Origin of the sequence: Pseudomonas sp. PB103 (genome assembly GCF_009764635.1) — a bacterium.
In the GTDB taxonomy this organism is placed as follows: Bacteria; Pseudomonadota; Gammaproteobacteria; order Pseudomonadales; family Pseudomonadaceae; genus Aquipseudomonas.
Genome location: NZ_RWIL01000101.1, coordinates 1 through 57,671, shown reverse-complemented (window position 1 = coordinate 57,671; position 57,671 = coordinate 1). Strand labels below are relative to the sequence as shown.

Annotated in this window: 46 protein-coding genes and 1 tRNA gene (1 of these 47 running past the window's edge); 29 read left to right on the top strand and 18 right to left on the bottom strand. The window is 59.6% G+C overall.

What is annotated here, in order from left to right; all coding sequences use genetic code 11:
• On the bottom strand, positions 1-970 hold the 5' portion of the coding sequence (gene trpD, locus EJA70_RS18300; protein WP_158832543.1) for an anthranilate phosphoribosyltransferase. Its footprint begins 80 nt before the window's first position; 970 of the gene's 1,050 nt are visible here — the first part of the coding sequence; its start codon is at positions 968-970; its stop codon lies off the left edge, out of view.
• A 9-nt stretch (positions 971-979) separates the two neighbouring features.
• Positions 980-1,573 (bottom strand): aminodeoxychorismate/anthranilate synthase component II, encoded by a 594-nt coding sequence (locus EJA70_RS18295; RefSeq protein WP_158832541.1) that lies wholly within the window; start codon positions 1,571-1,573, stop codon positions 980-982.
• Positions 1,574-1,981: 408 nt separating this feature from the next.
• Here EJA70_RS18295 and estP point away from each other — a divergent pair, with 408 nt between their 5' ends.
• Positions 1,982-3,889, top strand: a complete 1,908-nt coding sequence (gene estP / locus EJA70_RS18290; RefSeq protein ID WP_158832539.1) for an esterase EstP — start codon at positions 1,982-1,984, stop codon at positions 3,887-3,889.
• Positions 3,890-4,213: 324 nt separating this feature from the next.
• Here the strand turns inward: estP and trpE are convergent, their stop codons facing one another.
• The 10 genes from trpE to EJA70_RS18240 all read right to left on the bottom strand — a co-directional run bounded on the left by trpE (position 4,214) and on the right by EJA70_RS18240 (position 16,742).
• Positions 4,214-5,692, bottom strand: coding sequence for an anthranilate synthase component I (gene trpE / locus EJA70_RS18285; RefSeq protein WP_158832537.1), 1,479 nt, complete (start codon positions 5,690-5,692; stop codon positions 4,214-4,216).
• 70 nt (positions 5,693-5,762) lie between these two features.
• Entirely contained in the window at positions 5,763-6,581 is an 819-nt protein-coding gene (locus tag EJA70_RS18280; protein ID WP_158832535.1) for a phosphoglycolate phosphatase, read from the bottom strand.
• The gene (rpe, locus tag EJA70_RS18275) at positions 6,578-7,252 is read right to left on the bottom strand and encodes a ribulose-phosphate 3-epimerase (RefSeq protein ID WP_007918813.1); all 675 of its coding nucleotides are present in this window, start codon (positions 7,250-7,252) and stop codon (positions 6,578-6,580) included. The genes EJA70_RS18280 and rpe overlap by 4 nt, the downstream gene beginning before the upstream one ends.
• Positions 7,253-7,331: 79 nt before the next feature.
• Entirely contained in the window at positions 7,332-8,480 is a 1,149-nt protein-coding gene (locus EJA70_RS18270) for an iron-containing alcohol dehydrogenase (RefSeq protein WP_158832533.1), read from the bottom strand.
• A 287-nt stretch (positions 8,481-8,767) separates the two neighbouring features.
• On the bottom strand, positions 8,768-9,592 hold the full coding sequence (locus tag EJA70_RS18265) for an ABC transporter permease (RefSeq protein ID WP_064119279.1): 825 nt from the start codon (positions 9,590-9,592) through the stop codon (positions 8,768-8,770).
• A 12-nt stretch (positions 9,593-9,604) separates the two neighbouring features.
• Positions 9,605-10,852: an ABC transporter permease gene (locus EJA70_RS18260; RefSeq protein WP_158832531.1), complete on the bottom strand. Its 1,248-nt coding sequence runs from the start codon at positions 10,850-10,852 to the stop codon at positions 9,605-9,607.
• Positions 10,853-11,050: 198 nt separating this feature from the next.
• Positions 11,051-12,094, bottom strand: coding sequence for an ABC transporter substrate-binding protein (locus tag EJA70_RS18255; protein ID WP_158832529.1), 1,044 nt, complete (start codon positions 12,092-12,094; stop codon positions 11,051-11,053).
• A 48-nt stretch (positions 12,095-12,142) separates the two neighbouring features.
• Entirely contained in the window at positions 12,143-13,267 is a 1,125-nt protein-coding gene (locus EJA70_RS18250; RefSeq protein WP_158832527.1) for an ABC transporter ATP-binding protein, read from the bottom strand.
• Positions 13,268-13,600: 333 nt separating this feature from the next.
• Complete coding sequence (locus EJA70_RS18245; protein ID WP_008085218.1) at positions 13,601-14,230, bottom strand: response regulator transcription factor; 630 nt, start codon at positions 14,228-14,230, stop codon at positions 13,601-13,603.
• A gap of 118 nt (positions 14,231-14,348) precedes the next feature.
• Positions 14,349-16,742 carry a PAS domain S-box protein gene (locus EJA70_RS18240; protein ID WP_158832525.1) on the bottom strand — a complete coding sequence of 798 codons (2,394 nt, stop codon included), beginning with the start codon at positions 16,740-16,742 and terminating at the stop codon, positions 14,349-14,351.
• Positions 16,743-16,815: 73 nt separating this feature from the next.
• Between EJA70_RS18240 and EJA70_RS18235 the strand changes: the two genes are divergently transcribed.
• On the top strand, positions 16,816-17,805 hold the full coding sequence (locus tag EJA70_RS18235; RefSeq protein ID WP_158832523.1) for an alpha/beta hydrolase family protein: 990 nt from the start codon (positions 16,816-16,818) through the stop codon (positions 17,803-17,805).
• 94 nt (positions 17,806-17,899) lie between these two features.
• On the opposite strand, the gene EJA70_RS18230 is transcribed toward EJA70_RS18235, so the two are convergent.
• The 3 genes from EJA70_RS18230 to EJA70_RS18220 are packed head-to-tail and all read right to left on the bottom strand — an operon-like array spanning position 17,900 to position 20,356.
• Positions 17,900-18,667: a DnaJ domain-containing protein gene (locus EJA70_RS18230; protein ID WP_008085213.1), complete on the bottom strand. Its 768-nt coding sequence runs from the start codon at positions 18,665-18,667 to the stop codon at positions 17,900-17,902.
• A gap of 1 nt (position 18,668) precedes the next feature.
• The gene (gene murU, locus EJA70_RS18225) at positions 18,669-19,340 is read right to left on the bottom strand and encodes an N-acetylmuramate alpha-1-phosphate uridylyltransferase MurU (protein WP_158832521.1); all 672 of its coding nucleotides are present in this window, start codon (positions 19,338-19,340) and stop codon (positions 18,669-18,671) included.
• A complete protein-coding gene (locus tag EJA70_RS18220; RefSeq protein ID WP_158832519.1) occupies positions 19,337-20,356 on the bottom strand; it encodes an aminoglycoside phosphotransferase family protein in 1,020 nt (339 codons plus the stop codon). Before EJA70_RS18220 ends, murU begins: the two co-directional genes overlap by 4 nt.
• Positions 20,357-20,486: 130 nt before the next feature.
• Here EJA70_RS18220 and EJA70_RS18215 point away from each other — a divergent pair, with 130 nt between their 5' ends.
• The 11 genes from EJA70_RS18215 (at position 20,487) to EJA70_RS18165 (ending at position 34,580) form a co-directional block, all read left to right on the top strand.
• Positions 20,487-23,285 carry an LPS-assembly protein LptD gene (locus EJA70_RS18215; protein ID WP_158832516.1) on the top strand — a complete coding sequence of 933 codons (2,799 nt, stop codon included), beginning with the start codon at positions 20,487-20,489 and terminating at the stop codon, positions 23,283-23,285.
• Entirely contained in the window at positions 23,266-24,582 is a 1,317-nt protein-coding gene (surA, locus tag EJA70_RS18210) for a peptidylprolyl isomerase SurA (RefSeq protein WP_008085205.1), read from the top strand. Before EJA70_RS18215 ends, surA begins: the two co-directional genes overlap by 20 nt.
• Positions 24,579-25,568, top strand: a complete 990-nt coding sequence (pdxA, locus tag EJA70_RS18205; RefSeq protein WP_158832514.1) for a 4-hydroxythreonine-4-phosphate dehydrogenase PdxA — start codon at positions 24,579-24,581, stop codon at positions 25,566-25,568. The genes surA and pdxA overlap by 4 nt, the downstream gene beginning before the upstream one ends.
• Entirely contained in the window at positions 25,565-26,383 is an 819-nt protein-coding gene (gene rsmA, locus EJA70_RS18200) for a 16S rRNA (adenine(1518)-N(6)/adenine(1519)-N(6))-dimethyltransferase RsmA (protein WP_008085201.1), read from the top strand. The genes pdxA and rsmA overlap by 4 nt, the downstream gene beginning before the upstream one ends.
• Before the next feature lie 113 nt (positions 26,384-26,496).
• Complete coding sequence (gene apaG / locus EJA70_RS18195; RefSeq protein WP_008085199.1) at positions 26,497-26,877, top strand: Co2+/Mg2+ efflux protein ApaG; 381 nt, start codon at positions 26,497-26,499, stop codon at positions 26,875-26,877.
• Complete coding sequence (locus EJA70_RS18190; RefSeq protein ID WP_158832512.1) at positions 26,877-27,758, top strand: symmetrical bis(5'-nucleosyl)-tetraphosphatase; 882 nt, start codon at positions 26,877-26,879, stop codon at positions 27,756-27,758. Before apaG ends, EJA70_RS18190 begins: the two co-directional genes overlap by 1 nt.
• 33 nt (positions 27,759-27,791) lie before the next feature.
• Positions 27,792-28,121: a thiosulfate sulfurtransferase GlpE gene (gene glpE / locus EJA70_RS18185; protein ID WP_016983139.1), complete on the top strand. Its 330-nt coding sequence runs from the start codon at positions 27,792-27,794 to the stop codon at positions 28,119-28,121.
• Positions 28,122-28,418: 297 nt separating this feature from the next.
• Positions 28,419-30,341 carry a PrkA family serine protein kinase gene (locus EJA70_RS18180; RefSeq protein WP_007910115.1) on the top strand — a complete coding sequence of 641 codons (1,923 nt, stop codon included), beginning with the start codon at positions 28,419-28,421 and terminating at the stop codon, positions 30,339-30,341.
• A 121-nt stretch (positions 30,342-30,462) separates the two neighbouring features.
• Complete coding sequence (locus EJA70_RS18175) at positions 30,463-31,734, top strand: YeaH/YhbH family protein (protein ID WP_008085192.1); 1,272 nt, start codon at positions 30,463-30,465, stop codon at positions 31,732-31,734.
• Positions 31,731-33,293 carry a SpoVR family protein gene (locus tag EJA70_RS18170; protein ID WP_158832510.1) on the top strand — a complete coding sequence of 521 codons (1,563 nt, stop codon included), beginning with the start codon at positions 31,731-31,733 and terminating at the stop codon, positions 33,291-33,293. The genes EJA70_RS18175 and EJA70_RS18170 overlap by 4 nt, the downstream gene beginning before the upstream one ends.
• A gap of 63 nt (positions 33,294-33,356) precedes the next feature.
• On the top strand, positions 33,357-34,580 hold the full coding sequence (locus tag EJA70_RS18165; RefSeq protein WP_158832508.1) for a multifunctional CCA addition/repair protein: 1,224 nt from the start codon (positions 33,357-33,359) through the stop codon (positions 34,578-34,580).
• 91 nt (positions 34,581-34,671) lie between these two features.
• Here EJA70_RS18165 and folK read toward each other — a convergent pair whose 3' ends face one another.
• Positions 34,672-35,187, bottom strand: a complete 516-nt coding sequence (gene folK / locus EJA70_RS18160; protein ID WP_158832506.1) for a 2-amino-4-hydroxy-6-hydroxymethyldihydropteridine diphosphokinase — start codon at positions 35,185-35,187, stop codon at positions 34,672-34,674.
• Positions 35,178-35,534 (bottom strand): dihydroneopterin aldolase, encoded by a 357-nt coding sequence (gene folB / locus EJA70_RS18155; protein ID WP_158832504.1) that lies wholly within the window; start codon positions 35,532-35,534, stop codon positions 35,178-35,180. Before folB ends, folK begins: the two co-directional genes overlap by 10 nt.
• Before the next feature lie 74 nt (positions 35,535-35,608).
• On the opposite strand from folB, the gene plsY reads away from it, so the two are divergent.
• Positions 35,609-36,178: a glycerol-3-phosphate 1-O-acyltransferase PlsY gene (gene plsY / locus EJA70_RS18150; protein WP_158832502.1), complete on the top strand. Its 570-nt coding sequence runs from the start codon at positions 35,609-35,611 to the stop codon at positions 36,176-36,178.
• Between the two features lie 23 nt (positions 36,179-36,201).
• Here plsY and tsaD read toward each other — a convergent pair whose 3' ends face one another.
• Entirely contained in the window at positions 36,202-37,227 is a 1,026-nt protein-coding gene (gene tsaD, locus EJA70_RS18145) for a tRNA (adenosine(37)-N6)-threonylcarbamoyltransferase complex transferase subunit TsaD (protein ID WP_008085183.1), read from the bottom strand.
• Positions 37,228-37,426: 199 nt separating this feature from the next.
• Here tsaD and rpsU point away from each other — a divergent pair, with 199 nt between their 5' ends.
• The 15 genes from rpsU (at position 37,427) to EJA70_RS18070 (ending at position 57,595) form a co-directional block, all read left to right on the top strand.
• Positions 37,427-37,642 (top strand): 30S ribosomal protein S21, encoded by a 216-nt coding sequence (gene rpsU, locus EJA70_RS18140; protein ID WP_002551877.1) that lies wholly within the window; start codon positions 37,427-37,429, stop codon positions 37,640-37,642.
• A 486-nt stretch (positions 37,643-38,128) separates the two neighbouring features.
• Entirely contained in the window at positions 38,129-40,093 is a 1,965-nt protein-coding gene (dnaG, locus tag EJA70_RS18135; protein WP_053124418.1) for a DNA primase, read from the top strand.
• A 67-nt stretch (positions 40,094-40,160) separates the two neighbouring features.
• Positions 40,161-42,005: an RNA polymerase sigma factor RpoD gene (rpoD, locus tag EJA70_RS18130; protein WP_008085181.1), complete on the top strand. Its 1,845-nt coding sequence runs from the start codon at positions 40,161-40,163 to the stop codon at positions 42,003-42,005.
• A gap of 126 nt (positions 42,006-42,131) precedes the next feature.
• Positions 42,132-45,878: a bifunctional diguanylate cyclase/phosphodiesterase gene (locus EJA70_RS18125; RefSeq protein ID WP_158832500.1), complete on the top strand. Its 3,747-nt coding sequence runs from the start codon at positions 42,132-42,134 to the stop codon at positions 45,876-45,878.
• Between the two features lie 15 nt (positions 45,879-45,893).
• A tRNA-Ile gene (locus tag EJA70_RS18120) sits at positions 45,894-45,970 on the top strand.
• Between the two features lie 571 nt (positions 45,971-46,541).
• Positions 46,542-47,003 (top strand): Lrp/AsnC family transcriptional regulator, encoded by a 462-nt coding sequence (locus tag EJA70_RS18115; protein WP_158832498.1) that lies wholly within the window; start codon positions 46,542-46,544, stop codon positions 47,001-47,003.
• Between the two features lie 357 nt (positions 47,004-47,360).
• Positions 47,361-49,043 (top strand): NAD(P)/FAD-dependent oxidoreductase, encoded by a 1,683-nt coding sequence (locus EJA70_RS18110; protein WP_008085177.1) that lies wholly within the window; start codon positions 47,361-47,363, stop codon positions 49,041-49,043.
• 12 nt (positions 49,044-49,055) lie between these two features.
• Positions 49,056-49,850: a carbon-nitrogen hydrolase family protein gene (locus EJA70_RS18105; protein ID WP_053124427.1), complete on the top strand. Its 795-nt coding sequence runs from the start codon at positions 49,056-49,058 to the stop codon at positions 49,848-49,850.
• A 38-nt stretch (positions 49,851-49,888) separates the two neighbouring features.
• The gene (pqqF, locus tag EJA70_RS18100) at positions 49,889-52,303 is read left to right on the top strand and encodes a pyrroloquinoline quinone biosynthesis protein PqqF (RefSeq protein WP_158832496.1); all 2,415 of its coding nucleotides are present in this window, start codon (positions 49,889-49,891) and stop codon (positions 52,301-52,303) included.
• 156 nt (positions 52,304-52,459) lie between these two features.
• Entirely contained in the window at positions 52,460-52,534 is a 75-nt protein-coding gene (gene pqqA / locus EJA70_RS18095; protein WP_003422658.1) for a pyrroloquinoline quinone precursor peptide PqqA, read from the top strand.
• A gap of 81 nt (positions 52,535-52,615) precedes the next feature.
• Complete coding sequence (gene pqqB, locus EJA70_RS18090) at positions 52,616-53,527, top strand: pyrroloquinoline quinone biosynthesis protein PqqB (protein WP_158832494.1); 912 nt, start codon at positions 52,616-52,618, stop codon at positions 53,525-53,527.
• A 134-nt stretch (positions 53,528-53,661) separates the two neighbouring features.
• Positions 53,662-54,414: a pyrroloquinoline-quinone synthase PqqC gene (pqqC, locus tag EJA70_RS18085; protein ID WP_008085171.1), complete on the top strand. Its 753-nt coding sequence runs from the start codon at positions 53,662-53,664 to the stop codon at positions 54,412-54,414.
• Positions 54,411-54,686 (top strand): pyrroloquinoline quinone biosynthesis peptide chaperone PqqD, encoded by a 276-nt coding sequence (pqqD, locus tag EJA70_RS18080; RefSeq protein WP_007910068.1) that lies wholly within the window; start codon positions 54,411-54,413, stop codon positions 54,684-54,686. The genes pqqC and pqqD overlap by 4 nt, the downstream gene beginning before the upstream one ends.
• Positions 54,679-55,818: a pyrroloquinoline quinone biosynthesis protein PqqE gene (gene pqqE, locus EJA70_RS18075; protein WP_256677701.1), complete on the top strand. Its 1,140-nt coding sequence runs from the start codon at positions 54,679-54,681 to the stop codon at positions 55,816-55,818. The genes pqqD and pqqE overlap by 8 nt, the downstream gene beginning before the upstream one ends.
• Positions 55,784-57,595, top strand: a complete 1,812-nt coding sequence (locus tag EJA70_RS18070; protein ID WP_158832490.1) for a S9 family peptidase — start codon at positions 55,784-55,786, stop codon at positions 57,593-57,595. The genes pqqE and EJA70_RS18070 overlap by 35 nt, the downstream gene beginning before the upstream one ends.
• Positions 57,596-57,671 lie beyond the last annotated feature (76 nt).

The window sequence follows — 57,671 nt, the reverse complement described above, 5'->3', positions numbered from 1 at the left end:
GGGCGTCGTGCGCAAGCTCCACGCCCTGTTTCAAACTGCTCGCCACGTCGGCGGCGTACAGCGCAGCACCGGCGTTGAGCACAATCATTTCGGCGGCTTTCTGGCCGTTCTCGGTCTTGCGCTTGCCGAGGGCATCGCGGATCAGCGCCAGCGACGCTTCCGGGCCGTCGACCGACAGGCCGTGCAGGCTCTGGCTCTTCATGCCGAGGTCTTCCGGCTCGACCCAATATTCAGTGATTTCGTTGTTCTTCAGTTCGGCAACAAAAGTCGGCGCGGCGAGACTGAACTCGTCCAGGCCGTCCTTCGAATGCACCACCAGTACATGCTTGCTGCCCAGACGCTGCAACACTTCGGCCAACGGCCGGCACAGCGCCTTGTTGAATACGCCCACTACCTGATGCTTCACACCGGCCGGATTCGTAAGCGGGCCGAGCATGTTGAACAGCGTACGCAGGCCGAGATCGCGGCGCGGGCCGGCGGCGTACTTCATGGCTTTGTGGTGAGTCTGGGCGAACATGAAACCAATGCCGACGTTGTCGATGCAACGCGCAACCTGTACCGGCGTCAGGTTCAGATAAATGCCGGCAGCTTCCAGCAAGTCGGCGCTGCCGCTCTTGCCCGAGACCGCGCGGTTGCCGTGTTTGGCCACGGTGCAACCGGCAGCAGCGACAACAAAGGAAGAAGCCGTCGACACGTTGAAGATGTTCGCACCGTCACCGCCGGTGCCGACCACATCGACTACGCCGTCGAGGGTTTTCAGTTCGACCTGATCGGCCAGTTCACGCATCACCGACACGGCGCCGACGATCTCGTCGATGCTCTCGCTCTTCATGCGCATGGCCATCATGAACGCGCCGACCTGCGCCTCGGTGCATTGGCCGGTCATGATTTCGCGCATCACATCGCGCATTTCTTCGGTGCTGAGATCGAGGTGCTCGACGATACGGCTCAGGGCTGTCTTGATATTCATGGGAAGTCCTTAGCGCGTGCCGCCGGTTTGTTTGAGGAAGTTGGCAAACAGTTCATGACCCTGCTCCGTCAGGATCGACTCGGGGTGGAACTGTACGCCCTCAATGTTCAGGGTCTTGTGACGCAGGCCCATGATTTCGTCGACCGAACCGTCGTCGTGTTGTGTCCACGCGGTCAGCTCGAGGCAATCGGGCAAAGTATCGTGCTTGACGATCAGCGAGTGGTAGCGGGTAACGGTCAGCGGATGATTCAGACCTTGGAAAACGCCCTTGTCCTCGTGGAATACCGGGCTAGTCTTACCGTGCATGACCTGGCGCGCGCGCACCACATCACCGCCAAAGGCCTGGCCGATGGATTGGTGGCCGAGGCAGACACCCAAAATCGGCAGTTTGCCGGCGAAGTGCTTGATCGCTTCGATGGAGATACCGGCTTCGGTCGGCGTGCACGGGCCTGGCGATACGACGATGCGCTCGGGCTTGAGTGCTTCGATCTCGGCGACGGTCAATTCGTCGTTGCGCACGACTTTGACGTCGGCACCCAGTTCGCCGAGGTATTGCACAACGTTGTAAGTAAAGGAGTCGTAGTTGTCGATCATCAGCAACATGGCGTTTCGAACCTCTTGAATTCTGACTTGGAGACAGCCTTCAGATGACTTGCCCGCAGGGCGCTGCGCGATGTCGGACGCAGATGGACGCGTCGGCACAGCGGCATTTCAAACAGGCAAGGAAGGCAAAGCGATACAGATCCGGCGGGGCCGGCAGAAAAGATTCAGGCGCGCCAACGCCAGCGGGCGTGTGCCTTGATGACTTGATCCAGAAGTTTGCTGGTGATCAACACGGGAAAGGTCTCGTTCATACGTTCCGGCACAGTAACTTAGCTGGGCGGAGCGTGCAATATGGCCGGGCGTATGGGGGTTAAATCTGCGCGAGGGTTCGCGACCGATGGCAAAAGGCCGGAAGTTTTTGGTACTGTCGTTTCGTTCACCTACAACAATAAATAAACGGACTTGCTCATGATCAAACAGACGTTGTTTGTACCGCTGGCTGGTTGCCTGCTCGCACTGGCTTGTGCTCAGGCGAATGCCGCACCCAATCCCTACTCGAATTTCGTGGTGTTTGGCGACAGCCTCAACGATGCCGGCACCTTCAGGGACACCGGCGGCCCGGCCGGTTCTACCCAGCGCTACACCAACCGCACCGGGCCAATCTATCTGGACGGCAGCGGCGAATCCCGTGATCTGAACGCCACCCAACGGCTGGGCGCACGCCTCGGCTTCACCCCCGATCAAACCGCCTCCTCCAGCTCGGCCGTGCGTGCCGAGAATGGCCAGGCTGACGGCAACAACTGGGCGGTCGGCGGTTATCGCACCGACCAGATTCTCGATTCGATCACTACGCAGTCGGCCACCGGCGAACGCACCCGCGCCGGCTACCTGCCCTCGAACGGCTTCCGCGCCGACCCGAATGCGCTGTATTACATTTCCGGTGGCGGTAACGACTTCCTGCAAGGTCGCATCCTCAGCCTGCCGCAAGCCAACGCCGGCGCCGATCGCCTGGCTGACAGCGTGCAAGCGCTGCAAACAGCCGGGGCCAAATACGTGATGGTCTGGCTGTTGCCTGATGTCGGCCTGACCCCGGCCATCAACGGCACACCGCTGCAAGCGTTCAGCAGCCAGCTCGCCGCGCAGTTCAACAGCCAGTTGGTCACGCGCCTGCAAGGCATCAACGCGGAAATTATTCCGCTGAACATTCCGGTTTTGCTGTCGGAAGTGTTCGCCGATCCGGGGCGTTTTGGCCTGGCCACTGACCAGAACCTTACCGCGACGTGCTTCAGCGGCAGCGGTTGCCCGGAAAACGCCCGTTACGGCATCAATAGTGCGACGCCGGATCCAACCAAGCTGATTTACAACGACGGCGTGCACCCGACCGAAGCCGGACAAAAACTGATCTCCGACTACGCCTATTCGCTGTTGGCGGCGCCGTGGGAACTGACGCTGCTGCCGGAAATGGCCCACGCCACCGTGCGCGCGCATCAGGATGAACTGCGTAACCAATGGCAAGCCGATTGGGAAAACTGGCAAGCGGTCGGCCAATGGCGGGCGATTGTCTCCGCCGGCGGCCAGCATCTGGATGTCGACAGCCAAAGCAGCGGTGCCAGCGCCGATGGCAGCGGTTACAACCTAAACATTGGTGGCAGCTATCGTCTCAACGAAGCGTGGCGTGTCGGTGTGGCGGGTGGTCTCTACCGGCAGAATCTCGAGGCCGGGCATAACGATTCGGACTACAAACTCAACAGCTACATGGCGACGGCATTCGCCCAATTCCAGCAGAACCGCTGGTGGGCTGACGCGGCGTTGACCGGCGGCAAGCTCGACTACGACAACCTCAAGCGCAAGTTTGATCTGGGCGCCAGTGAAGGTGCGGAGAAAGGTGATACCGACGGCAGCCTCTGGGCGTTCAGTACGCGCATCGGCTACGACATTGCCCAGCCGGGCAGCGAATGGCATCTGTCGCCGTTCGTCAGCGCCGATTATGCCAGTGTTGATGTCGATGGTTATTCGGAGAAGAGCAACCGCGCTACAGCACTGACCTTCGATGATCAGACCCGCGATTCGAAACGTCTGGGCGTTGGTATTCAGGGCAAGTACAACTTCACCCCGCAAACCCAAGTGTTTGGTGAGTACGCGCACGAGCGTGAGTACGAAGATGACGTGCAGAAGGTCAACATCGCGCTGAATACTTTGCCGGCGAATGACTTCAAACTTGAGGGGTATACGCCGCAGAGTCATTTGAATCGGTTGAGCCTGGGCGTGAGCCATAAGCTGACGGCAGATCTGGCGTTGCGTGGCGGGTATTCGTTGCGCAAGGATGATGACTTTACCCAGCAAGGGGTGAATGTCGGGGTGGTGTTGGATTTTTAAGCGGTAGAGCAAAAGATCGCAGCCTGCGGCAGCTCCTACAGGGGGTTGTTGCAGGGCATGAAAAAAGCGGCGCCCTCACAGGCGCCGCTTTTTTATGACTCATTTTCTGGGGTGAGAGACATTTACCTGTGGCGAGGGGATTTATCCCCGATGGGGTGCGAAGCGGCCCCGAAACCAATCACCGCGGTGTATCAGGTAAACCGCGTGCGATGGTTTTACGACTGCTGCGCAGCCGAGCGGGGATAAATCCCCTCGCCACAATGAATCCCACACCACAGATAAATCCCCATCCCACACATGTCCTCTCCCGCAGGGGATCGGAAATCAGTCCGGGGTTTGTTCGGCCAGGGCGACGGCGCGGAACATGGCGCGGCGTTTGTTCAGGGTTTCTTCCCATTCTAGGGCCGGCACCGAGTCGGCGACGATGCCGCCACCGGCCTGCACGTGCAGTTCGCCGTTTTTGATCACTGCGGTGCGGATGGCAATCGCGGTGTCCATGTTGCCGTTCCAGGCGAAGTAACCGACCGCACCGCCATACACACCACGCTTGACCGGCTCCAGTTCGTCGATGATTTCCATCGCACGAATCTTCGGTGCGCCGGACAAGGTGCCCGCCGGCAGAATTGCCCGCAACGCGTCCATCGCCGTCAGCCCTTCTTTCAACTGACCGGTGACGTTGGACACAATGTGCATCACGTTGGAATAACGCTCGATGACCATTTTCTCGGTGAGCTTCACCGAACCAATCTCCGAAACACGCCCCGTATCATTACGCCCCAAATCGATCAGCATCAAATGCTCGGCGATCTCTTTGTCGTCCGACAGCAGATCTTCTTCCAGCGCCAGATCGGCTTCTTCGGTCGCGCCACGTGGGCGCGTGCCGGCGATCGGGCGCACGGTGATCAGGTTGTCTTCAACGCGCACCAGCACTTCCGGCGAACTGCCGACGACGTGGAAGTCGCCGAAGTTGAAGAAGTACATGTATGGCGTCGGGTTGAAGCAACGCAGCGCGCGGTACAGATCGATTGGCGCAGCCTTGAAGTCGATCGACATGCGCTGCGACGGCACGACCTGCATGCAGTCACCGGCGAGGATGTATTCCTTGATGGTGTCGACGGCTTTTTCGTAATCGTCCTGAGTAAAACTGGAACGGAATACCGGATCAGCCGATTGCTGCTTGCTGAAATCCAGGCCACGGCGCGGGGTGATCGGCTGGCGCAGTTGCTCCAGCAATTCCTGCAAACGTGCCTGACCTTGTTCGAAAGCATCTTCCTGCGCAGGGTCGGCGAGGACAATCGCGTGCATCTTGCCGGCAAGGTTGTCGAACACCACGACGGCGTCGGACACCATCAGCAGAATGTCCGGCACGCCCAGTGGATCCGGGTTAGGACACATGCCCAAACGCTTCTCGACATAACGCACGCAGTCGTAACCGAAGTAACCGACCAGACCACCGTTGAAGCGCGGCAGACCAGCGATGGTCGGCACGTTGTAACGCGCCTTGAAGGATTCGACGAAGGCCAGTGGATCTTCAACGTCGTGGCTTTCGGTCTCGACGCCATCAACGGTGATGCTGACGTGATGATCGTGAACGCGCATGACGGTGCGGCACGGCAGACCGATGATCGAGTAACGCCCCCATTTCTCGCCACCCTGCACCGATTCGAGCAGGTAGGAGTTGGGCTGGTCGGCCAGTTTCAGGTATATCGACAGCGGCGTGTCGAAGTCGGCCAGGGTTTCGCAGGCCAACGGAATGCGGTTGTAGCCGTCAGCGGCCAAGCGCAGGAATTCTTCGCGGATCATAAGGTGCCTCGTGGTGTGAGGTGCTATCAGTCAGGTATGCAAACGCGCCGGCAGGCCGGCCAGAAAAAAGTCAGGCGCGCCAACGCCAGCGGGCCAGGGCCTTGATGACTTTCATCCAGAGTTTGCGAGTGACCACCACGATGGCGTTTCCAGAATGGGATTGAGAAGCGTCGGGCAACGTTATCTCAGCGGCCGAACCGAGGCAACCGGGAATTAACTTGCGCAGATCGTCGATGACCAGCGCCGGCGACTCTTCGGCAATCGGTCGGCCATGGTTGTAGCCATAACTCAGCGCCACGCATTTGACCCCCGCCGCTTTCGCCGCCAGCACATCGCTGCGCGAGTCGCCGACGAACAACGATTGCGAGGCCGGGATGTTGGCCATTTTCATCACGAAGAACAGCGCTGCCGGATCAGGCTTTTTCTGCGGCAAGGTATCGCCACCGATGATCCACTTGAAGTAGCGACCGATCTTCATCTGATCCAGCAACGGCGCGACGAAACGCTCGGGCTTGTTGGTGATCAGCGCCATGGCCACGCCTTGCTTTTGCAGCCACTTGAGGGTGTCGCGCACGCCGGGATAGACCACGGTCAGCTCATGGCTGGCGCCATAAGCCTCCATGAACACTTCCAGCGCATGTTCGGCCTCGACGTCATCCACCGCCGAGTGATCGATGCCACCGGCCAAAGCACGGCGCACCAGAACCGGCGCGCCGTTGCCGACCCATTCGCGCACCGCTTCGATGCCCGCAGGCTTGCGGCCGAGCGAGAGCAGCATGGTGTCCACCGCCGCTGCCAGGTCTGGAACCGAGTCGATCAGCGTGCCATCCAGATCGAACATCACCAGCCGAGGCAGTTTTCCCGGGAACAGCTGCTCAAACCCGCTCATGGGCGCGCCAGCGCCAGTTCGGAACGCATCTTGTCGATGACTTCCTGGTAGTTCGGCGCATTGAAGATTGCCGAGCCGGCGACAAAGGTGTCAGCGCCAGCGGCAGCGATTTCACGGATGTTGTTGACGTTGACGCCGCCGTCGATTTCCAGACGGATGTCACGGCCCGAAGCATCGATGATCGCCCGCGCTTCGCGCAGTTTGTCGAGGGTGCCGGGAATGAATTTCTGCCCGCCGAAGCCTGGGTTGACGCTCATCAGCAAGACCATGTCGACCTTGTCGATCACGTACTTGAGCACGTCCAGCGGGGTCGCCGGGTTGAACACCAGACCGGATTTGCAGCCGCCTTCACGGATCAGCTGCAGCGAGCGATCAACGTGCAGCGTGGCTTCCGGGTGGAAGGTGATGTAAGTCGCGCCGGCTTCGATGAAGTCGCCAACGATGCGATCCACCGGGCTGACCATCAGGTGCGCGTCGATCGGCGCGGTGACGCCGTACTTGCGCAACGCCGCGCAGACCATCGGGCCGATGGTCAGGTTGGGTACGTAGTGGTTGTCCATGACGTCGAAGTGGACGAAGTCGGCGCCAGCGGCGAGAACATTGTCCACTTCCTCGCCGAGGCGGGCGAAGTCGGCGGAGAGAATCGACGGAGCAATTACGAAGGGCTGCATGACGCACCTTTTCTGAGCTAAATCACGATGGCGCGCATTGTAGCCTCATGCATTGCTGCGCGCACCGTGACCGCGATGATCAGTACGCCGCTCGGTAAATCTTCTCGATATCGACGGCGCTGAGTTTGCGCGGGTTGTTGCGCATCAAGCGCTCGATCCCCGCGGCTTCCACCGCCATGGCCGGGATCGCTTCTTCCGGGACACCGAAACTGCGCAGGCCAGCGGGGATTTCCACCGCCGCGCACAGATCAGTCATCGCCTGCACGGCTTTGTCCGCCGCCTCGGCTGCACTCAAATGAGCGGTCTTCACCCCCATGGCTTCGGCAATATCCTGCATGCGTTCGACGCAGGCCATCTTGTTCCAGGTCATGACATACGGCAGCAGCAAGGCATTGCTCACACCATGGGCAATGTTGAAGCGCCCGCCCAGCGGATACGCCAGCGCATGCACCGCACCGACCCCGGCATTACCGAACGCCATGCCGGCCATCAGGCTGGCAGTGGCCATGTCTTCGCGGGCTTGCAGGTTGGCGCCGTTGGCGTAGGCCTTGGGCAAGGCTTTGGCGATCAGCTTGATTGCGCCGATCGCCAGCGCGTCGGTGATCGGCGAGGCGTTGACCGACAGATAGGATTCGATGGCGTGCACCAGCGCGTCGACGCCACTTGCAGCGGTGACGCTGCGTGGGCAGGTCAAGGTCATTTGCGGGCTGACCAACGCCACGTCCGGTAATAGAAAGTCGCTGACGATGCCTTTCTTCAGTTGCGCGACTTTGTCCGAAAGGATGGCGACGTTGGTCACTTCGGAACCGGTGCCGGCGGTAGTCGGGATGGCGATCAGCGGCGGGCCTTTGCGCGGCACTTGGTCGACGCCGAACAGATCCTCCAGCGCGCCGTGGTAACCGGCATAGGCTGCGACACTTTTGGCGATGTCGATGGCACTGCCGCCACCGAGGCCGATCAAGCCGTCATGCCCGCCCTCGCGGTAAACGCGCATGCAATCTTCGACGATGGCAATTTCAGGGTCGGGCAGCACGCGGTCGAAAATCTCGTACTCGCGTCCGCCGAGTTGCACCAGCGCCAGCTCGACGGTGCCGGATTTGACCAGCGCTGCATCGGTGACGATCAGGGGGTTGTCGATGTCGAGGCGCGTGAGTTCGGCGGCCAGTTGCTCGATGGCGGCGGCGCCGGTGATCAGTTTGAGAGCGATTTTGAACTGGGACAGACTCATCGTGCGCAGCCTCTTATAGATGTGGGAGCTGGGCACAAGATTAGCTGGGGATTTGGGGTTGTCTGCTATTCAGGTGGTGAATGAGTCATCGAGCGCAAGATCAAGAGCCCCTCACCCTAGCCCTCTCCCGGAGGGAGAGGGGACTGACCGCGCTGTACTTTCGAAGTACACCGACCTGAAATACCGAGTCGAGCTCAGATTCTGAACAGCACGAATATCTGCTCCCTTTCCCCCTCGCCCCCTTGGGGGAGAGGGCTGGGGTGAGGGGGTGGCTTTTGACCTTGATCTTAAACCTGAGCAGTCCGCAGTTTTTCGCTGCGGCCACGTAGCCATTCCAGAGTCAGCAACAGGATGACCGAGAACGCAATCAGCAACGTCGCAGCAGCGGCAATCGTCGGACTGAGGTTCTCGCGAATCCCGCTAAACATCTGCCGAGGCAACGTCGCCTGTTCAGGCCCCGCAAGAAACAACGTCACCACCACCTCATCAAACGAAGTCGCGAACGCAAACAGCGCCCCGGAAATCACCCCCGGCGCAATCAGCGGTAAGGTCACGCGACGGAACGCGGTCAGTGGCGATGCACCGAGACTCGCCGCCGCACGCACCAGATTGTGATTAAACCCCTGCAACGTCGCCGACACCGTGATGATCACAAACGGCACGCCCAGCACCGCATGCACGACGATCAGCGAGAAGAAGCTGTTGCCCAACCCCAATGGCGCGAAGAACAGATAGCTCGCCACACCAATGATCACCACCGGCACCACCATCGGCGAAATCACCAGCGCCATCACCAGCGCTTTGCCGGGGAAGTCACCGCGAGTCAGGCCAATCGCCGCCAGCGTACCGAAGATCATCGCCAGCACCGTCGCCGCCGGGGCGACGATGATGCTGTTCTTCAGCGCGCGCATCCATTCCGCCGAGGCGAAGAAATCCTGATACCAGTGCAGCGAAAAACCTTGCAGCGGATAGACCAGAAAACTCCCCGAGTTGAACGACAACGGGATGATCACCAGCACCGGCAGAATCAGGAACAACAGAATCAGGCCGCAGAGAATCCGCAGGCTGTAGAACCACACCCGTTCAATGGGCGACATGTAAGGACTCAGCATCTCGAATTCCCCTTAGCTCAGGCGCAGGCGACTGGCGCCGACCAGCCAGCTGTAAATCAGATAAAGCACCACGGTCGCCAGCAGCAACAACCCACCCAGCGCGGTGGCCATGCCCCAGTTGATGCTGGTGTTGGTATAGAAGGCGACGAAGTAGCTGACCATTTGATCGTTCGGGCTGCCGAGCAGCGCCGGGGTGATGTAGTAGCCGATGGCGAGGATGAACACCAACAGGCAACCGGCGCCGACACCGGCGTACGTCTGCGGGAAGTACACCCGCCAGAAACTGGCGAACGGATGGCAACCGAGAGAAATCGCCGCACGCATGTAGGTCGGCGAGATGCCTTTCATCACGCTGTAGATCGGCAGGATCATGAACGGCAGCAGGATGTGCACCATCGAGATGTACACGCCGGTGCGGTTGAACACCAGTTCCAGCGGTTTATCGATGATGCCCATGGCCATCAGCCCGCTGTTGATCAGTCCGCCGGATTGCAGCAGCACGATCCATGCGGCGACCCGCACCAGAATCGACGTCCAGAACGGCAGCAGCACCAGGATCATCAGCAGGTTGCTTTGCCGCGATGGCAGGTTCGCCAGCAGGTACGCCAGTGGATAGGCGAGCAGCAGGCAGATCACGGTGATGACCAGGCCCATCCAGAACGTGCGGGCGAAGATGTCGAGGTAGATCGCCTGATCCGGGGTGGCCGGGGCGATTTCGCCGAGGTCGTCGATGCGGTGATCGACGGACGCCAGCAAGTAATAAGGCGTGATGCTGCTGGTGTTGCGTTTGACCGCTTGCCAGTAGGCCGGGTCGCCCCAACGTTCGTCGAGTGCTTCCAGCGCTTCTTTATAAGAGGCCGGTTCGCTGGCGAAGGGTAGCGCCCGGGCGGTTTTGGTCAGCAGGCTGCGGTAGCCGGCCAACTCCATGTTCAAGCGCTTGGACAGATCGCCCAGCGTCTGGTTTTTACGTGCTTCGGCGAGGTCTTCGCCGGCGGCTTTGTAGACCGGCTCAGCTGGCAGGCCACGGCCGTCCCAACTGGCGATGGCCGCCACGGTGCGCGGCATGCCGCCGACCACTTCGGGGTTGCCGACGCTTTTGTAGAGCAGCGCCACGATCGGCACCAGAAACACCAGCAACAGAAACAGCACCAACGGCGCAATCAGCGCTTGAGCCTTCCAGCGGTTGACCCGCTCGGCGCGCTTGAGCTTCTGCTTCAAGGTGGGGCTGTTGCCCTCGTTCGGGGGAACGGCGATGGCCATGACGTACTCCGCAAATCTTTGATCGTTACAGAGGTGGCGAACCACCTCGAACTTTAGCTACTGATCGTTCCCACGCTCTGCGTGGGCACGCATCCAGTGACGCTCTGCGTCACACGAGGACGCGGAGCGTCCCGGGCGGCATTCCCACGCAGAGCGTGGGAACGATCATCTGGAACACCGTCGGCCCGTGTGACGTGCTTATTTCGCAGCCCAGGAGTTGAAGCGCTGCTCCAGTTGCTCGCCGTTGTCAGCCCAGAAGCTGACGTCGATCTGCACCTGGTTGGCGATGTTTTCCGGGGTGGTCGGCATGTCTTTCAGGACATCCTTGGCCAGCAGAGGAACAGCCTGGGTGTTGGCCGGGCCGTAGGCGATGTTTTCCGAGTAGGTCTTCTGCTGCTGCGGCTGCACCGAGTAGGCGATGAATTTCTTCGCCGCTTCCGCACGCTTGGCGTCCAGACCTTTCGGGATGGCCCATGCGTCGAAGTCGTAGATACCGCCGTTCCACACCACTTTCAGGTTGGATTCTTTTTGCACGGCAGCGATGCGACCGTTGTAGGCCGAGCTCATCACCACGTCGCCGGAAGCGAGGTATTGCGGCGGTTGCGCGCCGGCTTCCCACCACTGAATGCTTGGTTTCAGCTCATCAAGCTTCTTGAATGCGCGATCCTGGCCGCCCTTGCTCGCCAGCTCTTTGTAGACGTCTTTCGGCGCCACACCATCGGCCATCAAGGCGAATTCGAGGGTGTACTTGGCGCCTTTGCGCAGGCCACGTTTGCCCGGGAATTTCTTGGTGTCCCAGAAATCCGCCCAACTGGTCGGCGCGGTTTTCAGCTTGTCGGCGTTGTAAGCCAGCACGGTCGACCACACAAAGAAACCTACGCCGCACGGCTGAATCGCGCCTTTGACGTAGTCTTCGGATTTGCCGAACAGCGCCGGGTCGAGTTGTTCGAACATGTCTTCGTCACAACCACGGGACAGTTCTGGCGATTCAACTTCGACCAGGTCCCACGACACGCTCTTGGTGTCGACCATGGCTTTGACCTTGGCCATTTCGCCGTTGTATTCGCCAGCGACGATCTTGCCGTTGCCCGCCGCTTCCCACGGTGCATAGAAGGCTTTGACTTGCGCCGCCTTGTTCGCCCCGCCAAACGACACCACGGTCAAATCCGGGCCAGCGGCCATTGCGCTGGCCGCACCCATCAGGCCCAGGGTCAGGGCGGTGAACTTCAGGGATCTCAACATTTATTGTTCTCTCCACGTGCAGGGTTGGTGTTGGTGTTGCCGGGGCGATTAATGCGCCTCTAGAAGTGGATCAAGCGCGCGAACGTGCTCGACCTGCCAGCCAAGCGGAACCACGTCACCGACCGCGAGCGCGGGATCGAGCTCGGCAATCGGTTGTTTCACGAAGAAGTCGGTCTTGCCGCAGACTTCCAGGCGCACCCGGACGTGGTCGCCCAGATAGATGAATTCCGCCACCCTCCCTGAGAAGCGGTTGACGCATTGATCGCTCGAACCGTTGAGGCTGACACGCTCCGGACGGATCGACAGGGTCACCGGTTCGCCGGTCTGGCCGACATTGACCGCCAGCGCCTCGACCTTTTCGCCACGGCCCAACTCAACCACGCAGCGCTCGCCGGTCTGGCTGAGCAGGCGGCCGTTGAGGCGGTTGTTCTCGCCGATGAAGTTGGCGACGAAGGTGTTTTTCGGTTCTTCGTAAAGCGTGCGCGGCGGGGCGATCTGCTGGATTTCGCCTTGATGGAATACCGCGACGCGGTCAGACATGGTCAGCGCTTCACCCTGATCGTGGGTCACGTAGACCACGGTCACACCGAGGCGCTGGTGCAGGTGTTTGATTTCCATCTGCATGTGTTCACGCAATTGTTTATCGAGGGCACCGAGGGGTTCGTCCATCAGCACCAGTTGCGGTTCGAACACCAACGCGCGCGCCAATGCCACACGTTGCTGTTGACCACCGGACAATTGCGCCGGGTAGCGTGAGGCGAATGCGTCGAGCTGAACCATGCTGAGAACTTTCTTCACGCGGTCACTGACGTCGCTTTTGTTCAGGCCACGCACGCTCAGCGGGAAGGCGAGGTTTTCAGCGACGGTCATGTGCGGGAACAGCGCGTAGTTCTGAAACACCATGCCGATGTCGCGCTTGTGCGGCGGCACGTTATTGATCGAGCGCCCGGCCAACAGAATTTCGCCGGCGGTCGGTGTTTCGAACCCGGCGAGCATCATCAGGCTGGTTGTCTTGCCGGAACCGGACGGCCCGAGCAGGGTGAGAAATTCGCCTTTGCGAATGTCCAGGTTGAGGTCTTTGACGATCAGGTTCTCGCCGTCGTAGCTCTTCTGCACTCCACGAAAGCTGACCAGCACATCACTGGCCCCTGCGTTTGTATCGACCTGGCTCATACCCACACCTTTGTTGTTGATGACTGCTTGTGGATTAAGCCTAGTGGTTGCTGACAGGCACGCAAATCGGGACGCAGGAGAGAATCGCCTCAGCCGGATGGAAGGTTGGGGGTAGGGATTGCCCTACAAGGATGGCGCTAACGGATACGGCAGTGACAAGGGACAAGCTGCGAGCCGCAAGAACAAGCAAAAACCCCTGTCGCTCACAGATATGCCCACGCGGTCTACTGTAGGAGCTGCCGAAGGCTCGGGCCGCGATCGGACGATCTTTTGATCTTATAAACAGCAGGATCAAAAGATCGTAGCCTGCGGCAACTCCTACAGGGGACGGGTTTAGAGGAGTTTGTGTTCCATCGCGTATTTGACCAGTTCGGCCAGCGAGGTGATGTTGAGCTTTTGCATCAGCCGCGCCTTGTGGGTGCTGATGGTTTTGCTGCTCAGCGCCAGTTGCTGGGCGATGTCGTTGACGTTGGCGCCTTGGGCCAGGCGCTCGAACACCGAGAATTCGCGTTCGGACAATAGCGAATGCAGCGGCCGGGCATCGGTCAGGCCGACTTCGAAGACCATGCGGTCGGCCAGGTCCGGATCAATGTAGCGCCCACCCGCCGCGACTTTGCGGATCGCCGTGAGCAGCAGCGCCGGATCGCTGTCCTTGGTCGCATAGCCGGCGGCGCCGACCTTCAGCGCGCGCGCGGCCATCTGCGCTTCGTCATGCATCGACAGCACCAGAATCGCCGGTGGATTGTTCAGTGCGCGGATGCGCGGGATCGCCTCCAGACCATTGACCCCGGGCATGGAGATGTCGAGCAGCACCACTTCACACGGAACATGGCGCAGGGTTTCCAGCAGTTGTTCGCCATTGCTCGCCTCGCCCACCACTTGCAGATCCTTGGCCAGGCCGATCAACTGCTTGATGCCCTCGCGGACGATGGTGTGGTCTTCGGCTACCAGAACACGGATCACTTGCACTCTCCTCGGTTGTTGTTTTCAGGGCAAAAGATCGCAGCCTGCGGCAGCTCCTACATTGATCGCATTCCCCTGTAGGAGCTGCCGCAGGCTCGGGCCGCGATCGGACGATCTTTTAGCGATCCAAAGGCACCCACACTTTAAGACTGGTGCCCTCCCCCGGCTCACTCTCCAGCACCAACCGCCCGCCCATGATCAACACCCGCTCGCGCATGCCGACCAAACCAAACGAAGTCGGCCTACCCGTGGCGGCGACAAATCCTACGCCATCATCGGCAACCGTCAGGCACAACTCATCCCCCGCAAGCTCCAGCGTCAGTTCCACAGTATGCGCCTGAGCATGACGCATCACGTTGGTCAGCGCCTCCTGCAAAATCCGGAACAACCCGATTGCCTTGGCATCACTGAGCGCCGGCAGATTGTCCGGCACCTGCACCAGACACGGAATCTGCGTGCGCGCTTCAAATCGCCGCGCCTGCCACTCGATCGCCGACGCGATCCCGGCATCGAGAATCGGTGGGCGCAACGCCGTCGCGACATCCCGCACCAGCTGGAACAACTGCGCGATCAGGCGCTTCATGCTGTTCAGCCGTTCGTTCAGACCGGGGTCGAGTTGCGCGTAGGCCAGTTCGCACATCGACGTCTCCAGCTTCAGCACCGTGAGCATCTGCCCTAGCTCATCGTGAACTTCACGGGCGATGCGCGCCTTCTCTTCTTCGCGCACGCTCTCAAGGTGCGCCGACAGTTCACGCAGTTGCTCTCGCGACGCCGCCAGCTCCAGCTCGATGCGTTTGCTTTCGCTGATGTCCCAGACGATGCCGTCCCAGACGTACGCGCCATCTTCCAGTTGCCGGGTGATTGCCTTGATCTCGGCCCAGCGCTGCTCGCCCTGCCGCGTGAGGATTCTGCCCTGCCACGACCAGTCGCTGTCGGTGTCCAGCGCGTGATCCTGGGTGCGGTGATAACTGGCCCGGTCGTCCGGATGGACCAGACTGCGCAGGCCCATGTCGCGATGGGCGATGACGGCCGGGGCATAACCGACAAGGCTCTCGCTGCCTTCGCTGATGTAGGCAAAGTCGATCTGCCCGGTCACCGGCGCGCGCTCCAGACGGAACACCAGCCCCGGCACGTTGGCGGCGATGCCTTGCAGCCGCGCCTCGCTTTCCTGCAACGCGGCCAGGGCGCGACGGCGCTCGGTGACGTCAGTCAGGTAAACCACCAGATACTCACTGTCACGAAAACGCAAAAAGCTCAGCGAAACATCCGCCGGCAAAATACTGCCGTCAGCGCGCACGCAACTGGTTTCAAAACTCAGCGGCCCTTCTTCACTGGCCCGCGCACGCTTCCACAGGTTGAGCCAGCGATCCATGTGCAGACCCGGTTCGAAGTCGATCAACGGCCGCTCGATCAATCCGCCTGCGGAGTAACCGAGCATGTTCTCTGCCGCACGATTGGCGTAGCGCACATGGCTGTCCCAATTGACCCAGAGGATGCCAACGGTGCTTTGATCGATGGAAAACTGCGTCAGCCTTAGCGCTTCTTCGCTGGCGGCGCGCAAAGCGATGTCTTCGCGGGCGGCGAGCAGGCGCTGTTCGAGGCTGTGCTGTTGGCGCCGCTGCCAGAACACGATCGCCACGCAACTGAGCAGCATCACCGCAAACAACAGGCTGAGGTTCTGCCAGAAACCCGGCGACTCCGACAGTCGCGGGTATTTCGGCTGCAGCCATTGATTGTGCAGGCGCTCCAGATCTTTCGCCGGGATCGCGCGCAAAGCGCTTTGAACAATACCGGCCAGCTCCGGCCAGTCCCGACGCGAGGCGACCCGCAACAATTGCGGCAACCCGATATCACCGACCACCACCAGCTCGGCGAACTCTGGCTCTGCTGACAATCGACCGAGTTGCGCCTCATCGACTACCGCATAAGACGCCTGCTGACTCAGCAACAATTGCAGCGCCTGACGTTCGAGCGGCACGCCTTGCAGGTTGAGATGGGGATAGTTGCCCCGCAGATAATCGGCGGTGGTGCTGGGCATGCGCACGGCGACGCGGGTCTGGCCGTCGAGTTTTTCCAGATCGATCGTGCCGCTGGCTTTCTGGTCGCTGACCACCAGTTGCGGCACGCGCATATACGGATCGGAAAATTGCCAGAGACGCAGCGCGCCCGGGGTTTGCATCAGGCCCGGGGCGATGTCGATTTCGCCCTCGCGCACCGCTGCTTCGAGTTGCGCGAGGTCTTGAAAGTTGCGCCAGCTCAGTTCGACATTGAGCACCCTGGCCAATGCTTTCATCAGTTCGACGTTGGCCCCGGACAGCTTCTGCAAACGCCGGTCGTATTGCGCAAACGGCGCCTGCAAGACCAGACCGACGCGCAATTCATGGTGTTGCGCGAGCCATTGCTGCTGGCTCGGCGACAATTGTGCAAACGGTGTCGGCGGCGCAGGCGCTGCCCAGCCCATCAAGGGAAACCACAAACAGCCGATAACCCACAGGCAGCAAAATCGCTTCATTGAAGTCTCATACACTGACAAATTCTGACCAACCCATTAGGCTGCCGGGATACTTTCTGGCCTGGAATAACCGATGCCCTCTGTTTACCGCCTGGCAATGCCAGCATTGTGCCTGTCGCTGATCCTGCCTTGTGCGTTTTCCGTCGAAGCCGCCGATCCGGCGCCTGCCGCCACGGCAGAAAAACCCGCCGAAGAAAAACCGCTCGAACGCCAGCCACTGCTTGAGCGTAGTCAGGAAGAAGCCGCCGCACTCGGCCGTACGGTTCCGGCGCAAGAGCAGCAACAGTTGCAGGCTGGCGGCGACACCTTCCTCGCGCTGTGGAAAAACGCCAACACGGCTGAACCCAAAGGTGCGGTCATTATTATCCCCGGCGCCGGCGAAACCGCTGACTGGCCTCAGGCAATCGGCCCGTTGCGGCAGAAACTGCCCGACGCCGAGTGGAGCAGCCTGAGTATCAGCCTGCCTGATCTGCAAAGCGATGCGATCGCACCGCGCGTAATCGAGCCCGTCGCCGCGCCGAAAGCGCCGGAGACCGGCAGCAAGGATGCCACCACCGCACAACCGATCGAGCAGGCCGCGGGCGGTGAAGCCGAGGTCGCCGATCAAGTCGTCGCCGAGACCGTGGAAGAACAGGAAAAGGCAGACGGCGAGCGAATCTTCACGCGCATCGACGCGGCCATTGCCTACGCCGAACAACAGGGCGCGCGCAGCATTGTCGTGCTCGGTCATGGCACCGGTGCTTATTGGGCGGCGCGTTATTTGAGCGAGAAACAGACCGCGCAGGTGGCGAAGTTTGTGATGGTCGATGCGCAGACACCGGCCAAGGCCAAACCGGCACTGGCCGAGTTGACGCCGACGCTGAAATTGCCGACGGCGGATATTTTCTACATGGACAAGGCACTGGATCGCAATGCCGCGCTGGAGCGCATGCAGGCCAGCAAGCGTTTGAAGACGTCGGCGTTCAGCCAGGTGGCGTTGCAGGTGTTGCCGGACAAGAAGGCTGAGCAGGAACAGTTGTACCGTCGGGTGCGCGGCTGGTTGAATCCACAGATCACGGACTGATAAAGCAAAAAGATCGCAGCCTTCGGCAGCTCCTACAGGAAACGTATTCCAAGGTAGGCGCTGCCGAAGGCTGCGATCTTTTGATCTTCAACGGTCAGCGAAAATCGCGTCGCTCGCGAATCAACGTATACGCATTGTGCAATTCACGCGTTCGCTCGGTCGCTTCACGCACCTGCGCCGCCGTCGCCCCCGTGCCGGCAATCTTGTCCGGATGATGCCGACTCAGCAGCCGCCGGTATGCGCGTTTGATCTGCGCCGGTTCGCTATTGGCTGAAACACCGAGCAAACGCATCGCTTCCTGATAACTCACCGCCGCGCTGACAATCGGTCGCTTGCCGGGCTCGTAATCACTGGCCAACGCCTGCACCTGATGCGTCGTCCAGCCCAGCCATTTGCCCCATTGCGCCAACAATTCACGCTCACTGACGCCCGCGCGGCCATCGGCCCAGACCATCCGCCAGCAAGCACGCAAAACTCCTTCGGACGCGTGCGGCTGCGCACTCAGGCGTTTCAGATAACCACGCAGATTATCGCTACCAGACTTGCCACGGTTGAACGCGGCAATCGCCCGACGCGTCGCCGGCTCACTCATCTCCAGCGCGCGCATTTCGTTGCGCGCCTGGTGAATATGCCCGTCGGTGACACGGCCATCGCTCTTGGCCAGACGCCCAAGCAACACAAACAACAATTCGTCGTTGCGCAGCATCGGCCGACCGCCGAGCTTCTCGCGCAAATGCCCCCAGCTCTGCAAGTGCAGACGCCGATCCAGCGCCTGTCCCAACAAAGCACCAAGCATGGCCCCCGGAATGCTGGCAATCGCAAAACCCGCACCGGCTCCAATCAGAGTCCCTGGCCACAACATCTCAGCGACTCGCTTCTATCAAGGTTTCGGCTTCAGCCAGGCGCTCGTGGGTACCGACATCGACCCAGTGACCTTTCAAGCGTTCGCCGCTGACCTCGCCTTGCGCCATGGCTTGGCGCAGCAGCGGGGCCAGTTTGAAAGCACCGTCGCTGCAGCCGTCGAACAATTGCGGATGAAGCACGGCGATGCCGCTGTAGGTCAGGGTCGCAGCATCTGCCTGGCCATCAATCACCTGACCGTCGACCAGGGAAAAGTCGCCAGTCGGGTGATGCGCCGGGTTGTCCGCCAGCACCAGATGCGCCAGACCGTTGATCGGTTGGTGCAGCACACTGAAGTCGTAATCCGTCCAGATATCACCGTTGACCACCAGGAATGCGTCGTCGCCAAGCAACGGCAGCGCACGGAAAATCCCGCCGCCGGTTTCCAGCGGCTCGCCTTCCGGCGAGTACTGAATGCTCACGCCAAACTGCGAACCGTCGCCCAGATAATCCTCGATCTGCTGGCCGAGCCAGGCATGGTTGATCACGATCTCGTCAAACCCTGCGGCCGCGAGCGCGCGCAGGTGATATTCGATCAGGGGCACGCCGCCGGCACGCACCAGCGGTTTCGGGGTGGTCAGGGTCAGCGGGCGCATGCGCTCGCCTTTGCCTGCCGCCAGAATCATTGCCTTCATGCTGTTGCTCCACCCCGCAGGCTGGTGAACAACGCTTGCAGCTCCGCCAGCTCCGGACGACGCGCGATCACTGCTTCTATATAAGAGAAGAAGCGCGGCACATCGGCCAGATAGCGCGGTTTGCCGTCGCGATGGCAGATGCGCGCAAAAATGCCGATGACTTTCAGGTGGCGCTGCACGCCCATCAGGTCGCTGGCACGCAGGAAGTCCTCAAAGTCCGGGTGTACCGGAATGTTCAGCGCCGAAGCTTGCTGCCAATAGTTTTCCAGCCAGCCACGCACGCGCTCTTCCGGCCAGCTGAGGAAGGCGTCCTTGAACAGGCAGGTGACGTCGTAGGTCACCGGGCCGTAGACCGCGTCCTGGAAATCCAGCACGCCAGGGTTCGGCTCGCTGAGCATCAGGTTGCGCGGCATGTAGTCGCGGTGCACCAGCACTTTGGGCTGAGCCAGGGCGCTGTCGATCAACAGGTCGCTGATCCGCTGCCACTGTTGTTGCTGAGTCGAATTGAATTCGACGCCCAGTTCACGCTTCACGTACCACTCAGGGAACAGTTCCAGCTCACGGCGCAGCAATGCGACGTCGTAACTCGGCAGCGGCGCAACCATCGGCAACTGCTGAAAAGCCAGCAATGCTTTCATGGCATCGTCGAATAACGCATCGGCATTTTCGCCATCGATCACGTCGAGATAGGTCTTGTTGCCCAGGTCATTGAGCAAAAGAAAACCGCGTTCGAGGTCTTCGGCATAAATTTTCGGCACATTAATTCCGGATTTCGCCAGCAAAAACGCGATATCCACGAACGGTTTGCAGTTTTCCTGGGGCGGCGGCGCATCCATCACGACGAAGCTGCGACCAGCGCCTTCCCAACGGAAGTAGCGGCGGAAACTCGCGTCGCTACTGGCCGCGGTCAACGTGGCCGGGGGCACAGCGCCCCAGCCCTGATCTGCAAACAGGTTTGCCAACTGCTCATCGAGCCAAACTTTCAGGTGTTGCAAGCGTACATCTTGGTCAGGCATTGCAAGGGTCTCCGACGGCGCTAGCCGTCAAGCGGGTCATGCTTTATTATCCAGCATCTTTTTCAGACCATCGAGAGGCGTGCGGCCCACACCGCGGGCAGATGGCACGCAGGAAGCCCGGACTAATAAGATGGCATTGAAATCCCCCGCGTTTCGTAAAAAATTTCCGTTGTTGGTAACCGGCAGTCTGCTGGCTATGCAACCTCTGGCCAGTCAATTCGTTGTTGCCGCCGAGCAGTATGACTGCTCCGTCTCGGCTTCGGGTGGTTGGGCCTGTGCGCCCAAATCAACCGCTGCTGCGTTGCCGCCACGTCCAGTGCATGACGGCAGTGCCGTCAGTGCCACCGGCGAAGCGGCGAGCGAGAACGGTTCGACTGCCGACACAGCCCCTAAAACGGCACTGGTCACCGAAGCCAAAGGCCGCGGCCTGAAATCCCGTAGCGAAGACTTCAGTCACCTCGACTGGGTTCCGCGCGAGAAGCTCACCGCCGCCCAATTGGCCGAGACCGGTCCGTACTGCTCTGGTGCCTATATCGAACCGATTCGTCCTGGCATGAATGACAAGACGAACAAAAGCGATGCTCCGACCTTTATCGGCGCAAAAGCCTCGCGCTATAACACCGATGATCAAGTCGGTACGCTGGCCGGTGATGTCGTCCTGCGTCAGGGCAGCATGCAGGTCGAATCCGACGAGGCGAGCCTGTATCAGGCCGAGAGCCGCGCCGAACTCAGTGGCGACGTGCGCATCCGTGACAACGGCGCACTGATCGTCGGCGACCACGCTGACGTTCAGCTCGACACCGGTGAAGCCAAGGTCGACAACGCCGAATACGTGATGCACAAATCACGCATCCGCGGTAATGCGCTGTACGCCAAGCGTGCCGAAAACGCGATCATCCGCTTGAAGGACGGCACGTACACCACGTGCGAACCGAACAGCAACGCCTGGCAGCTCAAGGGCAACAACATCACCTTGAACCCGGCCACCGGCTTCGGTACCGCGACCAACGTGACGCTGCGCGTAAAAGACATCCCGATTCTGTACACGCCTTACATCTACTTCCCGATCGATGATCGTCGCCAGTCGGGCTTCCTGCCGCCGACCATCGGCAGCGGCAGCGATACCGGCTTCATGCTGGTTACGCCGTACTACTTCAACCTGGCGCCGAACTACGATGCCACGTTGTACCCGCGTTACATGAGCAAGCGCGGCATGATGGTAGAAGGCGAGTTCCGTTACCTGACCAAATCGAGCGAAGGTCAGTTCGGCGCCGCGTACCTGAACGACGACAATACCGATCGCAGCAAGCAGACCGACTACGAAAAAAACCGCTACATGTACAACTGGCAGCACAAGGGCGGTCTCGACTCCCGTGTGATGACCCAGGTTGACTACACCAAGATCAGCGATCCGTACTACTTCCAGGATCTGACCACTGATCAGATCGGGGTGAAGAGCGCCGACTTCGTGAACCAGCAAGGCTCGGTCACCTATCGCGGCGACAGTTACACCGCTCGCTTGAACGCCCAGGCGTATCAACTGGCCACCGTGTCGAACATCACACCGTACGATCGTCTGCCGCAGATCACCTTCAATGGTCAGCTGCCGTATCACCCGGAAGGTCTGAATTTCGATTACGAGACCGAGCTGGTCCGCTTTGACCGCGATCTGGAAAACGGCAACTTCACCAATGAGGACGGCACTGTCGAGTCGCGCCTGGACAACAACGTCCAAGGCCTGGCCCGTGCCAACGGCGATCGTCTGAACCTGAAGCCGGGCGTCAGCCTGCCGATGAACTGGACTTATGGCTTCCTCAAGCCGTCGCTCAAGTATCAGTACACCCAGTACCAACTGGATCTGGACGGCAAAGGCAAATCGCAGATTGATGCGATGACCGCCGAGCAGCAGAAGCTCAACGGCAAGTTCGACAGCAACCAGAACCGTGGCGTACCGATCGCCAGCATCGACAGCGGCCTGTACTTCGACCGCAACACGTCGTTCTTCGGCAAGAACTACCGTCAGACCCTGGAACCACGCCTGTTCTACCTCTATGTTCCTGAGGTGGATCAAGAAGACATTCCGGTGTTCGACACCAGCGAATACACCTTCAACTACGCCTCGCTGTTCCGTGACAACCGTTTCTCTGGTGCCGACCGTGTCGGTGACGAGAACAAACTGTCGCTGGGTGTAACCAGCCGTTGGATCGAAGACAACGGTTTCGAGCGTCAACGTATCAGCGTCGGCCAGGCCCTGTACTTCAAGGATCGTGAAGTCCAACTGCCAGGTATCGATGCCAAGACCCGTGACGATGCGCATGCCAACGTTTCGCCGTATGCGCTGGAATACGAATACCGCTGGAACCGCGATTGGCGCACCACTGCCGACTACAACTGGGACCCGGACAGCCGCAGCCCGCGTTCCGGCAGTGCGATGTTCCACTACCAGCCTGAAGACAACCCGAACAAGGTTATCAACGCCGGTTATCGCTATCGCAACGATCAGGTCCGCTACGACCAGAACACCGGTAAGTGGGCTGTGGGCGGTGGCGATTACGGCACCCCGGGCCAGCCTGGCTATGTGAAGGACTACTACAAGATCCAGCAGCATGACTTCTCGGTCATCTGGCCGATCGTTCCACAGTGGAGCGCGATCAGCCGCTGGCAGTACGACTACAACCGCAACCGTACGCTGGAAGCCTTCGGTGGTTTCGAATACGACAACTGCTGCTGGAAACTGCGCCTGATCAACCGTTACTGGGTCAGCTATGACGAATTCAGTCAGAACGCCCCGGAAAACGAAAAAGGCGACCACGGCGTCTTCCTCCAAATTGTTCTGAAGGGACTCGGCGGCCTCACTGGCGCCAAGGTAGAGAGCTTCCTCGACAAAGGCATCCAAGGTTATCGTCAACGTGAAGACCAAGCTTTCTGATTGTCTGCGCCCGCTGATGCTGGGCGCGCTGTTCCTGGGTACTGCGGCCAACGCCGCAGTACAGTCCATCGATAAAGTGGTAGCGATCGTCGACAACGACGTGGTCATGCAAAGCCAACTGGACCAGCGTGTCCACGAAGTTCAGCAGACCATCGCCAAGCGTGGCGGCGGTTTGCCGCCTCCAGGCGTGCTGGACCAACAGGTGCTTGAGCGCCTGATCGTCGAAAACCTGCAACTGCAGATCGGCGAACGTTCCGGCATCCGCATCACCGATGAAGAACTGAACCAGGCTGTCGGCACCATTGCCCAGCGCAACAACATGACTGTGGATCAATTCCGCGCCGCTCTGGCTCATGACGGTCTGTCTTACGACGACGCCCGTGACCAGATCCGTCGCGAAATGGTCATCAGCCGTGTACGTCAGCGCCGTGTGGCAGAGCGCATCCAGGTGTCCGAGCAGGAAGTGAAAAACTTCCTCGCCTCTGACCTGGGCAAAATGCAACTGTCCGAAGAGTTGCACCTGGCCAACATCCTGATTCCTACCCCGGAAAGCGCCAGTTCTGAAGCGATTCAGAACGCCGCACGCCAGGCGATGGAGGTTTACCAGCAGCTCAAGCAAGGTGCTGACTTCGGCCAGATGGCAGTTGCCAAATCCGGCAGCGACAACGCACTCGAAGGCGGCGACATGGGCTGGCGTAAAGCCGCGCAACTGCCACCTCCCTTCGATCGCGAGCTGAGCAGCATGGCTGTCGGCGACGTGACTCAGCCAGCGCGCACACCGGGTGGTTTCATCATCCTCAAGCTGCTGGCCAAGCGTGGCGGCGAGACCCAGACCCGTGATGAAGTGCATGTGCGCCACATCCTGGTCAAGCCAAGCCCGATTCGCGACGAAGCCAAGACCAAGGCCCTCGTGCAATCGCTGTATGAACGCATCGTCGCCGGTGAAGATTTCGCCACCCTGGCGAAGAGCTACTCCGAAGACCCGGGTTCTGCGCTCAATGGCGGTGACCTGAACTGGATCGACCCGAACGCACTGGTTCCGGAGTTCCGCGAAGTGATGGCCAATACCCCACAAGGTCAGCTGTCCAAGCCATTCCAGACCCAATACGGCTGGCACGTTCTGGAAGTCCTTGGCCGTCGCGCCACTGACAGCACTGAACAGGCCCGCGAGCAGCAAGCAATGACCGTACTGCGTAACCGCAAATACGACGAAGAGCTGCAAACCTGGCTGCGTCAGATCCGTGACGAAGCGTACGTAGAGATCAAACTCCCTGGTGCAGACCAGGCAGCGCAGTGAAACCCAAGCGTTTCGCGCTGACACCCGGCGAACCAGCCGGCATCGGTCCCGACCTGTGCCTGCTGCTCGCCTCGCAAGCCCAGCCACATCCCCTGATTGCCATCACCAGCCGCGACCTGCTCATCGAGCGGGCCGCGCAGCTGGGGCTGGCCGTCAACTTGCTGGATGTCGGCCCGAATCACTGGCCCGACGCTCCGGCGCCCGCGGGCAGCCTGTATGTCTGGGATACACCGCTCAGCGCCCCCGTGGTTGCCGGGCAACTGGACAAGGCCAACGCCGCGTTCGTCCTCGAAACCCTGACCCGTGCCGGTAACGGCTGCCTCAACGGCGACTTCGCCGGGATGATCACCGCCCCGGTACACAAAGGCGTGATCAACGAATCGGGCATCGCGTTCTCCGGGCACACGGAATTTCTCGCAGACCTGACCCATACCGCACAGGTAGTGATGATGCTGGCAACGCGCGGTTTGCGTGTGGCGCTGGTCACCACTCATCTGCCCCTGCGCGACATCGCCGATGCGATCACGCCAGAGCGGCTGGAACGGGTCACACGAATTCTGCACAGCGACCTGCAACACAAATTCGGCATCGCCCAGCCACGCATCCTGGTCTGCGGGCTCAACCCGCACGCCGGTGAAGGCGGACACCTGGGCCATGAAGAAATCGACATCATTGAACCGACATTAGAGCGCCTGCGCGGCGAGGGCATGGACCTTCGTGGCCCGCTGCCTGCCGACACTCTGTTTACCCCCAAATATCTGGAGCACTGCGACGCAGTGCTGGCGATGTACCACGACCAGGGCTTGCCTGTGCTTAAGTACAAAGGCTTTGGCGCCGCGGTCAACGTGACCCTGGGCCTGCCGATCATCCGCACATCGGTCGACCACGGCACTGCCCTGGATCTGGCCGGCAGCGGCAAGATCGACACCGGCAGCCTGCAAGTCGCCCTGGAAACCGCCTACCAGATGGCCGAGACCCGTTTATGACCGAGCAATACCAACACAAGGCGCGCAAACGCTTTGGCCAGAACTTCCTGCACGATGCCGGCGTTATCGACCGCATCCTGCGCTCCATCAGCGCCAAGCCTGACGATCGCCTGCTGGAAATCGGCCCGGGCCAAGGCGCGCTGACCGCCGGCCTGCTCAACTCCGGCGGGCAGCTCGACGTGGTGGAACTGGACAAGGATCTGATCCCGATCCTCAACCAGCAGTTTGCCGGCAAGAGCAACTTCAACCTGCACCAGGGCGATGCACTGAAGTTCGACTTCAACACGCTCAACGCCGCGCCGAACAGCCTGCGGGTGGTCGGTAACCTGCCGTACAACATCTCGACGCCGCTGATTTTTCACCTGCTGAACAACGCCGGCATCATTCGCGACATGCACTTCATGCTGCAGAAAGAAGTGGTCGAGCGTCTGGCCGCGGGCCCTGGCGGCGGTGACTGGGGTCGTCTGTCGATCATGGTTCAGTACCACTGTCGCGTAGAACATCTGTTCAATGTTGGCCCGGGCGCGTTCAACCCGCCGCCAAAAGTCGATTCGGCGATCGTTCGTCTGGTGCCGCACGCCGTGCTGCCGCACCCGGCCAAGGATCACAAGTTGCTCGAGCGGGTTGTGCGCGAAGCGTTCAACCAGCGTCGCAAGACCCTGCGCAACACCCTCAAGCAATTGCTCAGCAATGCCGAGATCGAAGCCGCCGGCGTCGATGGCAGCCTGCGTCCGGAGCAACTGGACCTGGCCGCGTTCGTACGCCTGGCTGACCAGCTCGCGATCCAGGTCCCGGCCTCCCCCGCCGCCGACTGACAAACGATGAACGCTATCGGGCAGGACGCCACTCTGGTTTACTGCCCGATACTTGCCTAGACTGATTCCCCATCAGCTACGCCCCGCGTTCCGCTTCGTTTAAGGCCTCTTGCATGTCCGATTCCCGTTACCAGGTCGATGTCAGCGTCGTCACCCACTATCTGGCAGACCAATCGCAACCCGAGCACGACCGCTTCGCCTTCGCCTACACCATCACCGTGCAGAATAACGGCGAGCAACCCGCACGCCTGATGTCGCGGCACTGGGTGATCACCGACGGTGATGGCCATGTCGAAGAAGTGCGTGGTGCAGGCGTAGTGGGTCAGCAACCGTTGATCGATGCCGGCCAGAGCCACACCTACAGCAGCGGCACGGTAATGACCACCAAGGTTGGCACCATGCAGGGCACCTATGAAATGGTCGCCACTGACGGCAAACATTTCGACGCCATCATCAAACCTTTCCGCCTGGCGGTGCCCGGAGCCCTGCACTGATGGCGACGTATGCCGTTGGCGACCTGCAAGGCTGCCTCGAGCCGCTCAAGTGCCTGCTCAAGCAAGTCGCATTCGATCCGACGCTTGATCGGCTGTGGCTGGTGGGTGATCTGGTCAACCGTGGGCCGCAGTCGCTGGAAACCCTGCGCTTTCTCTACGGCATGCGTGAATCGCTGGTCTGCGTGCTGGGCAACCATGACCTGCATCTGCTGGCCGCGGCGAAAAACATCGAGCGACTGAAGAAGTCCGACACCTTGCGCGAGATTCTTGAGGCGCCAGACTGCGCCGAACTGCTTGAGTGGGTACGCCAGCAAAAACTCATGCACTACGACGAGCAGCGCGATGTCGCCATGGTCCACGCCGGCATTCCGCCGCAATGGTCACTGCGCCGCGCCTTGAAGTGCGCGGACGAAGTCGAAACAGCGCTGCGCGACGACAATCTGTTGCCTGCCTTTCTCGACGGCATGTACGGCAACGAGCCGGCGAAATGGGACAACGACCTCAAAGGCGTGACGCGCCTGCGCGTGATCACCAACTATTTCACGCGCATGCGTTTCTGCACCGCCGAAGGCAAACTCGACCTCAAGAGCAAGGAAGGTCTCGACAGCGCGCCAGCGGGTTACAAACCGTGGTTCCAGCACAAGGAGCGCAAGACCAAAGGCCTGAGGATCATCTTCGGCCACTGGGCGGCCCTTGAAGGCAATATCCACGAGCCAGGCATCTCGGCACTGGATACCGGTTGTGTCTGGGGCGGCAGCCTGACCCTGATGAACGTCGACAGCGGTGAACGCCTGTCGTGCAAATGCGATGAACATGGCGGCCTCGCCCCCACGGTCGCACCACTTATCCCCGAAACTTCGCCAGCCAACGCACCGCGTTAGACTGCGCATTCAGCCGAGCAACAGGAACCCGCCATGAGCGAATTCAAACGAATCCCCCCGGAGCAGGCCCAGGCCCTGCGTGAGCAAGGTGCTGTCGTGGTCGACGTTCGCGACCCGGCGACTTTCGCTGCCCTGCACATCAGCGGCTCGAAGCATCTGGACAATCATTCCCTGCACGCCTTCATTCAAGGCGCTGACCTCGATGCACCGACCGTGGTCGTCTGCTACCACGGCAATTCCAGCCAGGGCGCTGCGGCCTACCTGATCAGCCAAGGCTTTTCCGACGTCTACAGCATGGACGGCGGCTTTGAGCTGTGGCGTACGACGTATCCTGCGGAAACGGCCCAAGGCACCGCCGAATAATTTTTTTGTCACGCGCAGGCCCCGGCTGCCGTGGGCCTGCGCGGGCAGACGAACGGTCTTGCCACAACTAATTACGTATCTCGCCTTTACCTCCCGAATTCCCAACTATCCTTAAGCCCAGGCCATCCAAAACAGGGGAGAGCCGGTACACCGGCGCACGGGTCATCGGGAGTGACTTTCGCGATTGTCGATCGTGGAAGTGTTCTGGGGGGTAAACAAACAGCCGCCAAAACGGTTGTTTGCCAGCATCGACTGAGTGATCCGGCGTCGGCTCCACGTATCGAGCGAGGTGACGTCATGAGTATCTTTAGCCACTTCCAACAACGCTTCGAGTCCACACGCCAGGAAGAACTCTCGCTGCAAGAGTACCTGGAGCTGTGCAAGAAAGACCGTAGCGCTTACGTTTCCGCCGCCGAGCGTCTATTGCTGGCCATCGGTGAACCGGAACTGCTCGACACCTCGACCAACTCGAGGCTGTCACGCATCTTCTCCAACAAGGTGATCCGTCGCTATCCGGCCTTTGAAGACTTCCACGGGATGGAAGAATGCATCGATCAGATCGTTTCGTATTTCCGCCACGCCGCCCAAGGCCTGGAAGAGAAGAAACAAATCCTTTATCTGCTCGGCCCCGTCGGCGGCGGTAAATCGTCCTTGGCCGAAAAGCTGAAACAGCTGATCGAGAAAGTGCCCTTCTACGCGATCAAGGGCTCGCCGGTATTCGAATCTCCTTTGGGTCTGTTCAACGCCACCGAAGATGGCGCGATCCTCGAAGAAGATTTCGGCATTCCACGGCGCTACCTGAACACCATCATGTCGCCATGGGCGACCAAACGCCTGGCCGAATTCGGCGGCGACATCAGCCAGTTCCGCGTGGTCAAACTGTACCCGTCGATCCTCAACCAGATCGCCGTGGCCAAGACCGAACCGGGCGACGAGAACAACCAGGACATTTCCGCACTGGTCGGTAAAGTCGACATCCGCAAACTCGAGGAATACCCACAGAACGACGCCGACGCCTACAGCTACTCCGGTGCGCTGTGCCGGGCCAACCAGGGCCTGATGGAATTCGTCGAAATGTTCAAGGCACCGATCAAGGTGCTGCACCCACTGCTGACTGCGACCCAGGAAGGCAACTACAACAGTACCGAAGGCCTCGGCGCGATTCCGTTTACCGGGATCCTGCTCGCTCACTCCAACGAATCGGAGTGGCACACCTTCCGCAACAACAAGAACAACGAAGCGTTCATCGACCGGATCTACATCGTCAAAGTGCCGTATTGCCTGCGCGTCAGCGACGAAGTGAAGATCTACGACAAACTGCTGTTCAACAGCTCCCTGGCCAAAGCGCATTGCGCGCCCGACACCTTGAAAATGCTGGCGCAGTTCACGGTGCTGTCACGCCTCAAGGAGCCGGAAAACTCCAACATCTATTCGAAGATGCGCGTCTACGACGGTGAAAATCTCAAAGACACCGATCCGAAAGCCAAGTCGATTCAGGAATACCGCGACTCGGCAGGCGTTGATGAGGGCATGAACGGTCTGTCGACCCGCTTTGCGTTCAAGATCCTGTCCAAGGTATTCAACTTCGATCCGCATGAAATCGCTGCCAACCCTGTGCACCTGCTCTATGTGCTGGAACAGCAGATCGAACAGGAACAATTCCAGGCCGAAACCCGCGAGCGGTATCTGCGCTATCTGAAAGAGTACCTGGCACCGCGTTATATCGAATTCATCGGTAAGGAAATCCAGACCGCCTACCTCGAGTCTTACAGCGAGTACGGTCAGAACATCTTCGACCGCTACGTGCTGTATGCGGACTTCTGGATTCAGGATCAGGAATATCGCGATCCGGAAACCGGCGAGATCCTCAACCGCGTCGCCCTGAACGAAGAACTGGAGAAAATCGAGAAACCGGCCGGCATCAGCAATCCGAAGGATTTCCGCAACGAGATCGTCAACTTCGTGTTGCGCGCCCGAGCCAACAACAACGGCAAGAACCCGACCTGGCTCAGCTACGAAAAACTGCGCGTGGTCATCGAGAAGAAAATGTTCTCGAACACCGAGGATCTGCTGCCGGTCATCAGCTTCAACGCCAAGGCCAGCAAGGAGGATCAGCAAAAGCACAACGACTTCGTCACTCGAATGGTCGAGCGCGGCTACACCGACAAACAGGTACGGCTTCTTTCCGAATGGTACCTGCGGGTACGGAAGTCGCAGTGAAGCAGCTGCAAGCTTCTAGCTACAAGCTGCAAGAACAAAGCGCGTAACCCACTGATGCCCGGGAACCTGCTTTTGCTTGCAGCTTGAAGCTCACAACTTGAAGCTGCCCGGAGGGCTTCCTATGAGTTATGTGATCGACCGACGTCTGAATGGCAAGAACAAGAGCACGGTAAACCGCCAGCGTTTCCTGCGGCGTTACCGTGACCACATCAAAAAGGCTGTCGAAGAGGCGGTCAGCCGGCGCTCCATTACCGATATGGAACACGGCGAACAGATCAGTATTCCCGGTCGCGACATTGACGAACCGGTGCTTCACCACGGCCGCGGCGGCAAGCAGACCGTGGTTCATCCCGGTAACAAGGAATTCACCGCCGGCGAACACATTGCTCGGCCACCGGGCGGTGGCGGCGGACGCGGTCCGGGCAAGGCCGGTAATTCCGGCGAGGGCATGGACGAGTTCGTCTTCCAGATCACTCAGGAAGAATTTCTCGAATTCATGTTCGAAGACCTGGAGTTGCCGAACTTGGTCAAACGCAACCTCAGCGGCACCGACACCTTCAAAACCGTACGTGCCGGGATCAGCAACGAAGGTAACCCGTCACGCATCAACATCATCCGCACACTGCGATCGGCGCACGCGCGGCGCATCGCTTTATCTGGCAGCAGCCGGGCAAAACTGCGTGAGGCGAAAGAAGAACTTGAACGACTGAAACGCGAAGAGCCGGACAACTTCGGCGATATTCAGGAACTTGAAGCAGAAATAGAGAAACTCAGTGCGCGCATTCATCGCGTGCCGTTCCTCGACACCTTCGACTTGAAATACAACCTGCTGATCAAGCAACCCAACCCCAGCTCGAAAGCCGTGATGTTCTGCCTGATGGACGTTTCCGGCTCGATGACCCAGGCGACCAAAGACATCGCCAAACGCTTCTTCATCCTGCTGTACCTGTTCCTCAAGCGGAACTACGACAAGATCGACGTGGTGTTCATCCGCCACCACACCAGTGCACGCGAAGTCGACGAAGAAGAGTTTTTCTATTCACGGGAAACCGGCGGCACCATCGTTTCCAGTGCGTTGAAACTGATGCAAGAGATCATGGCCGAGCGTTATCCAAGCAACGAGTGGAACATCTACGCGGCGCAGGCTTCCGACGGTGACAACTGGAACGACGATTCACCGATCTGCCGCGACATCCTCATCAACCAGATCATGCCGTTTGTGCAGTATTACACTTACGTGGAGATCACCCCGCGCGAACATCAGGCCTTGTGGTACGAGTACGAACGCATCGCCGACGCCTTTTCTGACACTTTTGCCCAGCAGCAACTGGTCTCGGCCGGGGATATCTATCCGGTCTTCCGTGAACTCTTCCAGCGCAGGTTAGTGACATGACCGCCAAAGAGCAGAAGCGCCAACCCATTTCCACCGGCTCCGAATGGACGTTCGAGCTGATCCAGACCTACGACCGCGAAATCGCCCGTATCGCGGCCGGCTATGCGCTGGACACCTATCCCAACCAGATCGAAGTGATCACCGCCGAGCAGATGATGGACGCCTATGCCTCGGTGGGCATGCCGCTGGGTTACCACCATTGGTCCTACGGCAAACACTTCCTCAGCACAGAAAAATCCTACAGTCGCGGGCAGATGGGCCTGGCGTACGAGATCGTAATCAACTCGGATCCGTGCATCGCCTATTTGATGGAAGAAAACACCATCTGCATGCAGGCGCTGGTGGTGGCCCACGCTTGCTATGGCCACAACAGTTTCTTCAAGGGCAATTACCTGTTCCGCACCTGGACTGACGCCAGTTCGATCATCGATTACCTGGTGTTCGCCAAGCAGTACATCATGCAGTGCGAGGAGCGCCACGGCATCGACGCGGTGGAAGATCTGCTCGACTCCTGCCACGCGCTGATGAACTACGGCGTTGACCGCTACAAACGTCCCTACCCGATTTCCGCCGAAGAAGAACGGCGGCGGCAGAAGGATCGCGAGGAACACCTGCAGAAGCAGATCAACGATCTGTGGCGCACCATTCCCAAAGGCGCGGACAAATACAGCGACAAGGACAACGCACGTTTCCCGGCCGAGCCGCAGGAAAACATCCTCTACTTCATCGAGAAACATGCGCCGTTGCTTGAGCCCTGGCAGCGCGAAATCGTGCGCATCGTGCGCAAGATCGCCCAGTACTTTTATCCACAGCGTCAGACCCAGGTCATGAACGAAGGCTGGGCAACGTTCTGGCACTACACGCTGATGAACGACCTGTATGACGAAGGGTTGGTCACCGACGGCTTCATGATGGAGTTCCTCACCTCGCATACCAGCGTAGTGTTTCAGCCAGGTTTCGATAGCCCTTACTACAGCGGCATCAACCCGTACGCATTGGGTTTCGCCATGTACCGCGACATCCGGCGCATGTGTGAAGAACCTACCGAAGAGGATCGCCACTGGTTTCCGGACATCGCAGGGAGCGACTGGCTGTCGACGATCAAATTCGCCATGAGCAGCTTCAAGGACGAGAGCTTCATCCTGCAATATTTGTCACCGAAGGTGATCCGCGATCTGAAACTGTTCAGCATCATGGATGACGATCAGAAGGACGATTTGCTGGTGCCGGCGATCCATGACGAGCCCGGTTACCGGATCATCCGCGAAACCCTGGCCGCGCAATACAACCTCGGCAACCGTGAACCGAACGTGCAGATTTACAGCATCGATCGACGCGGCGACCGCTCACTGACCCTGCGTCATCAGCAGCACGACCGCAAACCGCTCGGCGACTCCACTGAAGAGGTGCTCAAACACCTGCACCGTTTGTGGGGCTTCGATATTCATCTGGAAACGCTGCAGGGCGACCAGATCATGAAAACCCATCACGTGCCGCCGCGCAGTGAACATAGCGAAGGGGATTACGGTCGGCTCGACCTCGCCGTCATTCATCTTTGAAACGGTTATGGCCTCCGAAAGTCCGGCGCAAGGGTTATCCTGTCGGGCTAACGGAGGTTTTTTATGCAGATTTTCAAGGTTGGCGGTGCGGTTCGTGATCGCCTGCTGGGCAAACCGGTTACTGACATCGATTGGGTCGTGGTCGGAGCCAGCACGGAAGAAATGCTCGCCAAGGGCTATCGCCCGGTCGGCGCAGATTTCCCGGTGTTTCTTCACCCGAAAAGCGGCGAGGAATACGCCCTCGCCCGCACCGAGCGCAAAAGCGGCCGTGGTTATGGCGGCTTTACGTTTCACGCCAGTCCCGAAGTCACGCTTGAAGAAGATCTGATCCGTCGCGACCTGACCATCAACGCCATGGCCGAGGACGACCACCAAAACATCACCGATCCGTACCATGGCCAGCGCGATCTTGAAGATCGAATCCTGCGCCATGTTTCTCCGGCGTTCGCCGAAGATCCGCTCCGAGTGCTGCGCGTTGCCCGCTTCGCCGCCCGCTATGCCGAGCTTGGTTTCAGCGTTGCACCGGAGACGCTCGAACTGATGCGTCAACTCAGTGAATCCGGTGAACTTGAGGCGTTGACCGCTGAGCGCAGCTGGAAAGAAATCTCCCGCGCGCTGATGGAAGATCAGCCACAGGTATTCATCCAAGTGCTCCGCGACTGTGGCGCGCTCAAGGTGTTGATGCCGGAAGTCGACGCACTGTTTGGCGTGCCGCAACCGGAAGCACATCACCCGGAAATCGACACTGGCGTCCACACACTCAGCGTGCTTGAGCAATCGGCGTTACATAAACAACCATTGACGGTGCGTTGGGCCTGCCTGCTGCATGACCTTGGCAAAGGCCTGACGCCGAAGGAAGAGTGGCCACGGCATATCGCCCACGAGCACACCGGATTGGAGCTGATAAAAGCCGTAAACGAACGCTTCAAGGCGCCGAAGGATTGCCAGGAATTGGCCTTGTTCGTTGGCAAGTACCACACCCACGGGCACCGGGCGCTGGAGTTGAAGGCTTCAACGCTACTGGAGTTGTTGCAGAGTTTTGACGTGTATCGCCGGCCGCAACGGTTTGAAGAGTTTATCGTAGCGTGCGAGATGGATGCGCGGGGCCGCAAAGGGCTGGAGCAAAGAAGCTATCCACAGGCGGATTATTTGCGCGGTGCGGCAAAGGCAGCGCGTGAAGTCGCGGTGCAGCCATTGCTGGAGAAGGGATTCAAGGGGCCGGAGCTGGGTGAGGCGCTGAAGCGTGAACGGCTCAAGGCCTTGAAGGCTTACAAAGACAACGCTTGAAGCAAGATCAAAAGATCGCAGCCTTCGGCAGCTCCTACAGAGAGATTTGGATTTCCATGTAGGAGCTGCCGCAGGCTGCGATCTTTTGCTTTTAAAGATCCTCAGGCGTGAGCTGCTTGCCGCGCCACTCAAACCGGACCGGCGCCAGCACCTGATCAATCTGCGCCTCGGCCCACAACGTCGCGAAGCTTTTTCCCACACCCGGGTGTACGCGATCCGGCGCAATAAGCGACAACGGCCACAGCACAAAGGCGTTTTTCAGAATTTCAGCACGTGGCAAGATCAAACCATCAAAGTTGCCTGCCAGATCGCCGTACAACAGCACATCGATATCCAGCGGCAAACCCTTGCGATCCGGCGCGTAACGACCGTTATCCGCCTCGATGAATTTCAAGCGCCGATCCAGTTCCATCAACGGCAGGTCGGTATAGGCCGACACCACAAAGTTGAAGAACGGCCCGCTCTTGATCCCCACTGGCTGACTCTCGAACACCGCCGAACAGCGGATATCCACCAAAAACGTCGCCAACGCGTCGAGACCTGCACGCAAATGGGTTTCGCGCTCGATATTACTACCGAGCCCGAGGTAGACCTGAGTCAGCGACATCCGCGCTCGATCTCCACACCCACGCCGCCCTTGGCCGCCGGAACCGCGCCAGGCTTGGTCAGTTTCAGGCGTACCCAAGTGATGTTGAACTCATTCATCAGCACTTCGACCAGACGCTCGGCGAACGTCTCGACCAGTTGAAACTGTGCTTGCTCGGCAAAGGCCTGAATCCGTGCGGAAACGCTGGCATAGTCGAGCGCCAGGGTCAGGTCGTCACCGGCGGCGGCCGGGCGATTATCCCAGGCGAAGCTCAGATCAAGACGCAGGCACTGTCGGATGCCGCGCTCCCAGTCGTAGGCACCAATCACGGTGTCGACTTCCAGGCCCTCGATAAACACTCTGTCCAAGCACTTTTCTCCGTTGCACGACAAGGGCGCAATGCGCCGTTAGAATCAGGGCGTCCTCGCCCGGAATAGTTAGCATGTTTTGGTTACTGGCGACTTTCGCCTACCTGCTCGGCTCGCTGTCCTTCGCCATTTTGCTCAGCCGCCTGACCGGAAATCCGGATCCGCGAATGAGTGGCTCGGGTAATGCCGGCGCCACCAACATGCTGCGCCTGGTCGGTCGCAAACTGGCGATCCTGACCCTGCTGGGTGATCTGTGCAAAGGCTTGGTGCCGGTGCTGATCGCAGCGGCGGCAGGCCTTTCGCTGCAGGATCAGGCCTGGATCGGCGTGTGCGCCGTGATCGGTCACCTGTTCCCACTGTATTTTCGCTTCCGTGGCGGCAAAGGTGTCGCCACCGCTGCCGGCATGTTGCTGGGCCTGTATCCGCCCGCCGCGCTGCTGGCCGTGTGTGCCTGGCTGCTGACGTTCTACCTGACCCGCACCAGCTCGCTGGCGGCACTGATCGCCACGCCGCTGACCCTGCCACTGCTGGCTTGGCAGGAACCGGAGGCGCTGTTGCCGATGAGCGCGCTGACATTGCTGATCGTCTGGCGCCACCGCGGCAATCTACGCGACCTGTTTGCCGGGCGCGAACGGCATTTTTAAATACCGCTCATGAGCACCGCTCATCACAACGCCGACAATTGCTCCATCGGCCAGCGCGCCTGCACGCTGATCGCCAGACTTTCCTGCTGACCGGCCTGCAAGCGCTGGCAACCGGCAAACGCGATCATCGCGCCGTTGTCGGTGCAGAACTCCGGACGTGCATAAAACACATCGCCCTTCATGTCGCCGAGCATTTTCTCCAGCGAAACGCGCAAAGCCTTGTTGGCGCTGACGCCGCCAGCGATCACCAGACGCTTCATGCCCGCCTGTTTCAGGGCACGCTTGCACTTGATGGTCAAAGTCTCCACCACGGCCTGCTGGAACGCCAGCGCGATGTCGCAACGGGCTTGCTCGTTGTCGTCCCCGGCGCTGACGCACTGCTGCCAGGCGTTGAGCGCAGAGGTTTTCAGACCACTGAAGCTGAATTGCAGACCCGGGCGATCACACATCGGACGTGGAAAGGTGAAACGTCCTGCAACGCCCTTCTCCGCCAATTTGGCGATTTCCGGCCCGCCCGGATAATTCAGACCCATCATCTTCGCGGTTTTGTCGAACGCTTCGCCGGCGGCATCGTCGAGCGTCTCGCCGAGCAAGGTGTATTGACCGATACCATCGACCTGAACCAGCTGCGTATGACCGCCCGAGACCAACAAAGCGACGAACGGAAACTCCGGCGGTTTTGGCTCCAGCATCGGCGCGAGCAAATGCCCTTCCATGTGGTGCACGCCAAGTGCCGGAATGCCCCAGGCAAACGCCAGCGCCTGAGCACAGGAAGCACCGACCAGCAGCGCGCCAACCAGGCCAGGGCCCGCGGTATAGGCGATTGCGTCGATCTCGGTGGGCACACAGTCCGCTTCGGCCAACACCTGACGAATCAGGGGCAACATGCGCTTGACGTGGTCACGCGAGGCGAGCTCCGGCACCACACCGCCATAGGCGCGGTGCAGGTCGATCTGGCTGAACAGGGCGTCGGCCAGCAGGCCGCGTTCACTGTCATATAATGCGACGCCGGTTTCGTCGCAGGAGGTTTCTAATCCCAGTACTAGCATGGGTTTGCGCCTTGTTTAGGCTGACTTCGAAGGCGCGCATAATAGTCGCCGCGGGATGCCCCGACCAGCGGTTTTCGATCAGAGGCTTTGCATTCCGAGCGATGAGGGGTTAACATCCGCAACCCTTAAAAACCGACGTCTTCAAGTGCTCTTTTGCCGCGAGGATGTTGACCCCGGTAATGAATGAAGGTAGCTCTGGATGCCAGCCGTCAAAGTTAAAGAGAACGAACCCTTCGACGTAGCTCTGCGTCGTTTCAAGCGCTCCTGCGAAAAAGCCGGTGTACTGGCTGAAGTTCGTAGCCGCGAATTTTACGAGAAGCCAACTTCTGAGCGTAAGCGCAAAGCAGCAGCCGCTGTTAAGCGTCACGCCAAGAAAGTTCAGCGCGAACAGCGCCGCGCCGTTCGTCTGTACTAATACACAGACGTTCGTTGCAAGCTTCTTTGCCTAAGCCCGGCTCTCAGCCGGGCTAATGGCATTTGCGTAAAACGCTTGATGCTTCAACGTCGAAGTCGCACACGCGACCAAGACGAATCTGCTTCACACGTCAGACCTGGCTCTTTTGCCAGCGGTGCACGTCTTTTCTGACGAGCCTTTCAAGGCTACTGACGAGCACACCCACTGATTCCTCTCACGACGATCAGCCCAAGGCACCTGCATGCGTGCCCGCTTTATTGAGCTATCCGAGGCCCTTAACCGGCCGTCAGCGGATTCAGCGCAACACTTTCAAATAGTCGAAGACTGATAGGTACTAACGTCAGTGGATTTTCGGCAGATACACTTCCCGACAGCGATTACGCAGACGACACCGGTCGAGCCGCACCTTTTGCGTGCTTCAAACAACGACCCGCGTCCGGCAGCCTTACGCATCGGACTTATTGCAGCGCAGACGACGAGAATGCCATGGCCGGGCTAATTCCCCAGAGCTTCATTGACGACCTGCTGAACCGCACCGACATCGTCGATGTGGTCAGTTCGCGCGTGCAATTGAAGAAGGCCGGCAAGAACTACACCGCCTGTTGCCCGTTTCATAAAGAGAAAACCCCGTCGTTCAGCGTCAGCCCCGACAAGCAGTTCTATTATTGCTTCGGCTGCGGCGCCGGCGGTAATGCGCTCGGCTTTCTCATGGATCACGACAACCTGGATTTTCCCCAGGCCATCGAAGATCTGGCGAAAGCCGCCGGCATGGAAATCCCCCGCGAAGAAAGCGGCCGCGAGCGCAAGCCACGGCAACCGACTGATTCGCCGCTCTATCCTTTACTCACTGCCGCTGCCGATTTTTACAAGCAGGCCCTCAAGAGCCACCCCGCGCGCAAAGCTGCCGTGGATTACCTCAAGGGTCGCGGCCTGACCGGCGAGATCGCCCGGGATTTCGGCCTCGGCTTCGCGCCGCCAGGCTGGGATAACCTGTTCAAACATTTGAGCAGCGACACCCTTCAGCAAAAAGCCATGATCGACGCCGGGCTGCTGATCGAGAACGCCGAAACCGGCAAACGCTATGACCGCTTCCGCGATCGCGTGATGTTCCCGATCCGCGACACCCGTGGCCGCATCATCGCCTTCGGTGGCCGCGTACTCGGCGACGACAAACCGAAGTACCTGAACTCCCCGGAAACCCCGGTTTTCCATAAAGGTCAGGAACTCTACGGCCTTTATGAAGCACGCAAGAACAACCGCAACCTCGACGAAATCATCGTCGTCGAAGGTTATATGGACGTCATCGCGCTCGCCCAACAAGGCTTGAAGAATGCCGTCGCAACGCTGGGCACCGCGACCAGCGAAGAACATTTGAAGCGCCTGTTTCGCGTCGTGCCCAACGTATTGTTTTGCTTCGACGGCGACCAGGCTGGCCGTAACGCCGCGTGGCGCGCACTCGAAGCAACGCTGTCGAGCCTGCAGGACGGCCGTCGCGCACGCTTTCTGTTTCTGCCCGAAGGCGAAGACCCGGATACGCTGGTTCGCGCTGAAGGCACCGATGCCTTCAAGGCGCGGATCAATCAGCACGCTCAGCCGCTGGCCGACTACTTCTTCCAGCAACTGACCGAAGAGTCTGACCCGCGCTCGCTCGAAGGCAAGGCCCATATGGCCACCCTCGCCGCACCGTTGATCGACAAAGTGCCAGGCGCCAACCTGCGCATCCTGATGCGTCAGCGCCTGACCGAAATCACTGGCCTGAGCAGCGAAACCGTCAGTCAGCTGGCGCAAAATGCGCCGCAGGAAGCGCCGCCCGCTTACGACCCGGGCATCAATTACGACGCAATGCCGGACTACAGCGACTACCATCAGCCGCAGGCACAGGACATGTATGTGCCGCAGCAGGAGTGGACGCCGAAGAAACCCGGCGCTGGCGGCAAGAAGTGGGACAAGAAGCCCTGGGACAAGAACGGCAAGCGTGGCGGCGATCGCGACCAACAACGCCCGCGCACGCCGATTGGCGTCGAATCGCCAACCCTGACCGCCCTGCGAACATTGCTGCATCACCCGCAATTGGCTGAGCGCGTCGAAGACGCCGGGCACATTGCGGACGAAAATCAGACCAACGCCCAGTTGCTTGTGGCGCTGCTCGAAGCCGTACAGAAGAATCCCAAGCTAAACTCATTTCAGTTGATCGCGCGATGGCACGGTACTGAACAGGGTCGCCTGCTCAAGGCGCTGGCAGAAAAGGAGTGGCTGATTGATGGAGATAACCTTGAACAACAGTTTTTCGACACCATTACTAGCTTGTCAGCCCGCCAACGCGAGCGAAATCTTGAACAGTTACTCAGGAAAGCCCGTCAAAGCGAACTGAGTATTGAAGAGAAAAATCAACTGCGCGACCTTCTAAGTCGCAATGTTTCCGCATCAAACCCGACCTCAACTGGCGCGTGAGGTCATAGCTCAGGTATAATCCTCGGCTTGTTTTTTGCCCGCCAAGACCTTCAGTGGATAGGGTGTTATGTCCGGAAAAGCGCAACAGCAGTCTCGTATTATTGAGTTGATCAAACTGGGTCGTGAGCAGAAGTATCTGACTTACGCCGAGGTCAACGACCACCTGCCCGAGGATATTTCAGATCCAGAGCAGGTGGAAGACATCATCCGCATGATTAACGACATGGGGATCCCCGTACACGAGAGTGCTCCGGATGCGGACGCCCTTATGTTGGCCGACGCCGATACCGACGAGGCCGCTGCGGAAGAAGCAGCCGCCGCGTTGGCAGCGGTGGAGACCGATATCGGTCGCACCACTGACCCGGTGCGCATGTACATGCGTGAAATGGGTACGGTCGAGCTTCTGACTCGTGAAGGCGAAATTGAAATCGCCAAACGAATCGAAGAAGGCATCCGTGAAGTGATGAGCGCAATCGCGCACTTCCCTGGCACGGTTGACCATATTCTCTCCGAGTACACTCGTGTGACCACCGAAGGTGGCCGCCTGTCCGACGTCCTGAGCGGTTATATCGACCCGGACGACGGCATTGCGCCGCCTGCCGAGGTACCGCCGCCTGTCGAAGCGAAAGTCGCGAAAGCCGACGACGAAACCGACGACGATGAAGCCGAATCTTCCGATGACGAAGAAGAAGCCGAAAGCGGTCCGGATCCGGTTATCGCCGCCCAGCGTTTTGGCGCGGTCGCCGACCAGATGGAAATCACCCGCAAGGCGCTGAAAAAGCACGGTCGCAGCAACAAGGCAACGATTGCCGAATTGCTGGCTCTGGCCGAGCTGTTCATGCCGATCAAACTGGTACCGAAGCAATTCGAAGGTTTGGTTGAACGTGTTCGCGGTGCCCTGGACCGTCTGCGTCAGCAAGAGCGCGCGATCATGCAGCTGTGCGTACGTGATGCACGTATGCCACGCGCCGATTTCCTGCGTCAGTTCCCTGGCAACGAAGTCGACGAAAGCTGGTCCGACGCCCTGGCCAAAGGCAAGAGCAAGTACGCCGAAGCCATCGGCCGTGTGCAGCCGGACATCATCCGTTGCCAGCAGAAACTGATCGCGCTGGAAACCGAGACCGGTCTGACCATCGCTGAAATCAAGGACATCAACCGTCGCATGTCGATCGGTGAGGCCAAGGCCCGCCGCGCGAAGAAAGAGATGGTTGAAGCCAACTTGCGTCTGGTGATCTCGATCGCCAAGAAGTACACCAACCGCGGCCTGCAATTCCTCGATCTGATCCAGGAAGGCAACATCGGCTTGATGAAAGCGGTAGACAAGTTCGAATACCGTCGTGGTTACAAGTTCTCGACTTATGCCACCTGGTGGATCCGTCAGGCGATCACTCGCTCGATCGCCGACCAGGCCCGCACCATCCGTATTCCGGTGCACATGATCGAGACGATCAACAAGCTCAACCGTATTTCCCGGCAGATGTTGCAGGAAATGGGTCGCGAACCGACCCCGGAAGAGCTGGGCGAACGCATGGAAATGCCTGAGGATAAAATCCGCAAGGTATTGAAGATCGCTAAAGAGCCGATCTCCATGGAAACGCCGATCGGTGATGACGAAGACTCCCATCTGGGTGACTTCATCGAAGACTCGACCATGCAGTCGCCAATCGATGTCGCCACTGTTGAGAGCCTGAAAGAAGCGACTCGCGAAGTGCTGTCCGGCCTCACTGCCCGTGAAGCCAAAGTACTGCGCATGCGTTTCGGTATCGACATGAACACCGACCACACACTCGAAGAAGTGGGCAAACAGTTTGACGTAACGCGTGAGCGGATCCGTCAGATCGAAGCCAAGGCGCTGCGCAAGCTGCGCCACCCGACGCGAAGCGAGCATCTGCGCTCCTTCCTCGACGAGTGATACCAGAACCCCCGGCCCAGGCCGGGGGTTTTGTTTATATGGCAGATTAAATCCCGCGCATCCCCCCTCCCCCGCATACCCCGTCTACACTCGAAACAATCATCCCCGAGCCATAACGAGAGCGTTATGCCCAGATTGGCGTCCGTGCTTTTTTTGCTGTCACTGATGATCTGGACCGCAACGGCTGACGCGCTGACTCTGACCGATGAAGAACGTAGCTGGCTGGCGGCTCACCCGGACTTGCACCTGGGTGTCGATGCGTCGTGGCCGCCCTTTGAGTTTCGCGATGATCAGGCGCGTTATCAGGGCCTGGCGGCCGACTATATCGACGTGATTCGCCAGCGTCTGGCGATCAAACTGACGCCAATCGAACCGGTGAGCTGGACGGAGGTGCTGGAACAGGTCAAACAGGGCAAGATCGACCTGCTGCCGGGCATCATGTCCACCCCCGAGCGCCAGTCCTATCTGTCGTTCACCCGCCCCTATCTGGACTTCCCGATTGTCATCCTCGCCCACGTCGGCGGTGCCCAGCCGCGCAAACTTGAAGACTTGTACGGCCTGAAAATCGCCGTGGTGGAAAACTACGCGCCGCACGAACTGCTGCGCACCCACCACCCTGACCTGAATCTGGTGGCCATGCCCAACGTCAGTTCCGCGCTGCAGGCGCTGGCTACAGATGAAGTCGACGCGGTGGTCGGCGATCTGGCCTCCAGCGTATGGAGCCTGCGCCAACTGAAACTGGATGGCCTCTATGTCAGCGGCGAAACCCCCTATCGCTACCAGCTGGCGATGGGCGTACCGCGCGACAGCAAGATACTGGTGGGGATTATCGACAAAGTCCTGGCTGATATGAGCCCAGCCGAGATCAGCAGCATTCAAGAACACTGGGTTGGCAACGTCCTCGATCATCGGACGTTCTGGTCAGATCTGCTGATTTACGGCCTGCCCGGCCTGCTGCTATTGGTCGGCGTTTTGGCCGTGGTGATCCGCATCAACCGGCGTCTGAGTTCGGAAATTGCCCGGCGCATCGACCTCGAACAAGAACTGCGCAGCAGCGAGTATCACTATCGCGGTCTGGTGGAGAGCCTGTCGGCGATCGCCTGGGAAGCGCGGATGAGCGACTTCACCTACAGCTATGTCTCACCGCACGCCGAAGACTTGCTTGGATATCCGCTGTCACATTGGCTGATTCCGGGGTTCTGGCGCAACATCATCCACCCGGCAGACCTGACCCGCGCCCAGAGCTTTTGCGACCACGAAGTGCTGGCCGGGCGCGATCACAGTCTCGATTACCGGGTGATCACTGCCGACGGTCGCTGCCTGTGGGTGCGCGACATCGTCAGCCTGATCGAGCACGGCCACGAACCGGTGATGCGCGGTCTGATGATCGACATCAGCGAAACCAAGCGCACCGAAGAAGCACTGCGCCTGTCGGAGCAAAAATTCGCCTCGGTGTTTCAGCAATGCCCGGACATTCTGGTGATTGCACGGTTGTCCGACGGCTGCCTGCTGGAGGTCAACGAAGCCTTTGAAGAACAGATTGGATTGAAGGCCGAAGAAGTCATCGGCCAGACCGCCACCGACCTGAATATCTGGGGCATTCCCGGGGTCGGCCCAGGCCTTTTGCAGCGCTTGCAGGCGGGCAGCATTCGTAATCTGGAAATGCCCTTTCGCCGCAACAACGGCCAGGTATTCACCGGTCTGATTTCTGCAGAGCCATTCGACCTCGACACCACGCCTGCGCTGGTGGTCGTGGTGCGCGACATTACCCAGCTCAAGGAAACCCAACAGCAACTGCAAACCTCCGAAGAGAAATTCGCCAAGGCCTTCCACGCCTCGCCGGACGGTTTGTTGCTGTCGCGCCAGAGCGATGGTCTGCTGCTGGAGGTCAACGAAGGCTTCAGCCGCATCACCGGTTTCAACAGCGCTATGTCAGTGGATCGCTCGGCACTGGATCTGGGCATCTGGGTCAATCTCAACGAACGTAAACAGATGCTCGACCTGTTGCATCGCGACGGTTTCGTCCGCGACTTCACCTGCCATATCCGCCGCAGCGACGGGCAAATCCGCCTCTGCGAGGTCTCCAGCCGACCGCTGCCGATTGGCGACGAAGACTGCATGCTGACCATCGCCCGCGATATCACTGAACGCCATCTGATGCAGGAAAAACTGCAACAAGCCGCGACCGTATTCGAGAGCACCGCCGAAGGCGTATTGATCACCGACACCCAGCAGCACATCAGCGCGGTCAATCGAGCCTTCACCGAAATCACCGGTTACAGCGAAAGCGAAGCGCTTGGCCATACGCCGCGCCTGCTCGCTTCCGGCCTGCACGACAGCGCGTTTTACGCGGCGATGTGGCATCAGTTGACCGACGAGGGTCACTGGCAAGGCGAGATTTCCAACCGGCGCAAGAACGGCGAGCTCTACCCGAGCTGGCTGACCATCAGTGCCGTGCGCAACCGCGATAAATTCATCACTCACTTTGTCGCAGTGTTTGCCGACATTTCCAGCCTCAAGCACGCGCAGGCCAAGCTCGATTACCAGGCTCACCATGACCCACTGACCGGCCTGCCAAACCGCACGCTGTTTGAAAGTCGCTTGCTCATGGCGCTTAACAGTCAGCAGGAAAACGGCGGCCAGGGCGCCGTGCTGTTTCTCGACCTCGACCGCTTCAAACACATCAACGACAGCCTCGGTCACCCGGTTGGCGACCTGCTGCTCAAGGGTATTGCCGTGCGCCTGAAAGAGCAGTTGCGCGACATCGACACCGTTGCGCGCCTAGGCGGCGATGAATTCATCATTCTGCTGCCCGGCCTGCAACAGCCCAGCGACGCCGACAACATCGCCACCAAACTGCTCAACTGCTTCGGTGCGCCGTTCCAGGCCGGTGAACACGAGTTTTTCATCAGCGCCAGCATCGGCACCAGTCTTTATCCGCGCGATGGTTGCGACGTCGCCACGCTGGTGAAAAACGCTGACGCGGCGATGTACCGTTCCAAGGCCAAGGGCCGCAACCGCGTCGAGAGCTACACCCGCGACCTCACCGCCCAGGCCAGCGAACGCGTGGCGCTGGAGCACGAACTGCGCCGGGCCATCGAGCGTGATGAGCTGTTTCTCTACTACCAGCCGAAAATCAGCCTGGAAGATCACAGCCTGGTCGGTGCCGAGGCGCTGATTCGCTGGCGCCACCCGACGTTTGGCGATGTACCGCCGGAGCACTTCATTCCGTTGGCCGAAGAGAACGGCATGATTCTGCAAATCGGCGATTGGGTGCTGGAGACCGCGTGCCGGCAGATGTACGAATGGAATCAGGTCTACGACAGTCCCGGCCCTCTCTCGGTGAATCTTGCCGGTGCGCAATTGCGCCAGCCCAACCTGCTCGGGCGCATCGAGCAACTGCTCAACGACAACGGCCTGATGCCGGATTTACTGCAACTGGAAATTACCGAGAACTTCATCATGAGTCAGGCCGAAGAGGCACTGGCCGTGCTGCACCAACTCAAACACCTCGGCGTGCAACTGGCGATCGACGACTTCGGCACCGGCTATTCCTCACTCAGCTACCTCAAACGCCTGCCACTGGACATCCTCAAGATCGACCAGTCTTTCGTCCGTGGACTGCCCGACGACCCCCACGACGCGGCGATTGTCCGCGCCATCATCGCACTGGGCCGAAGCATGCAATTCACCGTCATCGCCGAGGGTGTGGAAACCCAGGCGCAACAGCAATTCCTCGCCGCCGAGGGCTGTGAACAGATCCAGGGCTACATCGTCAGCCTGCCGCTGCCCCCGGAAGAATTCGCCGCTACGTTTCTTCGTGTAACCGTATCGGATTATTCGGATAGCACAGCCGAGAAACCGTCGCTATAATCCGCGGCCTACTGAGGGCCTATAGCTCAGTTGGTTAGAGCAGAGGACTCATAATCCTTTGGTCCACGGTTCAAGTCCGTGTGGGCCCACCAAATTGAAAGCCGCGCTAAATGCGCGGCTTTTTCTTGGGCGGTCGATCGGTAAACGTCAAAAAACATCAGTTATCCGAAACCGCGCAACTCACACCATTTTTCTCCTTCAGCCTTTTAACTTTTGGAAGCACTGGAAAGCAGAAAGCCCCGACGCTTTCGCATCAGGGCTTTCTGTGAATCTCTATCGGCTTGTTCTTTCACGGCTACCCGCATATCCCGCTCACTGGCTGGGAGTGACTTGCGCCACCGAAATCAACACCCCTTGCTACCAAGGTTCCGGTCAGTGCTGAGGTGGCGATGATAGTGCCCGCCCCTTACGCAGGCAAATAAAAAGGGCAGCATTAAGGCTGCCCCATGGGTATTCAAATCCTGATATCTGCATCCTCAGGAAATTGGATAAGAGGTCTCACCTTACACCGACGTAGCAGCATCGCTGAGGTACCTACGTCTGCTGAAGCCCTGCAAGGCAGCAGATTTCGCGCTCTTGCCCACATCTTTGACAAGGATCAGCGTCGTGTCAACTTGGTAGTCTTGTAACATGCGTAACTCACCACCCCCATGGAGCCGCCCCTTGCCAGACACCCGCCCGCCCGCACTCGATGAAATCGACCGTCAGCTAATCGCCGCCCTGCAAATCAACGCCCGCGAAAGTGTGGCCATGCTTGCCCGGCAATTAGGCATTGCGCGCACCACCGTGACTTCACGCTTGGCGCGGCTGGAAAAGGCCAAGGTCATCACCGGTTACGGCGTACGTCTGGATCAGCGCGTGGTCGATGGCGGCTTGCAGGCTTACGTCGGTATCAAGGTGCAGCCGCGTTCGGGCAAAGAGGTGGTGCGCCGGTTGAGTGCGATGGCGCAGGTGCAGCAGTTGTGTGCGGTGAGTGGCGAGTTTGATTATGTGGCGTGGTTGCGTACGGATTCGCCGGAGCAGCTCGATCAGTTACTGGATCAGATTGGTAGCGTGAATGGGGTGGAGAAGACGACAACCTCGATTATTTTGAGTAGCAAGATTGATCGGGGGCAGCCGGTTTGAGTGTTGGCCATATCATTTCGGTTGGCTGATAAGGCCTCTTCGCGGGCAAGCCCGGCTCCCACATTTGACTGGGTTGCTCACAAAATCTGCGCCAAGCACAAATCCACTGTGGGAGCGGGCTTGCTCGCGAAAGCGATTTGTCAGCAATAACGATGTCGACTGATCCGACGCTTTCGCGAGCAAGCCCGCTCCCACATTTTGGTCGGTGTGCAGGCAACATTCGTCATATTGCTCAGCTTATTGGCAAAACGACGACACTTTGCGTCTTATTAACGTGTTCCACGCTCCCTAGAATGGCTGGCATCTTTTCCTATACTCAGACGCGCATTCCGCGTCGGGTCGCCAGCAAGGTCAGCCATGAACAAGAACAATCGCCATCCTGCAGACGGTAAGAAACCAGTCACCATTTTCGGCCCGGACTTTCCGTTCGCGTTTGACGACTGGATCGAACACCCGGCCGGTCTCGGCACTATCCCTGAACACAATCATGGCGCAGAAGTGGCGATCGTCGGTGCGGGCATCGCTGGTTTGGTGGCGGCTTACGAGTTGATGAAACTCGGCTTGAAACCGGTGGTGTATGAGGCGTCAAAGCTGGGCGGGCGTTTGCGTTCGCAAGCGTTCAACGGCACTGACGGCATCGTCGCTGAACTCGGTGGTATGCGTTTCCCGGTGTCGTCCACCGCGTTCTATCACTACGTCGACAAGCTCGGCCTTGAGACCAAACCTTTCCCGAACCCGCTGACGCCAGCCTCCGGCAGCACGGTGATCGATCTGGAAGGCAAAACCCATTACGCACAGAAACTGGCGGATCTTCCTGCGCTGTTTCAGGAAGTGGCTGACGCCTGGGCGGATGCGCTGGAGGCTGGCTCGCAGTTCGCCGACATCCAGCAAGCCATTCGCGACCGTGACGTGCCGCGCCTGAAAGAGCTGTGGAATACCTTGGTGCCGCTGTGGGACGACCGCACGTTTTATGACTTCGTCGCCACCTCGGAAGCCTTCGCCAAACTGTCGTTCCATCACCGCGAAGTGTTCGGTCAGGTTGGTTTTGGCACCGGCGGCTGGGACTCGGACTTCCCCAACTCGATGCTGGAAATCTTCCGCGTGGTGATGACCAACTGCGACGATCACCAACACCTGGTGGTCGGCGGCGTCGAGCAAGTGCCGCAAGGCATCTGGCGGCATGTGCCGGAGCGCTGCGTGCATTGGCCCGAAGGCACCAGTCTGAAGTCCCTGCACCGTGGCGCGCCGCGTTCCGGCGTGAAGAAAATCGCTCATGCGCCGGATGGCCGTTTCGCGGTCACCGACAACAATGGCGACACCCGCGAATACGCCGCCGTGCTGACCACGTGCCAGAGTTGGCTACTGACCACGCAGATCGAATGTGACGAGACCCTTTTTTCGCAGAAGATGTGGATGGCGCTCGACCGCACCCGCTACATGCAGTCATCGAAAACTTTCGTGATGGTCGACCGGCCGTTCTGGAAGGACAAGGATCCAGAGACCGGCCGCGACCTGATGAGCATGACCCTCACTGATCGCCTGACCCGCGGCACTTACCTGTTCGACAACGGCGACGACAAACCCGGCGTGATCTGCCTGTCGTATTCGTGGATGAGCGACGCATTGAAGATGCTCCCGCACCCGGTGGAAAAACGCGTTGAGCTGGCGTTGAACGCGTTGAAAAAAATCTACCCAAAAGTCGATATCGCCGCGCGAATCATTGGCGATCCGATCACCGTATCGTGGGAAGCCGACCCGTACTTCCTCGGCGCGTTCAAAGGTGCCCTGCCCGGCCACTATCGCTACAACCAGCGCATGTACGCGCACTTCATGCAGGACGAGATGCCGGCCGAGCAGCGCGGGATTTTCATCGCCGGCGACGACGTTTCCTGGACGCCGGCCTGGGTCGAAGGTGCGGTGCAAACCTCGCTCAACGCGGTGTGGGGGATCATGAAACATTTCGGCGGGTCGACACATAAAGCGAACCCGGGCCCCGGTGACGTGTTCAAAGACATCGGCCCTATCGCCCTGCCCGAGTAAGAGGAATCCCTGATGCGTGTAGCCCTTTACCAATGTCCACCGCTGCCACTGGAACCCGCCGCCAACCTGCAACGCCTGCATCAAGTGGCGATGGAGGCCAAGGGCGCCGACCTGCTGGTGCTGCCGGAGATGTTCATGACCGGCTACAACATTGGCGCCGAAGCGGTGAGTACCTTGGCCGAGGTCTACAACGGTGAATGGGCGCAGCAGATCGGGCGGATCGCCAAGGCTGCGGGTCTGGCGATTGTTTATGGCTATCCGGAACGCACCGCCGACGGGCAGATTTACAACGCCGTGCAACTGATCGATTCGCACGGCGAGCGCTTGTGCAATTACCGCAAAACGCATCTGTTCGGTGATCTGGATCGCTCGATGTTCAGCCCCGGCGACGATGATTTTCCGATCGTCGAACTCAACGGCTGGAAGCTCGGTTTCCTGATCTGCTACGACCTGGAGTTTCCCGAGAACACCCGCCGTTTGGCGCTCGCTGGCGCCGAGCTGATTGTGGTGCCGACGGCGAACATGATTCCGTTCGATTTCGTTGCTGACGTCACCGTGCGTTCGCGCGCCTTCGAAAACCAGTGCTACGTGGCCTACGCCAACTATTGCGGCAGCGAAGGCGACATCCACTACTGCGGGCAAAGCAGCCTCGCCGCACCGGATGGCAGCCGCATCGCTCAGGCCGGACTCGACGAAGCGCTGATCATCGGCGAGCTCGATCGACAGTTGATGCTCGACTCCCGCGCCGCCAACCGCTACCTCAGCGACCGCCGCCCGGAGCTTTACGGCGCGCTCAACCGGCGCTAATCCGCTAGCATTGGCACTTCACTGTTCTGGAAGTGCCCATGCCTGCGCCGACTCACCCCCGCCCCCACACTGAAACCCTGGCCAACGGCTTGCGTGTGACCCTGCGTCATGTGCCCGGCCTGAAGCGCAGCGCCGCTGCACTGCGCGTGGCTGCCGGTAGCCATGACGTGCCGCTGGAGTGGCCGGGGCTGGCGCATTTTCTCGAGCATTTGCTATTTGTCGGCACCGAGCGTTTTCCTACGGGCGAAGGGCTGATGGCCTACGTGCAAGGTCACGGTGGCCAGGTCAATGCCAGCACGCGCGAACGCACCACTGACTTTTTCTTTGAGTTGCCGACGCGCTCGTTCAGCGATGGGCTGGAGCGTCTGTCAGACATGCTCGCCAAGCCGCGTATGAATCTGGACGATCAGTTGCGGGAACGGGAAGTGTTGCAGGCGGAATTTGTCGCTTGGTCGCAGGATCCTGCAGCGCAGCAGCAGTTTTCCTTGTACGAAGGTTTACCCGCAGAGCATCCGTTGCGCGGGTTTCATGCAGGGAATCGGGACAGCCTGCACATTGAGCAGCCGGCATTTCAACAGGCGCTCAACGATTTCCATAAGCAGTTTTATCAGACGGGGCAGATGACACTGAGCTTGGTCGGGCCGCAGAGCCTCGAAGAGTTGAAAGCGCTCGCTGAGCAATTCGCGGCGGCTTTGCCGGTTGGGGATAACGTTGCGCAGGCGGCAACCGTGCCGCTGGCGGTGAAAAGTTATCAACAGGTCAGTGAGCGACGCGGCAATCTGCTGTTTGCGTTTGATGCCTTGCCTGAGTCATCCGTCGAGGCTTTGGCTTTTCTTTGTCATTGGCTGAACAGCTCAAAACCCGGCGGGCTGCTCGCGCATTTGCAGGAGCAAAAACTGGCAGATGGATTGAACGCCGCGCCGGTTTATCACTTCGACGGGCAAGCGTTGTTGCATCTGGAATTCACCGCTCCAGCGGAATCGTTAAACGCCATTCGCGAGCAGATGCTGGATTGGCTGAGTTTCTTCTCTCAGCAGGATTGGTCGCCACTGCGCAAAGAATACGCGGCCCTGCTTGAACGTCAGCAGCAAGTCAGCGGCGCGCTGCAACGGGCGCGGCTCGACAGTGAACAATTGGAAATCGGCCTGTCCGATAAAAGCGTTGAGGCCCTCTCACAGATCCTCGGCGAAATCGGCACTGTGGATAATTTCAGCAAGCACTGGCACCTGCCTGCCGCCAATCCATTCCTGCGAGCCAATGAGCCTTTGGCCAACGCCGGACTGATTCGCGGCCAGACCAGCGCCCACCGAGGCCTGCGCACGTTCGCTCAGGATCGTTCGCGCGGCCGTCGTGAACGCTCGCCAATGCAGTTCAGCCAAGCGTTGCCGGACAGCACTGATGCAGGCGCGATTTATCTACGTTGGCAGATGGAGGCCGCCGCCAGCACTGATCTGCAATCGCGGTTGCAGCGCAGTCTTCGGCAAACGCAGCAAGATGCGCGTGAGGCCGGCGTCGAGCTGATTTTCAGCGCCACAGGCAATCAGTGGCTACTGAAACTCACCGGATTGCAGGAGCCAATGCCCGGCGTCCTCGAGCACGCGCTGAAATGTCTGACACAGGTTGACGCCGATTCATCGCTTGCTGAGCCGAAACCGCCGCTGATCCCCATTCGCCAACTGCTTGAAATGCTGCCGGAACATGTTCTGCCATCAGCCAAAACCGGCGATGACGCGAATCACCTGTGGACAACTTCGCGTTGGGACGGCCTCGCTCTGGGGCTCAACCCACACACGCAATCTGCCATGGGCCTGGCGCTGAGCCGTATTCCCGGGATCCCGGACAATCAGCTGCCAACGCCGACGACGATTAAAGAGCAAAAACACTGGAGCTACATCAATACCGGCGCCAGCGAACACGCCTTGCTGCTGTATTGCCCGACCGCCAACCGTGACATCCCCGACGAAGCCGCCTGGCGAATGCTCGCGCAACTTGGTCAGACGCCCTTCTACCAACGTCTGCGAGTCGAATTGCAATTGGGCTACGCGGTGTTCAGTGCGTTGCGCCAGATGCAAGGCCAGACCGGCCTCCTCTTCGGCGTGCAATCGCCAAATGCCAAACCTGCGGCGTTGCTTGGGCATATCCAACAGTTTCTCTACGGCATGCCCGCGCTGATCGAACAGCTCGATGAGGCCAGCCTCAGCCGACACCGGCAAAACCTCGCCAATCAATTCGACGACGCCACACTGGCCAGCAAAGAGGCGGCTGAATTGCTCTGGCAGGCAAAACTCGCGGGCCACTCGTCGGATTATCTTGAACAGTTAACCGCCGCCATCCATCAACTGGATCGCCAGTCGTTACTCGCGGCTGCTCAGCGCTTGATCAACGCAGACGGCGGCTGGCTCTGCCTCGCCAGCGATCCGGCGCCCGAAAACCCGTGGCAAGCGATAAATTGATCATTACCGAGGCTGCAAGGAGCTTTCTCAAAGATTCACGGGCATTTACCCGGAAATTTTGAGTAACATAGCAGCCTAACTATTTGGAACATCTCTGCGCTGCCGTGGACTATAACTATGGACAGCGCTATCCCACCCACCCTGAGGAGACACACCATGTCCTGGACAAAACCGGCTTACACCGACCTGCGTATCGGCTTCGAAGTCACCATGTACTTCGCCAGCCGCTGAGTTCTGCTTACATAGAACTGCAGTGCAACGCCTCGGCTCGCCGGGGCGTTTTATTTTCCGCGTTGAAATGATGGAGTGTTCATGTTCGTCCAGATTCTGGGTTCGGCCGCTGGCGGCGGTTTTCCGCAGTGGAACTGCAACTGCGTCAATTGCGCAGGCTTTCGCGACGGCAGCCTGAATGCCAAGGCCCGCACCCAATCGTCCATCGCGATTTCCGATGACGGCGTGAACTGGGTGCTGTGCAATGCCTCGCCGGACATCCGCGCACAGCTGCAAAGCTTCGCCCCGATGCAACCGGGCCGTGCCCTGCGTGACACCGGCATCAGCGCGATCATCCTGATGGACAGCCAGATCGACCACACCACCGGCCTGCTCAGCTTGCGCGAAGGTTGCCCGCATCAGGTCTGGTGCACGGACATGGTTCACGAAGATCTCAGCACCGGGTTCCCGTTGTTCAAGATGCTCACGCACTGGAATGGTGGGCTGGACTGGAACCGCATCGAACTCGACCAGAGCTTCACTGTGGCGGCGTGCCCGAACCTGCGTTTCACCCCGCTGCCGTTGCGCAGCGCCGCGCCACCGTACTCGCCGCACCGCTTCGATCCGCACCCGGGCGACAACATCGGCTTGATCGTTGAAGACCTGAAGACCGGCGGCAAATTGTTCTACGCGCCGGGTCTGGGCAAGGTCGATGCGCCACTGCTGGAGATCATGGCGAGCAGCGATTGCCTGTTGGTCGACGGCACAATGTGGGACGACGATGAAATGCAGCGTCGTGGCGTTGGCACGCGTACTGGCCGAGAGATGGGCCATCTGGCGCAGAACGGGCCTGGCGGCATGCTCGAAGTGCTGGAGCAACTGCCCGAGCAGCGCAAGGTACTTATCCACATCAACAACACCAACCCGATTCTCGACGAGGATTCGCCGGAGCGTGCTGAACTGGCGCGACGTGATGTTGAAGTGGCGTATGACGGCATGAGTATTGTGCTGTAGCTGATGGCCCCATCGCTGGCAAGCCAGCGCCCACAAGGTTCTGTGGCGTACACAAAACCTGTGGGAGCTGGCTTGCCAGCGATGACGTCCTGACAGACACCACAGAATCCAACGGTTGTTCCCGGAGAACAGACATGACTGACACGCCAATGTCCCCCACCGAATTCGAAGCGGCCCTGCGCGCCAAAGGCGCCTACTACCACATCTACCACCCGTATCACGTGGCGATGTATGAAGGCCGCGCCACCCGCGAGCAGATTCAGGGCTGGGTCGCCAACCGCTTCTACTATCAGGTGAACATCCCCCTGAAAGACGCGGCGATCCTCGCCAATTGCCCCGACCGGGAAATCCGCCGCGAATGGATTCAACGTCTGCTCGATCACGACGGCGCCCCCGGTGAAGACGGCGGCATCGAAGCCTGGCTGCGACTCGGTCAAGCGGTCGGTCTCGACCCGGATCAACTGCGCTCCCAGGAATTGGTATTGCCCGGCGTACGTTTCGCCGTCGACGCCTACGTCAACTTTGCCCGCCGCGCCAGTTGGCAGGAAGCCGCCAGCAGCTCGCTGACTGAACTGTTCGCGCCGCAGATCCACCAGTCGCGCCTCGACAGCTGGCCGCAGCATTACCCGTGGATCGACCCGGCCGGTTACGAATATTTCCGCACCCGCCTCGGTCAGGCACGGCGCGATGTCGAGCACGGTCTGGCGATCACGCTGGAGCACTACAAGACGCGCGAAGGCCAGGAGCGCATGCTGGAAATTCTCCAGTTCAAACTGGACATTCTTTGGAGCATGCTCGATGCCATGAGCATGGCCTACGAACTGAACCGCCCGCCGTATCACAGCGTGACCGAACAACGCGTCTGGCATAAAGGAATCACCTTATGAGTTTCGACCGCAGCAAAGTCCCGACCTGGCGTCCCGGCTACCGCTTCCAGTACGAACCGGCGCAAAAAGGTCACGTGCTGCTTTACCCCGAAGGCATGATCAAACTCAACGACAGCGCCGCGCTGATCGGCGGTTTGATCGACGGCGAACGCGACGTTGCGGCGATCATTGCCAAACTCGATGAGCAGTTCCCCGGCGTGCCCGAGCTCGGTGATGACATCGAGCAATTCATGGAGGTTGCCCGTGCTCAGCACTGGATCGAACTTGCCTGATCTGCCGCCCAAGCCTGATATCGGCCTGCCGCTGTGGCTGCTCGCCGAGCTGACCTACCGCTGCCCGCTGCAATGCCCGTACTGCTCCAATCCGCTGGATTTCGCCGAGCAGGGCAAAGAGCTGAGCACAGAACAATGGATCAAGGTGTTCCGCGAGGCGCGGGAGATGGGCGCGGCGCAACTGGGCTTTTCCGGTGGCGAGCCGCTGGTGCGTCAGGATCTCGCCGAGCTGATTCATGAAGCGCGGCAGTTGGGTTTCTACACCAACCTGATTACCTCCGGCATCGGCCTGACCGAGCAGAAAATCAGCGACTTCAAGAAGGCCGGCCTCGATCACATCCAGATCAGTTTCCAGGCCAGCGACGAGCAAGTGAACAACCTGCTCGCCGGTTCGAAAAAGGCGTTTGCGCAGAAGCTGGAAATGGCCCGCGCGGTGAAGGCCCACGGCTATCCGATGGTGCTGAATTTCGTCACCCATCGGCACAACATCGACAAGATCGACCGCATCATCGAGCTGTGCATCGCGCTGGAAGCCGACTTCGTCGAGCTCGCCACTTGCCAGTTCTACGGTTGGGCGCAGCTCAATCGTGTCGGCCTGTTGCCGACCAAGGAACAACTGGTGCGTGCCGAGCGCATCACCAACGAATATCGGGCGAAACTGGAAGCCGAAGGGCATCCGTGCAAGCTGATTTTCGTCACCCCGGATTACTACGAAGAACGCCCGAAAGCCTGCATGAACGGTTGGGGCAGTATCTTTCTGACGGTCACGCCGGACGGCACCGCCCTGCCCTGCCACGGCGCCCGACAGCTGCCGGTACAATTTCCCAATGTGCGCGAGCACAGCATGCAGCACATCTGGTACGACTCGTTCGGCTTCAACCGCTTTCGCGGTTACGACTGGATGCCCGAGCCGTGCCGCTCGTGCGATGAGAAAGAAAAAGACTTCGGCGGCTGCCGCTGCCAGGCATTCATGCTCACCGGTGATGCGAGCAACGCTGACCCGGTGTGCAGCAAGTCCGAACATCACGGCGTGATCCTCAAGGCCCGCGAAGAAGCCGAGACCGCCACTCAAACCATTGAACAACTGGCCTTCCGCAATGAACGAAACTCACGCCTCATCGCCAAGGGCTGAGCCATTCAGCGCTTCGCAAGCCGTCGCTGCCGGCATGGATTTCGCCGAGTTGCAGCTCGGTGCCAATGGCCTGTTCTGGAATGAATATCGCCCCGAAGATGCCGCGTGCCGGATCTGGCATTGGCGCGATGGTGTGGCGAAATGTCTGACGCCGGATGGCTTCAGTGTGCGCAGTCGCGTGTACGAATATGGCGGTGGTGCGTTTTGTCTGACGCCGGATGGGGTGGTTTTCGTCGCTGAGGCGGATCAGCAGTTGTATCGGCAGACGCTGGATGGCGAGCCTGCGGCGCTGACATCGGGCGAGTGTCGTTATGGCGATGTGCATTTTGCTTTCGGCCAGGTGCTGGCGGTGGAAGAACAGCGTGATCAACATCGGCTGGTGGCGATTGATCTGGCGGATGGGACGCGACATTTGTTGGTTGAGGGCGCGGATTTTTATGCGGCGCCAACACTCAGCCCAGATGGCCAGCGTTTAGCGTGGATCGAGTGGAGTCGGCCGCATCAGCCGTGGACATCGACTCGACTGATGGTGGCTGAGCGCCTGGCGGATGGTGCATTCAGTTCGCCGCGCTGCGTGGCTGGCGCCGAGATTGAAGAGTCCATTCAACAACCGCGATTTGATGATGAAAGTCGGCTGTATTGCCTGACTGATCGCGGTGGTTTCTGGCAGCCATGGGCTGAGACTTCTGATGGTTTGAAGCCATTGCCCGCTGCTCAGGCCGATCATGCACCGGCGCCTTGGCAACTCGGCGGCTGCACCTGGTTGCCTGTTGAAGATTCAGTTTTAGCCAGTTGGAGTGAAGGTGGGTTTGGCCGTCTGACATGGGGCGATGAAGATTTCACCGGTGACTACAGCCGCTTCCGTCATCTGGCTCTGGATGCGCAATTTATCTACTGCATCGCGGCCTCGCCGATCAGCCCTTCGGCGGTTATTGCCATTGATCGAGCAACGCGTGAAGTGAAAGTGCTGGCCGGTGGCGTGGCGCCCCTGCCCGCCGAACGCATCAGCCGCCCGCAAACGTTGCGTTATCCAAGCGGATCGGGCGAAGCGCATGGGTTTTTCTATCCGGCTATGAGCGGCGAGACGAAACCGCCGCTGGTGGTGTTCATCCATGGCGGGCCGACGTCGACCTGCTACCCGATGCTCGACCCGCGCATTCAGTACTGGACGCAACGCGGCTTCGCCGTCGCTGATCTCAACTATCGCGGCAGCAGCGGTTATGGCCGGGAGTATCGTCAGGCGTTGCATCTGAGCTGGGGTGAGGTGGATGTCGAGGACGCTTGCGCGGTAGTGAGCTATCTCGCCGAACAGGGTTTGATCGACGGTAATCGCGCGTTCATTCGAGGCGGCAGCGCAGGCGGTTACACCACGTTGTGCGCATTGGCGTTCAAGCAGGTATTCCGCGCTGGCGCCAGTCTTTACGGGGTCAGCGATCCGGTAGCGCTGGCTCGGGCGACGCACAAGTTCGAAGGCGATTATCTGGACTGGCTGATCGGCGATCCCGAGCGAGACGCCGAACGCTACGCCGCCCGCACGCCATTACTGCATGCCGACGATATCCGCGTGCCGGTGATTTTCTTTCAGGGTGAACTCGACGCAGTGGTTGTCCCGCAACAGACCCGCGACATGGTCACGGCACTGGAGCAGAACGGCATCCCGGTCGAAGCCCATTACTACCCCGACGAACGCCACGGTTTCCGCCGCGCCGCCAATCAGGCGCATGCGCTGGAACAGGAGTGGAAATTCTATCGACGGGTGATGGGATTTACAGACTGAAACCCTCTCCCTGTAGGAGCTGCGGCACGCTGCGATCTTTTGATCCTGATCCTCGAATTAAAATCAAAAGATCGCA

What these genes read in the sequence shown, in the direction of transcription:
- EJA70_RS18295 (WP_158832541.1), bottom strand. Translation starts at nt 1,573, where the DNA reads ATGTTGCTGATGATCGACAACTACGACTCCTTTACTTACAACGTTGTG.
- estP (WP_158832539.1), top strand. Translation starts at nt 1,982, where the DNA reads ATGATCAAACAGACGTTGTTTGTACCGCTGGCTGGTTGCCTGCTCGCA.
- trpE (WP_158832537.1), bottom strand. Translation starts at nt 5,692, where the DNA reads ATGATCCGCGAAGAATTCCTGCGCTTGGCCGCTGACGGCTACAACCGC.
- EJA70_RS18280 (WP_158832535.1), bottom strand. Translation starts at nt 6,581, where the DNA reads ATGAGCGGGTTTGAGCAGCTGTTCCCGGGAAAACTGCCTCGGCTGGTG.
- rpe (WP_007918813.1), bottom strand. Translation starts at nt 7,252, where the DNA reads ATGCAGCCCTTCGTAATTGCTCCGTCGATTCTCTCCGCCGACTTCGCC.
- EJA70_RS18270 (WP_158832533.1), bottom strand. Translation starts at nt 8,480, where the DNA reads ATGAGTCTGTCCCAGTTCAAAATCGCTCTCAAACTGATCACCGGCGCC.
- EJA70_RS18265 (WP_064119279.1), bottom strand. Translation starts at nt 9,592, where the DNA reads ATGCTGAGTCCTTACATGTCGCCCATTGAACGGGTGTGGTTCTACAGC.
- EJA70_RS18260 (WP_158832531.1), bottom strand. Translation starts at nt 10,852, where the DNA reads ATGGCCATCGCCGTTCCCCCGAACGAGGGCAACAGCCCCACCTTGAAG.
- EJA70_RS18255 (WP_158832529.1), bottom strand. Translation starts at nt 12,094, where the DNA reads ATGTTGAGATCCCTGAAGTTCACCGCCCTGACCCTGGGCCTGATGGGT.
- EJA70_RS18250 (WP_158832527.1), bottom strand. Translation starts at nt 13,267, where the DNA reads ATGAGCCAGGTCGATACAAACGCAGGGGCCAGTGATGTGCTGGTCAGC.
- EJA70_RS18240 (WP_158832525.1), bottom strand. Translation starts at nt 16,742, where the DNA reads ATGAAGCGATTTTGCTGCCTGTGGGTTATCGGCTGTTTGTGGTTTCCC.
- EJA70_RS18235 (WP_158832523.1), top strand. Translation starts at nt 16,816, where the DNA reads ATGCCCTCTGTTTACCGCCTGGCAATGCCAGCATTGTGCCTGTCGCTG.
- EJA70_RS18230 (WP_008085213.1), bottom strand. Translation starts at nt 18,667, where the DNA reads ATGTTGTGGCCAGGGACTCTGATTGGAGCCGGTGCGGGTTTTGCGATT.
- murU (WP_158832521.1), bottom strand. Translation starts at nt 19,340, where the DNA reads ATGAAGGCAATGATTCTGGCGGCAGGCAAAGGCGAGCGCATGCGCCCG.
- EJA70_RS18220 (WP_158832519.1), bottom strand. Translation starts at nt 20,356, where the DNA reads ATGCCTGACCAAGATGTACGCTTGCAACACCTGAAAGTTTGGCTCGAT.
- EJA70_RS18215 (WP_158832516.1), top strand. Translation starts at nt 20,487, where the DNA reads ATGGCATTGAAATCCCCCGCGTTTCGTAAAAAATTTCCGTTGTTGGTA.
- rsmA (WP_008085201.1), top strand. Translation starts at nt 25,565, where the DNA reads ATGACCGAGCAATACCAACACAAGGCGCGCAAACGCTTTGGCCAGAAC.
- apaG (WP_008085199.1), top strand. Translation starts at nt 26,497, where the DNA reads ATGTCCGATTCCCGTTACCAGGTCGATGTCAGCGTCGTCACCCACTAT.
- EJA70_RS18190 (WP_158832512.1), top strand. Translation starts at nt 26,877, where the DNA reads ATGGCGACGTATGCCGTTGGCGACCTGCAAGGCTGCCTCGAGCCGCTC.
- glpE (WP_016983139.1), top strand. Translation starts at nt 27,792, where the DNA reads ATGAGCGAATTCAAACGAATCCCCCCGGAGCAGGCCCAGGCCCTGCGT.
- EJA70_RS18180 (WP_007910115.1), top strand. Translation starts at nt 28,419, where the DNA reads ATGAGTATCTTTAGCCACTTCCAACAACGCTTCGAGTCCACACGCCAG.
- EJA70_RS18175 (WP_008085192.1), top strand. Translation starts at nt 30,463, where the DNA reads ATGAGTTATGTGATCGACCGACGTCTGAATGGCAAGAACAAGAGCACG.
- EJA70_RS18170 (WP_158832510.1), top strand. Translation starts at nt 31,731, where the DNA reads ATGACCGCCAAAGAGCAGAAGCGCCAACCCATTTCCACCGGCTCCGAA.
- EJA70_RS18165 (WP_158832508.1), top strand. Translation starts at nt 33,357, where the DNA reads ATGCAGATTTTCAAGGTTGGCGGTGCGGTTCGTGATCGCCTGCTGGGC.
- folK (WP_158832506.1), bottom strand. Translation starts at nt 35,187, where the DNA reads ATGTCGCTGACTCAGGTCTACCTCGGGCTCGGTAGTAATATCGAGCGC.
- plsY (WP_158832502.1), top strand. Translation starts at nt 35,609, where the DNA reads ATGTTTTGGTTACTGGCGACTTTCGCCTACCTGCTCGGCTCGCTGTCC.
- tsaD (WP_008085183.1), bottom strand. Translation starts at nt 37,227, where the DNA reads ATGCTAGTACTGGGATTAGAAACCTCCTGCGACGAAACCGGCGTCGCA.
- rpsU (WP_002551877.1), top strand. Translation starts at nt 37,427, where the DNA reads ATGCCAGCCGTCAAAGTTAAAGAGAACGAACCCTTCGACGTAGCTCTG.
- dnaG (WP_053124418.1), top strand. Translation starts at nt 38,129, where the DNA reads ATGGCCGGGCTAATTCCCCAGAGCTTCATTGACGACCTGCTGAACCGC.
- rpoD (WP_008085181.1), top strand. Translation starts at nt 40,161, where the DNA reads ATGTCCGGAAAAGCGCAACAGCAGTCTCGTATTATTGAGTTGATCAAA.
- EJA70_RS18125 (WP_158832500.1), top strand. Translation starts at nt 42,132, where the DNA reads ATGCCCAGATTGGCGTCCGTGCTTTTTTTGCTGTCACTGATGATCTGG.
- EJA70_RS18110 (WP_008085177.1), top strand. Translation starts at nt 47,361, where the DNA reads ATGAACAAGAACAATCGCCATCCTGCAGACGGTAAGAAACCAGTCACC.
- EJA70_RS18105 (WP_053124427.1), top strand. Translation starts at nt 49,056, where the DNA reads ATGCGTGTAGCCCTTTACCAATGTCCACCGCTGCCACTGGAACCCGCC.
- pqqF (WP_158832496.1), top strand. Translation starts at nt 49,889, where the DNA reads ATGCCTGCGCCGACTCACCCCCGCCCCCACACTGAAACCCTGGCCAAC.
- pqqB (WP_158832494.1), top strand. Translation starts at nt 52,616, where the DNA reads ATGTTCGTCCAGATTCTGGGTTCGGCCGCTGGCGGCGGTTTTCCGCAG.
- pqqC (WP_008085171.1), top strand. Translation starts at nt 53,662, where the DNA reads ATGACTGACACGCCAATGTCCCCCACCGAATTCGAAGCGGCCCTGCGC.
- pqqD (WP_007910068.1), top strand. Translation starts at nt 54,411, where the DNA reads ATGAGTTTCGACCGCAGCAAAGTCCCGACCTGGCGTCCCGGCTACCGC.
- EJA70_RS18070 (WP_158832490.1), top strand. Translation starts at nt 55,784, where the DNA reads ATGAACGAAACTCACGCCTCATCGCCAAGGGCTGAGCCATTCAGCGCT.